This window comes from Halalkalibacter alkaliphilus (assembly GCF_023555415.1).
Lineage (GTDB): Bacteria > Bacillota > Bacilli > Bacillales > Bacillaceae_D > Halalkalibacter > Halalkalibacter alkaliphilus.
In genome coordinates this window covers 1-57,127 of sequence record NZ_JAKRYL010000006.1, presented here as the reverse complement: position 1 = coordinate 57,127, position 57,127 = coordinate 1, and the positions used below count along the sequence as shown (strand labels likewise).

Below are 57,127 nucleotides of genomic sequence, written 5' to 3'. Positions count from 1 at the left end.
TCTGTCCAACCAATTTCTTGACGAACTTCTATGCATGTTTGAGTAGCTAGCAGATTCATATATAGTCACCTCTAAAATATATGTATACAGTAAATAACTGTATCATAATGAGAGGCATTTACCAAATGACAGATGTGATTGAATAATCTGAATATTGCATTGACGTACAATAGCATATTTGATAGGATAAATATAAATAAGTAAGAACTCCTAATATGTACGTAGAAATTTACGTTTTGAGCCAACAGATTAAAAATGGGAGCTTGGGTTGACAATCGGATTACAGGCCTTTCTTAAGGAAGTAAAATGGTTTTCACAGGGCACCCACCTGTTTTTGGAACAGGTTCAAAACCATAATGAATACGGCATGATTGGGATTCTTACGTACATAGTAGGCAAGCAGCTTCTCAAATAGAGAAGTTGTTTTTTTATTAAGAAATCTATTCTTTACTAATACTATAAGTTAATGTATGTTTGTAATCGTTTTAGGTAAACGTAGTAGTTAGTTTAGACTTTTAAGAATGGCTATGGTATAGTCAATTGCGATAGATTGTTTGGAGGGAGCAAGGCGAATGTTGCATCAATTTTCTCGAAATGAATTGGCCATAGGTCACGATGGATTAGATCAATTAAGAAACAGTACAGTAGCAGTGCTGGGTATTGGTGGGGTAGGTTCTTTCTCAGCTGAAGCATTAGCGCGCTCTGGAGTAGGCAGATTGGTGCTTGTGGATAAAGATGATGTCGATATTACAAATGTGAATAGACAGATCCATGCCTTATTGTCGACAGTTGGTAGACAAAAAGTTGAGTTGATGAAAGAACGTATTCAAGATATTAATCCTGAGTGTGAAGTCATAGCATTAAAAATGTTTTATACTGAAGAAACATACGAGCAGTTTTTTAGCTATGGCTTAGATTATGTCATTGATGCTAGTGACACGATCAGTTATAAAATTCATTTAATGAAACAATGTTTAGAACGTAAGATCCCGATTATTTCTAGTATGGGAGCAGCGAATAAGATGGATCCAACTAGATTACGAATTGCGGATATTTCTAAAACAAGCCATGATCCAATTGCGAAAGTTGTTCGAACTCGGTTACGTAAAGATGGTATACGTAAAGGAATTGAAGTTGTCTATTCTGATGAACAGCCAATAAAGATTAGAGAAGACATTCGACAAGAAATTGTTTCAGAGGCAGCAGAACAAGGAAGTATTCGAAAGGCTAAAATGCCACCTTCATCAAATGCCTTTGTACCTTCAGTAGCAGGGTTAATTATGGCTGGGCATGTTATTACGAACTTATTAAAAGGAATTGAAATTAACCGTTAAGTAGTAGGTTCCTTAAGTGCGGGCACTGATTAAGGACTTTGTATTTTTTCAGTGCCCTGTTATTTTATCTATATTCCAAGAAATCAGGGGACGTCTCTCTCACTAATAATTGAGTTAGAATCAGTAATAATTAATAAAGCCGGACGTGAATGCCCGGCTTTTAATGTTTTTATAGAGTTTAATTTCGTTTCTTACTTCGCTAATTTTTCTAAATTTCCATTCTTATCCATTTTGAAAGAGGCAGTTGAAAGAGACTCTTCATCTTCTAAAATAGCCATACGTCTAGCGCGATTCATAATTTGAATAAGAGATTGATAATCCTCTTCAATAATACTATTATCTTGTTTAATTTTCTTCAATTCCTTCTCTAATTCCTTGTTTCTAGATTCGAGCTCTTGGTTTTCTTTCGCTAATCTCTCATTTTCAAGTTGTAACGCAGAAGATTGAGATGAAGTATGCATCATGCTTTGTAAATAGTCAATAACCGATTCTAGTGACATCTCGCTATCTAGTGATTGATTTACACGTTCCATAGTTGGTTGAGGTGCCCACATTGGCCTCATTTGAGGATAATAGGAGTACGATGCAGCGCGCTTCCGTTCTTTTCGCTCTTTCTTTGCTTCTGCAATTTGCTTCATATATCGGTTACGTACGACTGCATTCCAGCGAAACCCACACGCAGCAGAAGTTCTATTTAACTCGTCACCAACCTCATCAAATGCACGCAACTGTGTACTTCCTTCTTTAATGTGTTTCAGTACAGTTTCAGCTAGTAATACATCATCTTCATGAGACCAGGCATCTTGTCTAATTTTCATATTTTATCAGCTCCTTGAATTGTTTTATCTAATTGGTACCAATTCTAACCAGATAAAAAGATCTTTATACAAGGGTGATAGAAAAAAGAAAAAGATTGTTTTAGTAGTGCAATTTATAACGGACTTAGTTAAATAGATTAAAGACTTAAGCTATTTAGGTAGTTGTTCATGTATTTAATCTACAAAGCTATTGGCGGTACGTCCGACTAAAATAAATAGTAAAAAAGCTTGAAATACTAGATTTATACTAGCTTCAAGCTCAGATAACATCATTTATTCCTTAGGCGTTCGTAAACATCCGCTAATGCTTGTTCAAACTTACCCGTTCTTTTAGGTTCATAATACGATACACCCTTTAATTTACTAGGTAAATATTGTTGCTTTACCCAGCCGTGTTCGTAATCATGAGGGTATTTATAATCAACACCGCGACCTAATTGCTGTGCTCCTTGATAATGGGCATCTTTAAGGTGTTTAGGAACATCACCAATTTTGCCTTTTCGTATATCAGCTAATGCTGCATCGAGTGCCTTGTAGGCTGAATTTGACTTTGGTGATAAGCATAGTTCAATGACCGCATTTGCAAGAGGGATTCTTGCTTCCGGAAAGCCTAGGCGTTCGGAGGCTTCAATAGCAGATAAGGTCCTAGAACCTGCTTGGGGATTGGCCAAACCGATATCCTCGTAGGCAATGACAAGCAGTCTTCGATTAATACTTATTAGATCGCCTGCTTCAATTAGTCTTGCTAAGTAATGGAGGGCACCGTCTACATCACTACCTCTTATTGATTTCTGGAATGCGGAAAGGACATCATAATGAGCATCTCCATCTTTATCATGCTGAAAGCTTTTCTTTTGAATACAAGCTTCAGCAGTTTTTAATGAAATCATTTTGACCCCATTATCATTTGGAAAGGTGGACAAAATTGCTAATTCTAACCCATTTAGAGCAGAGCGAACATCGCCACCACAGGCTTGAGCTAGATGAGTAATTGCTTCATCGCTCATGGATACTTTTTCCTTGCCATACCCATTTGTTTCATCTACAAGTGCCCGCTGTAACGCTTGCTTAATGTTGTCAATTGTTAATGGTTCAAGTTCAAATATTTGACAACGGCTACGGATTGCTGGATTAATAGAATGAAACGGATTAGCCGTAGTTGCTCCAATTAAAATTAAAAGTCCATTTTCTAGATAAGGCAATAAGAAATCTTGCTTTCCTTTATCTAAACGGTGGACTTCATCTAGAATTAAAATAAGTTGTCCGTGCATCTTAGCTTCTTCAACAGCAATTTCCATATCTTTTTTATTATGAACGACGGCATTAAGCATTTTTGACTGCGTGCCTGTAGAACCAGCGATGCTGCTAGCGATCGATGTCTTTCCGATACCTGGTGGACCGTAGAGGATCATGGAGGATAACTGACCTGCATCAACCATCCGTCTTAATAGCTTTCCTTCTCCAATTAAATGCTGTTGACCGATTATATCTTCTATTTTTTGTGGTCTCATTCGATAGGCGAGTGGTTGTTTTTTCATGTTTAGCCTTCTTTCTACATTGCTATAGTTAGTGTAATGGATGTGAACAGAAAATCCAACTATCCTTACTGGTTTTGAGTGTTTGGCCCCCACATTGTTGAGATTTTCATGCTATAATGGCAAAGAATTAATTAGAGAGAAGGGATTTCTCTTGAGGAGAATAGAACTAAGTAATACAAAGCGTATCTTTTTTATTCGCTGGGGTACGTTTATGTTTGGGCTAATGGTTATGGGGCTTGGGATTGCACTAATGGTTCATGCAGAACTAGGTGGTGCACCTTGGGATGTACTGCATATTGGTCTGACAAATCATTTTGGATTGACCGTAGGTACTTGGTCTATTCTTATGGGATTAGTTGTTTTAAGTATAACAGCTTTTTTAATGAAAGCGTGGCCGCAAATGGGAGCCTTTTTAAATATGCTGTTTCTTGGTATATTTATTGACCTATTTTTATGGATCATACCAGCCCCTACTCACTTACTTTTGCAATATGTCATGATGTTAACGGGGATCATCATAATTGGTTATGGCATTGGGATATATATAGCTCCAGGGTGTGGAGCAGGTCCTCGTGATAGCTTAATGCTTGCACTTCAGAAAAAAACTGGCTGGAAAGTACAACATGTTAGAATTTTAATGGAAGTTGTAGTATTGACAGTAGGTTGGCTATTAGGAGGTACCGTATTTATTGGTACTCTTATCTTTTGTTTTGGAATTGGTTCAGTTGTAGGAGTAACATTACCACATTGCAAGCGGATATTTGATTCTATTTTGAAAAGAGGGAAAAAAGATGAAGATTTCAACGAAGGGTCGCTACGGACTCACTATCATGATGGCATTAGCTAAACAAGCTGGGGAAGGACCTATATCACTTAAATCCATTGCTAAAGAATATGATTTATCAGAACATTATCTTGAGCAATTAATTGCACCTCTTAGGAATGCAATGCTTGTTAAAAGTGTCCGTGGGGCATACGGAGGTTATATGCTAGCAAAAGATGCAAAAGAAATTACAGCTGGTGATATTATCCGTGTGTTGGAGGGGCCGATCAGTCCGGTAGAAGTAATGGATAATGAAGAACCAGCTAAGCGCAATCTATGGATAAAAATACGTGATGCTGTCAAGGATGTACTTGATAACACAACTCTTGAAGATTTAGCAACGTATGAAGATTCAGGAGATCAAGAATATTTTATGTTTTACATTTAAGAGGATTCATTCCTTTTAGATAGGTATTATATATAAAAGAAGGTGGACGAAAAGTGGAGATGATTTACGTTGACCACGCAGCAACCTCACCCCTTCATCCAGAAGTACTCGATGCAATGCTCCCATATTTCCAGACGTATTTTGGAAATCCTTCAAGCATTCATCAAATCGGAAGACAGGCGAGGCAAGCAATCGATCAAGCACGTAGAAAGATCGCACATGCTCTAAATGTTAGTGAACAGACTCTTATCTTTACGAGTGGTGGAACAGAAGCAGACAATATGGCGATCCTTGGCTATGCATTAGAGCATGAAGCGAAAGGAAAGCATATTATTACTTCAAAGGTGGAGCATCATGCCGTATTACATGCATGTGAGGAGCTTGAAAAACGCGGATTTGAAGTTACATATCTTCCTGTAGATGAAACAGGGAGAGTAAGGCTAAACGATGTACAAGTAGCTTTGCGTGATGATACAATTCTCGTTACATTGATGTTTGGCAACAATGAAGTTGGAACAGTGCAGCCAATTCAGGAAATTGGAGTTTTGTTACGAGAACATCAAGCTGTTTTTCATACGGATGCAGTACAAGCGTGTGGGATGGTTGAATTAAATCTTGCCGAACTGGAAGTAGACATGCTGTCGATTTCTGCTCATAAAATTAACGGTCCTAAAGGCGTGGGTCTTCTTTATGTGAGAGAAGGATTGAAGCTAAGGCCTGTTCTTTTTGGAGGAGAGCAAGAGCGAAAGCGACGAGCAGGAACAGAAAATGTTGCAGCTGTTGTCGGATTTGCTAAAGCAATGGAATTGTCTGTTCATTCCATTTTTGAACGGCAAAAAAAATACCAACAATTTGCAAGGACATTAATTGATAGATGGGCAGAAGAAGAAGTAACTTTTTATGTCAATGGTCATCAACATGAGCGTTTGCCTCATGTATTAAATATAAGTTTCCCCGGAGTGAATGTCGAATCATTGTTAATGAATCTTGATCTATTGGGGATCGCAGCCTCAAGCGGTTCCGCCTGTACAGCAGGATCAATCGAGCCATCTCATGTACTTGTAGCAATGTTTGGCCAAGACAACGAGCGGATACAGTCTGCGATTCGTTTTAGTTTTGGTCTTGGTAATACACAGGAACAGATTGAGCGAGTTGCCGTTGAAACAGCAAAAATTGTGAAACGGCTAGGACAGCTTGAGGAATTTATCAACTAGAATGGAGCCAAAGGTGGTGAGTGTATGAAGAAACGACCAGAAGATACAAGAGTCGTTGTTGGAATGTCTGGTGGGGTTGATTCATCTGTTACAGCGTTGCTGCTTAAAGAGCAAGGCTATGATGTGATAGGGATTTTCATGAAAAACTGGGATGATACTGATGAAAATGGGTTTTGCACGGCAACAGAGGATTATGAAGATGTAATTCAAGTATGTAACCAAATTGGAATTCCTTATTATGCAGTAAACTTTGAGAAGCAATATTGGGATAAGGTGTTTACGTACTTTTTAGAAGAGTACAAAGCAGGGCGCACCCCTAATCCTGATGTAATGTGTAATAAGGAAATTAAATTTAAAGCCTTTTTAAATCATGCGATGTCACTCGGGGCTGATTATGTGGCAACTGGTCACTACGCCCGAGTAGAAGAGCGTGAAGGGAAATATGTACTGTTACGTGGTGTAGACGACAACAAGGATCAAACGTATTTTCTAAATGCCCTATCCCAAAAGCAATTATCAAAAACGATGTTCCCGATTGGTCATTTGCCGAAAAAGGAAGTACGTGAGCGTGCTCTATCGGCTAATCTTGCAACAGCAAAGAAAAAAGATAGTACGGGGATATGTTTTATTGGTGAACGAAATTTCAAAGAATTTCTTAGCGAATTTTTACCAGCTCAACCTGGTGAAATGCAAACAGTAGATGGAAAAGTAAAAGGACAGCATGATGGCTTAATGTACTATACACTTGGTCAACGTCAAGGTCTTGGTATCGGTGGAGCTGGAGAGCCATGGTTTGTGATAGACAAAGATTTAGATCGAAACGTGTTAATTGTTGGTCAAGGATTCCATCATGAAGGCCTCTATTCTGAAGGGCTAGACGCAATTGGAATGAATTGGATCTTAAAAGAACCAACGTCTGAGGAATTTACTTGTACAGCGAAACTTCGCTACCGCCAAGAAGACCAACAAGTAACAGTTTACCCGAAAGAGGACGGGACAGCTCGAATATATTTCCATGAACCGCAGCGTGCTGTAACTCCAGGACAAGCTGTTGTCTTGTATGATGGAGACGTTTGTCTTGGTGGGGGAACAATTGATCATGTTATTAAGAAGTGGGAAAATGCCTAATTAGGTATTTTCCTTTTCAAATTTAATGATAAAAAGTAGGTTTTACTATTAATAAAATAAGGAGGAATATTTATGCTTAATGAAAAAGGCATTGCCTATATGAACGAAAAAAAATATGAAGAAGCTGCACAGGCGTTTAATGACGCGATTGAAGAAAACCCAAATGACCCTACTGGTTTTGTGAATTTTGGAAATCTTTTAGGGGTACTTGGTGATTACGAACGTGCACTCACTTTTTTTGATAAAGCGATCGGACTAGATGAACACGCGGCAACTGCTTATTACGGGGCTGGAACAATTTATTATAAGCAAGATCAATTTGAAGAGGCTGCGAAGATGTTCAAGAAAGCATTGATGGAAAAATTGGATGAATCGGATGTTCATTTTATGCTTGGAATGAGCTATTACCAACTAGGTGCACTTCCCCATGCACTAGCTTCTTTTAAAAGAGCGGTAGAACTTCAACCAAGAGACATTGACGGTTTATTTCAATATGGATTATGCTTAGCTCAATTAGAATATATTGATGAATCAATAGAGCAGTTTGAGCAGGTCATTAAAATAGATGAAAGTCATGCAGATGCTTTTTTTAATTTAGGTGTAGCATATGCCTACAAAGAACGTGCGAGCGATGCGTTGAAGGCATTTGAAAATGCTCTCGAAATTCAACCAGATCATGCATTAGCTGCAAATGGAAAGAAAACCATTGAACAAGCCATCAAGTAAGGGTGATGACATGTGAAAGAAGAGACAATCTTGCCTGAAGAAGAGAAGTCAATTGAACGCGGTTTTATAAAAGGGACAGTGAGCCACATCGTGTTTCGAAATGAGGAGAATTTCTACACGGTAGCTCTTATTCATATCCAGCAAACAAATGAAGAGCTAAAAGATAAAAAAGTGACGGTCGTCGGTACTCTTCCGAAATTAGAGCCAGATGAAACATTTTTGTTTTTTGGACGGGTCATTGATCATCCTAAGTTTGGAGTACAATATCAAGTTGAACAATTTAGAAGAGACTTACCTCAGACGAAGCATGGCATCGTTCAATACTTGTCGAGTGGACGCTTTCCGGGAGTAGGAATTAAAACAGCTGAAGCGATTGTTGAAGTACTTGGGGAGCGGGCGATTACACGAATCGTGGAAGATCGCTCAGTTTTAACGGCTGTTCCTAAGTTGTCAAAAGAGAAAGCAGACTCTTTGTATGAACAGCTAGTCGATCAACAAGGGGTCGAACAAGTCCTCATGACATTATCTAAACATGGATTTGGAGTAGAGCTTTCGATGAAAGTGTATCAAGCATATGGTCTTCAGGCTTTAGATATAATTCAGACCAATCCTTATCAATTAATAGCTGATGTAGAAGGGATTGGTTTTAGAAGAGCGGATTTACTCGGAGCAGCGATCGGGATTACTGGAAAACATCCAGACCGTATTCGTGCAGGTTGCTTGCATTTGCTTCAGGAACTCTGTCTTCAAGAAGGACATGTCTTTCTATCCAAAGATGTACTCGTTCCCCATGTCATATCGCTGTTATCCTCACATGATTGTAAGCTTGAAGTTACAGAAGTAGAAGAGCAGCTCCTCCTTATGCAAGAAGAAGATGAGCTTTGTACAGAAGATAATCGAGTTTATGTGAAGTCGCTCTTTTTTGCAGAAAAAGGAATTGTCACAAGTGTTCAGCGCTTATTAAGCCAAGAAGTTGAGGAAGAATTTCCTGAAGCTGAATTTTTAAAAGCGTTGGGACAGTTAGAAGAAGAACAAAAATTAGAATATGCTCCGTCGCAAAAAGAAGCAATTCAAACAGCTTTATCGTCCCCTTTAATGATACTAACCGGGGGACCAGGAACTGGGAAAACAACCGTTATCAAAGGAATTGTTGAGCTTTATGCACGTTTGCACGGTCTCTCTTTAGATGAAAAAGCATACACAAAGAGCAATCCCTTTCCAATTTTGCTTGTTGCTCCAACTGGAAGAGCCGCTAAAAGAATGAGTGAAGCGACAGAACTTCCAGCGACGACTATCCATCGGTTACTCGGTTGGAAAGGGGGAAGTGGTGGATTTGAAAAAGGAGACCATGAACAACTTGAAGGGGAACTTCTCATTGTAGATGAAAGCTCAATGGTTGATATTTGGCTGATGAATCAGTTGTTAAAGGCGGTACCAAAAGGTATGCAGGTTGTCTTAGTAGGTGATCAAGATCAATTGCCATCTGTCGGACCAGGGCAAGTGCTACGTGATTTCCTTGAGTCAACCATCATTCCGACCGTTCCTTTAGTGGACATTTACCGTCAAGCAGAAGGGTCGTCCATTATCGAGCTTGCTCATTCGATGAAACAAGGAACAATGCCTGCCAATTTACCTGAGCCTCAATCTGATCGTCGTTTTTTTCCTTGCAAAATTGATCATGTCCAGCAAGTTGTTTCGCAAATTTGTGAAAATGCAATGAAAAAAGGGTATACAGCGAAAGAGATTCAGGTACTAGCACCTATGTATAAAGGAAGTGCAGGTATTACAGAATTAAATGTCATGCTGCAAAACTTATTCAATCCTAAAACAGAACAGAGGCGAGAAATTGCCTTTGGTGATGTTGTTTATCGAACGGGTGATATCGTATTACAACTAGTGAACAACCCTGATGAAAACGTCTATAACGGCGACCGCGGTGAAATTGTAGCTATTTTTTATGCAAAGGAGAATCAAGAACGGCAGGATCAATTAGTGATTTCTTACGATGGAATAGAAGTTGTCTATCTAAAAAAAGATTTGAATCAAATCACTCATGCGTACTGTTGTTCAATCCATAAAGCTCAGGGAAGTGAATTTCCAATAGTCGTTATGCCTATCGTTAGAAATTATGCAAGAATGTTAAGACGAAATTTACTTTATACAGGCATCACTAGAGCTAAACAATTTTTGCTATTATGTGGAGACTTAAAAGCCATTCACACAGCCATTACGCAAAAAGATGAAATGAATCGAAATTCAATGCTGCAAGAAAAATTACAACAACTACCCGAGAAAAGTGGAAGAAGATAACCAACATAAATAAGAAAAAATCGCCACACACTAACAATGTTCGGAAAGGTGGCGATTTTTTTGCGTACTTTTTCAACAGTTGAAGGATTACCCGTCCTTTCGCTTTCAACAGGAAAAGAGTGTGGACACGTATTGGATTTGGTTTATGAGAATGGAGCAGTTTCAGGGTTTCTTGTCGATCCAAAAGGCTGGTTCACAAGACACTTATTCTTACCAGTAGAGAAGATATCTAATATTGGTACGGATGGTGTCATGGTAAAAGACTACCGTACCTTGCAACCTCTTTCTAAAAAGGAAAAGCAAGCTTTCCTTTTAAAACACGGAAAGCACCGTCTTCATGGTACAGCATTATTAACGGCAGAAGGAGAGAAGTTAGGGCTTCTTGAGGACGTATATTTCTTGGAAGAAGTGGGCACGATTGTAGGGTATGAAGTAACGGAAGGATTGGTAGCTGATCTAGTAGAAGGGCGAAGAGTTGTAAAAAGTGATTCTAAGCTAACGATTGCTGGAGGGCGAGCCATTCTAAACGAATAGAAACGACTGTAAAAGGTAACTATTTTTTTCAGTACTTGTTAAACACTTACACTGGCTTTACGTGATGATGGGAGCCTGCTATGATAACCAGTCATAGCAGGTTTGACCAATAACATCGGTATCGCTTTTTGTAAGAGGTTACTGAATAAAAAAACTTTTTCAGTAACGTCTAGATATGAAGGGAGTCTTTTAACCATGCATTGTCCAAATTGTAAGAGCAAAGATATCGGAAAGATCGGTACAAACCAATATTATTGCTGGAACTGTTTTGTAGAGATGAGTTTATTAAAAGGAAGATTGTCGATGCACCAAGTGGAAGAAGATGGTTCATTAAGCTCGTTGGATGATTTGTTCGAAGACGAAGATCTTCAAATCGGAATGTAGCCTAACAAATATTAAAAAACGAGAACGTCGAAATAGAAGAAAAAGGAGGGATGTACGAACCTAATCAACTTTAGGTAATGTTCGCTCTCTTTTTTTATGCGTGCAGGGTTGTATGGATATAAAATGCTTGCACAAGATAAAGGTTGGGGGTGTATACGATGGAAAACGAGAAGAAGTGGATGTACCGCCTTACTTTCACGTTACTTACACTACTAATCATCTATATGTTCGTTCAGCTAGCCCCATTGCTATCTCCTATTGGGGCAATGTTTAGAGCGCTTGCGTTACCGGTTGGAATTGCTGTGCTTCTTACTTATTTACTTCACCCTTTAGTAGAACGAATGCATGATTCTGGATTATCACGACCGTTTGCTGTCTTAATTATTTTCTTTTTAATTGTGTTTATATTAGGGTTTCTTTTAACGATAGGGCTTCCGTCATTTATCAAACAGATTCAACATGCATTTGAAACAATACCAGCACAAATTCGTGAGATAGAAAGAGAAACAGAGAGACTCCAAAGCTACATTAGGACTCTTCCTGCACCGTTACAAGCCCAAACCCAGGAGTGGAGAGTACAGCTTGTTCGAATGGGAGAAAGTGCTTTTGATCAGATTGAGAATGCAGCACTTTTTCTAATAAAATCAATGTTTTCATTTATCGTTATCCCTTTTCTTGTTTTCTTCTTCCTAAAGGATCACGATTTAATTCGAAGGATATCTTGGTATATAACACCTAGAAAATGGAGAGAGGCACTAAAGAAATATATTAAAGACGTTGACCATACGTTTGGAAGTTACATCCGTGGACAGTTGTTAGTGTCCTTATCTGTATTTATTATTTCTACAATTGGTTTATGGTTGCTCGGGGTTCCTTATCCAATTTTACTAGGTTTGTTCATGGGAGCGATGGATTTAATTCCTTACTTTGGACCTTTTATTGGGGCGGTCCCCGCTGTTATTATTGCATTTTTGCAATCTTGGCAATTGGGAATTGCAACAATAATCTTAATCTTTGTCATTCAGCAAATTGAAGGAAATATCCTTTCTCCAGTCATTGTAGGAAAGACACTGCATCTGCACCCTGCATTAATCATCCTTGCTCTCTTAGTTGGGGTCGAAGTAGGTGGCTTTCTCGGGATGTTAGTTGCCGTACCTATTTTAGCGATTGGAAAAGTTACTTTGTTGCATATACGTTTTCATTTTATGAAAGATTGACATTTGAATGTTGGATTTCTATAATAGAAGGGCATCATATAGAGGTTTTAACGAGATGGCAATTATTAAAAACATAAAGCAAAAAAACATTGAAGGAACGAGTATGAAGCAGACCATTCTAAAGAGAGGTGTACCTTGGCTGAAAGTACACTGTGTGAAGGGCTTCAGAAGGCTACTCCTGAGTGCAGATAATCTCTGACGTTAAGCCGCGTTAAGGTGTTTAAGTGATAGACAATAGGTAATTGTCTATAATTAGGGTGGTACCGCGTGATAAACTCTCGTCCCTTTTAGGGATTGGGGTTTTTTTATTTGTTTAAAAAAACATTTACATAATAAGGAGAGACCAAAATGAAAAAACTAACATCTGCTCAAGTTAGACAAATGTATTTAGACTTTTTCAAAGAAAAAGGGCATGACATTGAACCAAGTGCTTCTTTAGTTCCGCATGAAGATCCTTCCTTGCTTTGGATTAATAGTGGTGTAGCTACATTAAAGAAATATTTTGATGGACGAGTTATTCCTGAAAATCCGCGAATTACGAATGCGCAAAAGTCAATCCGTACTAATGATATTGAAAATGTTGGAAAGACAGCACGTCATCACACGTTTTTTGAAATGCTTGGTAACTTTTCGATTGGTGATTACTTTAAGGAAGAAGCAATTGAGTGGGCATGGGAGTTTTTAACGAGTGAAAAATGGGTTGGCTTTGACCCAGAGAAATTATCTGTAACGGTTCATCCTGAAGATAATGAAGCTTATGATTATTGGAAAGAAAAAATCGGGATTCCAGAAGAACGTATCATTCGTCTTGAAGGGAATTTCTGGGATATTGGTGAAGGACCAAGTGGCCCGAATACAGAGATTTTCTACGATCGTGGACCAAGTTATGGAAATGATGAGACAGATCCTGAACTTTATCCTGGTGGAGAAAATGAACGGTATTTAGAAGTATGGAACCTTGTTTTTTCTCAATTTAACCACAACCCAGATGGAACCTATACACCGCTTCCAAAGAAGAATATTGATACGGGTATGGGCCTTGAGCGCATGGTTTCCGTTATTCAAGATACACCTACAAATTTTGAAACAGATTTATTTTTGCCGATTATACAAGCGACAGAAGAAATTTCTGGGTTGAAATATGGGAAAGATAAAGAAACGGATGTCGCATTTAAAGTGATAGCTGATCATGTGCGTACGGTAACATTTGCTGTAACAGATGGGGCGCTCCCATCAAATGAAGGTCGTGGCTATGTTCTTAGAAGGTTATTACGCCGTGCGGTTCGTTATGCAAAACTAATTTCGATCCACAGACCTTTTATGTATGAACTTGTACCGGTTGTTGGTGAAATTATGGTAGATTTCTACCCAGAAGTTAAAGAGAAAACAGGGTTTGTTCAAAAAGTAATGAAAAATGAAGAGGAACGTTTCCATGAAACGTTAAATGAAGGGTTGTCAATCCTTGAAAAGGTTCTTAATGATGCTGCTCAGTCGGGAAAGAAAGTCATTGATGGGGCAGATGTATTCCGTTTGTATGATACGTACGGTTTTCCGGTTGATTTAACAGAAGAATACGTTCAAGAAAAAGGATTGGATATTGATCGTGAAGGCTTTGAGCGTGAAATGGAAGGTCAACGTGAACGTGCTCGTTCTGCGCGTCAAGAATCTGGTTCTATGCAGGTTCAAGATGAAGTGCTTGGACAAATTACGACCGAAAGCACATTTGTTGGATATGACCATTTGAAATCTGAGTCCAAAGTGGAAGTAATTGTTTTTGAAAAAGAACTAACGGACATCGTCTCAGCTGGAAATACAGCACAAATCATATTAAAAGAAACGCCTTTTTATGCGGAGAGCGGAGGACAAGTAGCAGATACAGGAACAATCCGTGGTGAAAATCTTCTTGCAGAGGTTAAGGCCGTAACAAAAGCACCAAATGGCCAACACCTTCATACCGTTCAAGTAAAAGAGGGAGTGCTTGAAAAAGGAACAACTGTAACATGTATTGTTGAAGAAACAGAGAGAATTTCGATTGTGAAAAACCATACGGCTACTCATTTATTACACCAAGCTTTAAAAGACGTTCTTGGTGCACATGTTAACCAGGCTGGGTCGTTAGTTTCTGAAGACCGCTTGCGCTTTGACTTCTCTCACTTTGGTCAAGTAACACCTGAAGAAATGACAAAAGTGGAGGAAATCGTAAATGAGCAAATATGGAATGCACTTACTGTAGATATTTCTCTCAAGAAATTAGACGAAGCTAAAGAAATGGGTGCCATGGCTTTATTCGGTGAAAAATACGGAGAAACGGTTCGTGTTGTAAAAGTAGGAGATTACAGCTTAGAGCTTTGTGGAGGCTGTCACGTTCGCAACACAGCTGAAATTGGTTTGTTTAAGTTAGTTTCGGAATCAGGAATTGGTGCAGGGGTACGCCGTATTGAGGCAGTTACCGGCAAGGGTGCCTATGAGCATATGAATGGACAAATTCAATTGTTAAAGGATGTTGCAGCGAACTTAAAAGTGAAACGAGTTCAAGATGTTCCTGCTAGGCTAGAAGCAACACAACAACAAATTCGTGATTTACAACGAGAAAATGAATCATTAACAGCAAAATTGGGTAATATGGAAGCTGGGAATCTCGTTAATGAAGCGATCGAAATAAACGGGGTTACAGTATTAACAAAGAAAGTCGATGCAGCAGATATGGATGGGTTACGTGGGATTGTTGACACGTTAAAACAAGATTTGTCGTCTGGAATCATCGTCTTAGGTGCAGTATCTGGTGATAAAGTTAACATTGTAGCTGGTGTAACAAAGGATCTGCTAGATAAAGGATTCCACGCTGGGAAATTAGTAAAAGAAGTGGCGAGCCGCTGTGGCGGAGGCGGTGGTGGCCGTCCAGATATGGCGCAAGCAGGTGGGAAAAATCCGGCGCAGCTAGAGGCAGCTCTAGCATTTGTAGAAGAATATGTAAATACAATTTCCTAATTGTACTTTAATGGTGTACAATGGAAATAGATAAGCTGTTGGACAAGATCTACGAAGATTTTTGTCTGACAGCAATGAATGAAAGAGGTGTTTGTGATGAGCTCTATGGACAAAACGATGCAATTTAATTTTCATGATGACACGGTTGATGTTGATGTCCAAGAGGTGCTCCTTTCTGTATATGAGTCACTAGAGGAGAAAGGCTATAACCCCATTAACCAAATTGTTGGCTATTTACTTTCAGGAGATCCTGCGTATATTCCGCGTCACAAGGACGCGCGGACACTCATTCGTAAGCTAGAACGTGATGAACTAATTGAAGAGTTAGTGAAATCCTATTTATCACAGCACCGTAAGGAGAATGGATGAGAGCACTCGGATTAGATGTTGGGACTAAAACGATAGGAGTCGCTTTAAGTGATGAACTTGGGTGGACTGCACAAGGGTTAACGACTCTTAGACGTGAAGAAGATGAAGAAGACAAGGACTTTGAAGCCATTGCCAACCTTGTCAAAGAACATGGCGTCGACACGATTGTAATAGGATTGCCCAAAAATATGAACGGATCGATTGGTCCTAGTGGTGAACGAAGTCAATTGTTTGCTGATACATTAAGTAATCATGTTTCGTGCACGATAAAGATGTGGGATGAGCGTTTAACGACTGTTGCTGCAGAAAGAATGCTCATCTCTGCAGATGTGAGTCGTAAAAAAAGAAAGCAAGTCATTGATAAAATGGCTGCGGTCATGATATTACAAGGGTATCTTGACCATATAGGTTAGAACCTAACTAATTACAAGAGGTGCAAACATAATGACAGAACAAGAAAAAGAACGAATTGTAATCCCTGATGAGAATGGGGACGAGCATCTTTTTGATGAGTTATTCAGGTTTCATGTAGATGCAACAGAGAAGTCATATATTTTAGTGACGCCTGTTGGTGCGGATGAAGACGATGAAGAAGAAGTAGAAGTTTTTGCCTTCCGCTATGAAGATCGTGAAGGTGAAGAAGATGACATTGCTTTATTCCCAGTGGAAACAGATGAAGAATGGGAAATGGTTGAAGAGATGTTAAATACGTTTCAGCCTGAAGATGAGGAATAACAAAAGATATTTTTTCGAGAAAAAGCAGTACCCAAAACCAGGGTACTTTCGAGAAAAAGCAGTACCCAAAAACCAGGGTACTGCTTTTTCTCTTTAACTTTCGTCGAAATGTAGTATAATAAGACGGTGGAAGGAGGAGAATGATGTCTAATTCCAACGAAAAACCACGAAATGAATTGTATGAAGAGCGAGTTTCTCAGGCACGAGTTGTGAGGAGAATCGTCTTTTTTAGTTTAATTGGTTTATTTTTGATAGGTATCATTACATTAATTATCGCTTATTTTTACGTGACAAATATGCTCGGGCCTGTTGATTCAGATAACCCAGAGAAAATTCAAGTTACCATTCCCATTGGATCAACTGCGAACCAGATTGGAACCATATTAGAGGAAGAGGGACTTGTTAGAAGCGGAACAATGTTTCGATATTATGTTCGGTATAAAAACGAATCAGGGTTTCAAGCTGGAGATTATGCTCTTTCAACTGCGATGACAATGGATGATATTATTGCGGAATTGAAAGAAGGTAGGGTACTACAAGAACCTGAGTTGGTTTTCACAGTACCTGAAGGGAGATGGCTTGAAGATGTTGCTGAGATTATCGCCCGTGAAACAGATCATAGCGAAGAAGAAGTTATGGAAGTTTTAACCGATCAAGAGTATATAGAAGTGCTAATTGATCAATACTCAATGTTAACAGAAGACATTTTAGAAGAGGACATTCGTTATGCATTAGAAGGCTATTTGTTCCCTGCACGTTATGACTTTATGGATGAGAGCCCTACTATCCAATCAATAGTAGAAGCCATGCTTAGTGGGACACAGAGTGTGCTAGAAGAATTTTCTACTGAGCTTGAACAAAGTGAATACAGTGTTCATGAAATTTTAACGCTTGCATCGATTATTGAACGGGAAGCTCAGAAGTCAGAGGATCGCTATCTAATTTCAGGAGTGTTGTACAATCGTTTAGATAGGGACATGAGGCTTCAAGTAGACCCAACTGTTTCTTATGCACTCGGTGAGCACCTATATATGACGAGCTATGCTGCGTTAGAGGTTGATTCACCTTATAATACGTATCGTTATGCAGGAATCCCTATAGGCCCTATTGCTAACCCAGGTAAGGATTCAATTAGAGCTGCTTTGAATCCTGAAGAGACAGATTACTTGTTCTTCTATGCTCGTTTTAATGGAGAAGTCATTTATAACGAAACGTATGAAGAGCATAACCGTACTCATCAAAGATACCGTAATGAATGGGTTGAAGGCCAGTCCACAGAGACTGAAGAAGAATAGAATGATCATGGATTTTTTAAGGGGGATGTGTTCAAGTATACGAGAACACACCCTTTTTTTATGGTTTAATGACAAGAATGGAGTGTAAAAATGATTAATAAACGAGTAGAGAGTTATTTGAAATCAATCATTCCCACACGTGGTAATCAGGTTGAAGAAATAGAAGAATATGCAAGGATTAATCATGTTCCTATCATGGATTTAGTCGGGATGGAAAGTCTCTTGCAGCAAATGAAACTGCATGAGCCTAAGAGGATTCTTGAGATTGGAACAGCGATTGGTTACTCGGCCATTCGAATGGCTCAAGCATTACCTGCTGCTGAAATCATTACGATTGAACGAGATGAAGAAAGGTTTAATGAAGCAGATAAAAATATTACGTCTCTTGGACTTACAAACCGGATTCATCTTAAGTTTGGTGATGCTCTTGATTTAGTTCAAACACTTGAATCAGAACCACCTTTTGATGTATTATTTATTGATGCCGCCAAAGGACAATACCAGCGCTTTTTCGATCTTTATGGGAAATATGTGAAAACTGGTGGTGTAATTTATTCAGATAATGTGCTCTTCCGCGGGTTAGTTGCAGAAGAAGACATAGAAAATAAACGTTTGCAAAAAATAGCGAAAAAGATAAAAAGCTATAATGAATGGTTGATGAATCACCCACATTATGAGACAAGAATTTTGCCTGTGGGGGATGGGTTGGCTGTAAGCATTAAGAAATAAAAGGAGCTGGTGAAATGATGGAGAAGAAACCTGAACTACTCGTCACACCAAAGAATATGGAAGCTGTAAACCGATTGTTTGCGGCTGGGGCTGATGCGATTGTTATTGGGGAGGAACGCTACGGCCTTCGTTTAGCAGGAGAATTTTCAAGAGACGATGTTAAAGAAGCGACAACTATTGCTCATAATCAAGGGAAAAAAGTTTATGTAGCGATGAATGCTCTTTTTCATAATGAAAAAGTAGACGAGTTGGCTGATTATGTTCAATTTTTACATGAAGCAGGTGTAGATGGAATTACTTTTGGAGATCCGGCTGTTTTAATGACAGTACGGGAAGTTGCACCAGATATGAAATTACACTGGAATACAGAACAGACAGCAACCAACTGGTTTACCGCTAATTATTGGGGGCGTAAAGGAGCAAAACGTGCAGTTTTAGCTCGAGAGATCAACATGGATGCGATTGTAGAAATCAAAGAAAATGCTGAAGTTGAAATAGAGGTTCAAGTTCATGGAATGACAAGTATGTTTCAATCAAAGAGAACGTTAATTGGAAACTATATGCAGTTCCAAGGGAAAAATTTATCTGTGGAAAAACGTGATAAAGAGCGAAATTTACACTTATTTGATCCCGAACGCAATGCGCGTTACCCAATCTTTGAAGATGAAAATGGAACTCATATTATGAGTCCGAATGATATTTGCATTATTGACGAATTAGAAGAGATGATTGATGCAGAGGTCGATAGCTTTAAAATAGATGGACTGCTAAAGTCTACGGATTATATGGAAACAACAACAGCTCTCTACCGAGAGGCTATTGATTTATGTGTAACGAACCGTGATGAATACGAAGAGCATAAAGAGGAATATTTAAACAAACTAGAAGAAATTCAACCAGAAAACCGCAAACTAGATACAGGGTTCTTCTTTAAAGAAACGGTATATTAAGAAGGGAGGCTTATGAAGATGGCAACTATTGCAGAACGGACAAAAGAAGGAAAACGTGTGATTACAAAGAAACCAGAACTTTTAGCTCCAGCTGGGAGCTTAGAGAAGCTCAAAGTTGCGGTCCATTATGGTGCAGATGCTGTATTTATCGGCGGACGTGAATTTGGTCTAAGGTCCAATGCTGACAACTTCTCTATTGAGGAAATGAAAGAAGGGGTCGAGTTTGCTAATAAGTATGGTGCAAAAATTTATGTGACAACAAATATCTTTGCTCATAATGAAAACATGGACGGGCTTGAAGAATATTTACAATCTCTTCAAGAAATAGGGGTTACAGGAATTATTGTTGCTGATCCTCTTATCATTGAGACCTGTAAACGAGTAGCCCCCAAGGTAGAAGTACACTTGAGTACACAGCAGTCGTTAAGTAACTGGCTTGCAGTAAAGTACTGGAAAGAAGAGGGGCTTCATCGTGTCGTTCTAGCGCGTGAGGTAGGTCTAGAAGAGATGCTTGAGATGAAGAAAAAAGTAGACATTGAAATTGAAGCGTTTATTCATGGTGCCATGTGTATCTCTTATTCAGGACGCTGTGTTTTGAGTAATCATATGACAGCTCGTGACTCAAATCGTGGTGGATGTTGTCAATCATGTCGCTGGGAATATGATTTATATGAGACGAATGAAAATGGCGAGAAAGCTTTATTTGAAGAAGGCGATCCTCAATACACAATGAGTCCGAAAGATTTAAACCTCGTTCAAGCGATTCCGAAGTTGATTGAAGCAGGGATTGACAGTCTAAAGGTTGAAGGCCGAATGAAATCAATTCACTATGTAGCGACGGTTACAAGTGTATACCGTAAAGTCATTGATGCATATTGTGAAGATCCTGATAACTTCCAAATTGATAAGGCATGGCTAGATGAGCTTGAAAAGTGTGCCAATCGTGACTTTGCTCCACAATTTTTTGAAGGAGAACCAACATTTGAAGAACAAATGTATGGGAAGCACCCAAAACGAACTAAGTATGATTTTGCAGGGTTGGTTCTTAATTATGACGAGCAAACATCGATGGTTACATTGCAGCAACGAAATCACTTTAAGACAGGTGATGAGATTGAATTTTTTGGACCGGAAATCTCGAATTTTATTCAAAAAGTTGGAACAATCTGGGATGAAGACGGTAATGAAATTGATGCTGCTAGACATCCATTACAAATTGTTCGTTTTAAAGTAGATAAGCATGTGTATCCGCAAAACATGATGCGTAAAGAGGTAAGATAATGTCAAAAAAACCTATTGTTATCGGTGTTGCCGGGGGCACAGGGTCTGGTAAAACAACGGTAGCTAAAGAAATCTTTTATCAATTTAATGAACAATCAATTGTATTAATTGAACAAGATGCTTATTATAAAGATCAAAGTCATCTAAGCTTTGAGGAACGTTTGGAAACAAATTATGATCATCCATTAGCATTTGATAATGATCTACTATTAGAGCACTTACAACTACTTTCAGCAGGTAAAGGAATAAAAAAACCTGTCTATGATTATAAAGCACATACAAGGTCTAATGATGTGATCGTCATTGAACCAAAGGATGTTATTATTGTGGAAGGAATTTTGATACTTGAGGATGAACGCTTGCGTGATATGATGGATATTAAACTGTTTGTTGATGCTGATGCAGATATTCGTATCATTAGACGACTTGTCAGAGATATTGAGGATCGTGGTCGATCAATTGAGTCAGTAATTGATCAATATACGTCAGTTGTTAGACCAATGCACCTGCAGTTTATTGAACCAACAAAGCGTTATGCTGATGTAATTGTGCCAGAAGGCGGGCAGAATCGTGTCGCAATTGATCTAATGGTAACTAAAATTCGTACAATTATTGAAGAGAAAGCGATTTTGTAATAGCATAAGAACAGGTCTATATTTTATGAGACGATTATAAAAACTCGGTCATCCGAGTTTTTAGTCTACATAGGTATTTGAACTATCTATATTACATGCATTTATTTATTGATCGTAGTAGATGAGGAGTGAAAGACATGGCAGAAGAGAAAAAGCATTATATGACAATGGATGGAAAGAAGAAATTAGAAGACGAGTTAGAATATCTTAAGACGGAGCGACGTAAAGAAGTCGTTGAACGTATAAAAATTGCTCGTAGCTTTGGTGACCTTTCGGAGAACTCAGAGTATGATTCAGCGAAGGAAGAACAAGCATTTGTTGAAGGGCGTATTGCTCAACTTGAAAAAATGATCCGTAATGCCGTTATGATCGAGGAAGAAGAAGGGGCAGCAAATGTTGTTTCTCTTGGAAAAACGGTTAAATTCATTGAGCTTCCAGACGGAGATGAGGAAGAGTACACGATTGTAGGTAGTGCGGAGTCAGACCCAGCTGCAGGCAAAATTTCTAATGATTCTCCAATGGCACAAAGTTTATTGGGACGAAGCATTAATGATACCGTTTCCGTAAATACACCTGGTGGAGAAATGGAAATTAAGATTGTTGATATTAACTAATAAACGTTTATAGGGGCTGTCTCATTGTAGCAGGGATTATTCCATAAGGTCAAAAATAGATCTTTCTTGGAATAATCCCTTTTAATTGTGTGAAACCTTGTATGAACCTGCTCTCGCTCTTTTTAAGCAGATCTTGTATAATAACCTCAGAAAGAAAAGTTTTAAGGGAGTGGAGATATGCAAGGACATCGTTATGAACAACGAAAAAAGAAGCGAGTTAATCGTATTTTGAATGTGGCGATAGCAATAGTAACCATTCTTATTATTGTATTTGCAGTCCAAATCTTTTTCAGTTCAACCAAAAGTGAAGAAGTAAGTAGTGAAAATGATTTGTTAGATGAGATAGAGGAACGTGAAACAGAATCAATCCCAGATCCTGTTGAGACAAGCGAGGAAGAGTCAGAGCCAGAAATTCGTGAGGAAAATGGTCTGGAAGAAGAGAATGAATGGGATGAGGAAGAACAGGAACATGAGCCGATTCCAGAAGGGGAATGGCAACCAGTTGGAACATCACAAACTGGTGAGTTCACACCTGATTTCTCTAGAAATAGTACTAATTGGAATGAAATGGTAATGGCTATTCAACAAGCTACCGGTTTTTCTGATATGGAAATTTGGTGGCTTGGAAATGGAGGTTCACCAACGAGAGCACGTGGTGAAGTGAGTGATAAGAGTAACATAGGTGAACGTTATGAAGTGTATATTGAATGGATTGATGGACATGGCTGGATGCCAGTCGAGAAGAACAAGGTAAATTAATAATTGGAAAGAGGCTGTCATTATGACAGCCTCTCCTACAATAGAAAGGATTTTTTTATGTCAAAAACAATTTTAATAAACGGGATGATCATTACAGTTAATGCCACGAATCAGGTATATAAAAAAGGAGCTATTGCTTTTGAGAATGGAAAAATTACATATGTAGGAGAAGTTCCACAAAACCTGGCAGAGTATGATGAAGTCATTGATGTTCAAGGTGATTATGTGTTGCCAGGCTTAGTGAATACGCACGGTCATGCATCCATGTCGCTCCTTCGTGGATACGCTGATGATCTTCCTTTGCAACAATGGTTAGAGGAGAAGATGTGGCCTATTGAAGCTCAATATACGAAGGAACACGCGAAATGGGGAACGTATCTATCGCTGATTGAAATGCTGCGTACAGGTACTACAACGTTTGTTGATATGTATGACAATATGGATGAGGTTGCAATGGCAGTAGAGGCATCAGGAGCAAGAGCTAGACTATGTAGAGGGATGATTGGTTTTGGTACTGAAGAGTTGCGCCAGAGTAAATTAGAAGAAGCCTCGAGTTTTGTTAGAAATTGGAACAATCAAGCGAATGGTCGAATTACAACAATGATGTCACCGCACTCACCTTACACGTGTACCCCTCAATTTATCGAACAAATTGTATCCAAAGCCCTTGAGCTAGACGCTCCGATTCATATACATATGTCTGAAACAAAGGCGGAAGTGGAGCAAAATGAAAAAGAGTATGGGGAGCGCCCTGTTAAGCATTTAGAAAAGCTTGGTGTGTTTTCAAAAAGAAGTCTTGTCGCTCATGCTGTCCATGTTGAAGATTGGGAAATGGACATCTTAGCAAAAAATGATGTGAAAGTTTCAAATAACATTATTAGTAATTTAAAATTAGCAAGCGGTATTGCACCAGTTCCAGAAATGTTGAGCAAAGGTATTACAGTTTCTCTTGGGACAGACAGTTCAGCTTCAAATAACAATCTAGATTTATTTGAAGAACTAAAACAGGTAGCATTATTATTTAAAGGTGTTCATAATGATGCAACGCTCATTACAGCTGAGAAGGCATTACAAATGGCTACTCTACATGGAGCGGAAGCAATATGGCTAGAGGATCAAATTGGAAGCCTTGAAGTAGGGAAAGAAGCTGACTTGATTGTGATGAATACAAAACAAGCATTTTACCAACCGGCCCATAATCCGATTTCTCATCTTGTTTATTCAGGAAGTGGACGAGATGTGAAAGATGTGTTTGTGCAAGGGAAGCAAGTTGTGAGAAATGGTGAATGCATAACAATAGATGAAGAAAAGGTTATTTTTGAAGTGAACCGTTTGGTCGAACAATTTTAAATACAATTACAAGAACCCCTTCGGCAATGTTCCATTGTGAAGGGGTTCTTCAAGATGGTTAGTCTATCTTCCAACTCTCGAGATATACTTTTTGTTCATCCGTTAATGAGTCAATGCCAATACCTAACGCTTCTAGTTTTAATTGAGCGACTTGTTTGTCTAGTTCATAAGGTACAGTAATTATGCGGTTACCAATCTCTTTGTACTTTTCATTAACATAAGCTAAAGATACCGCCTGTAAAGCAAAGGTCATATCCATAATCTCAGCAGGGTGTCCATCTCCGGCACCTAGGTTGACTAAACGCCCTTCTGCAAGTAAATAGAGTTTACGACCGTCTTTCATTGCATACTCTTCAATGTTTTTACGAACCTCGCGCTTTGAAGTGGATAACGCAGCAAGGTCATGCTTGTTAACCTCAACATCAAAATGCCCCGCGTTAGCAAGAATTGCCCCATCTTTCATCACTTCCAAATGCTCTCGACGAATAACATATTGATTTCCTGTTACGGCAATAAAATAATCTCCCACTTTTGCAGCTTCTACTAATGGCATAACTTCAAAGCCATCCATATAAGCTTCAATCGCTTTAATGCTATCTACTTCAGTAACGATTACCTTGGCACCTAGGCCTTTAGCACGCATAGCAACACCACGCCCGCACCAGCCATACCCAACGACAACGACTGTTTTTCCTGCTACAACTAAATTTGTTGTACGGTTAATGCTATCCCAAACAGATTGTCCAGTACCATAACGGTTATCGAAGAGATGTTTGCAATACCCATCATTAACAGCAATCATTGGGAAAGGTAGATCACCTGATTTTTCTAATGCTTTATCCCTAATGACTCCAGTCGTTGTCTCTTCACAACCACCACGAATATTCTTAATTAAGTCAGGGCGTTCTGAATGAAGGAGTGTTGTAAAATCTCCACCATCGTCAATAATTAAATCTGGTTCTACTTCAAGGGCCATAATTAAGTGTTGCTTAAATTCTTCTGGGTCTGGTTTATGCTTAGCAAAAACGGTAATCCCATCTTCAACTAAGGCAGCACAAACATCGTCCTGAGTAGAAAGAGGGTTACTTCCTGCAATATATACATCGGCTCCTCCTGCTTTCACTACTTTAGCAAGATAAGCTGTCTTCGCTTCTAAATGCAGGCAAATAGCTACTTTCAAACCTTTGAAAGGCTGGGTACGTTCAAATTCCTCACGAATACGATTTAACACTGGCATATGTTCTTTCACCCAATCAATTTTCAAATGACCTTCAGGTGCAAGGCTCATATCTCGTACAATACTTTTCATGTTTCATGTTCCTCCAATATATGTAGTTCAAACTAAAGATAATGATACCGTATTATGTGTAGAGATGAAAGCGTATGGTGCTTGAAGAGGGTGGAAAAGAAGACATTAAAATTGGAATCCTCTTGCTAAATTAACAGACATTGCATCATCTATTCTTTTAAAAAGGTGATAGAATGAATGGAGAGTAGGAGGAAGATAAATGGAAGATAAAAAGTTAAAGCAACTTGAAGCGAAAGTCAAGGATTATAAGCAGTTTGGTTTCATTCTATTGTCTTTAAGTATATTTCTGTTTATCGGGTTAGTGATTCCAACAGAGCATACGGTTATTACAGCACCTAGTTTAATTGTTAGCGGCATTTTTATTGCGCTAGCACTAGCAGTTGTATTTCATCGTTTAGCAATGAATACCCAAAAGCAGATATATGAAGATAGCAATCATTCATAAGATAGAAGAAGTGGACCGAGATTCAGCCGAGTTCACTTCTTTTTTGTTTTACATATGAACTCAAAAACCAAGATGCCGGCTAGGCTATCTTGGTTTGGTGATGTCTAGGAAATGACTTAACATTCGTGCTGTTAATCCCCAAATTACATAGTCTTGGTAATAGTAAAAGTACTCTGGAATCTCATGATATCGATTGGAATAAGAGCGCTTATTAGGAACTTTATCTATTGGGAAATCTACACCAGGTTCAAACCACAATTTCATTGAATGAACGTCCGGTTCATGCTCGTACAAATAGGAGAGAGGTATTGTAAAAGTATGATCGACTTCATCATGGTTGATTTTTAATTCATCAAGACTTTGCAAGTCACCTAAAAAAGGATAAATAATACCACGGAATGGCGTGACAAGTATATCAAGTGGAGCGATAATATTTATAGATTTTTTGGATATGCCTATTTCCTCTGTTAATTCACGAATGGCAGCTGCTTCTGGCGTTGGATCAGTTTTATCAATTCTTCCTCCTGGAAAGCAAATTTCACCAGGTTGTTTCGTTAACTTTTTAGAGCGCACTTCAAACAGGATCGACAGTTCACCCTTCACATAAACCATAGGAACAATAACAGCAGACTGCATTGCCTGTGATCCGAGAATGCCACTTTTTCTATTTGTAAGTTGCCTCTTTATTGCAGAAAGTTCATTCATTCAGAAACCTCCTAATAATAGTATGAACGTAAAAGTCAAGCATTACCAAATTACATAAATAATATTATACAGTATAAATAGAAGATAGCAGTTTCAAGAAAGGCTTTGCAAGCTCCTAAAAGTGTGAGTAGATTTAACGCAATATGACAATTTAGAAGTTTTCTGTAAGAAAATGTCACATAAGTGCTGTAAACAGGTTCAGAGTAAGGTACATTAAATACAGGAAAGGTCATTGACCTAGCTTCCAAAAATGTTCTCTCTACTCTCCCCCATTGCGAGCGGTTCAATTGAATCGCTCATTTTTTTTGATTTGTGTCATTGACATTAATAATATGTATAATTTGGAACTAGACGAATGTTACTTGCAAAAAGAGTTGAAATACATGAAAATAATAGTAGCAAATGGAATTAGGGTAAGGGGAAGGGCAAGATGGACGTTCATTTTAAAGAGAAAGAGATGCTCGGTTTACTTGAGAATTTAGTTAACATAGATAGTGGTTCATATTATAAAGTTGGTGTTGATCAAATTGGCAAGGTACTTCTGCCATATTTTATTGAGCTAGGTTTTGATGTTCAAAGGGTAAAGCAGAATGAAGTTGGCGACCATTTGATCCTCCGTCATTCAGAAAAGCAGAGATCTTCTATCTTGATCGTTGCTCATATGGATACAGTGTTTGAAGAAGGGACGGCAATGGCACGTCCTTTTTCAATAAAAGACGGACGTGCTTATGGCCCGGGTGTCATTGATATGAAGGCTAGTCTTGTTTCCGTCATTTATGCATTACGTTATTTAAAAGACATAGGTTCAGTTGCTTATAAAGATGTTCAAGTAATATTAAATAGTGATGAAGAAACAGGATCGTTGACATCGAGACCAATTATTGAAAAAGAAGCAATCGGAAAGTCATATGCACTTATTATGGAGCCAGCTAGAAGAGATGGTTCCGTAGTGACGGAACGTCGTGGTAGTGGTCGATTTACGATTGAAGTTCATGGGAAGGCTGCTCATTCAGGAATAGAACCTGAAAAAGGGAGAAGTGCGATTGAAGAGCTTGCTCATAAGATTGTAAAATTACATGAATTAAACGATCACGAACAGGGGATTTCCGTTAATGTTGGGATTATAGAAGGTGGAGATGCTGTTAATACAGTTTCAGCTATGGCCGTTGGACATATTGACGTCAGAGTTGCTACTTTACAACAAGCAGAAGAAATGGAACATAAAATAGAGAAAGTTTGCGCCTCTTCTGATGTTAGTGGGACAGAAATTGAACTAACAGGTGACATGAGAAGACCTCCGATGTTAAAAAATAAGAAAATTGAAGAACTTTTTCAGATCGTCAGAAATGTTGCTTTAGAGTTAGGGATTGACTTAAAAGATACAAAAACTGGTGGAGGTTCAGATGCTTCTTTTACTTCTGCAATGGGAATCCCGACAATTGATGGACTAGGGCCTATTGGTGGCCATGCTCATAGTGAGAAGGAATACTTAGTTATTTCGTCTCTAACAGAGAGAACGTTGCTTTTAGCTAAAGTAATAGAACGGTTAATGAGCGAAAAAAATAATTAATCGGACTTAAGAGAGAACCTCTTGCATGTATGTTGCAAAGGGTTCTCTTTTTAATCCTTTATAAAAAATAGTAAGACAAATATGTAAAAAAGACAAAATCACACTTTATTTTTGTTGTACAGACACGACCAAGCCCAGTTTTACATAGTGTTAAAGTAACGACATTATGGGGGTGATGAGATGTCAACAATAATTGCAGCGATTTCTTATTTATTTAAGGAAGTTATCGTCTTTGTATCATATGTGAAAAATAACGCCTTCCCACAGCCACTCAAAAAAGATGAAGAACGTAAATACTTAAAGCTTATGCAGGAGGGTGATGAACGAGCACGCGACCTTCTAATTGAACATAACCTACGTTTGGTGGCTCATATCGTTAAGAAGTTTGAAAACACAAGGGAAGATACGGAAGATCTCATCTCAATTGGAACGATCGGTTTAATTAAGGCTATAGAAAGCTATTCTGATGGAAAAGGGACAAAGCTGGCAACTTATGCTGCACGATGTATTGAAAATGAAATTCTTATGCATTTAAGAGCCTTAAAGAAGGTTAAGAAGGATGTTTCCCTGCACGATCCGATTGGAACGGACAAAGAGGGGAATGAAATTACGTTAATTGATGTTCTGCAAGAAGAAGGCGAAGATATTGTTGATGTGATTCAAACGAATATGGAAAAGACTCAGATTTACAAGTTCATACATGTATTAGATGATCGTGAAAAGGAAGTGATTGTGGGTCGTTTTGGGTTGAATTTAGAAGAAGAGAGAACACAAAGAGAAATTGCGAAAGAATTAGGAATCTCAAGGAGCTACGTATCACGGATAGAAAAGCGAGCGTTAATGAAGCTTTTCCATGAATTTTATAAACAAAGCCAAGGAAAAGGGTAAATGGTAAAGAGGTGTGCCAGGTTGGCACACCTCTTGCTGTGTTCTTCAAGCGTGTGTTTTATTAAAAGGGAGGGAAATACGAAAAGTCGTCTTTTGTTCATCTGAAGAACAGGTTAGTTCCCCTGAGTGTTTCTCAATGATTTTTCTACAAACAAATAATCCAATTCCTGTTCCTAGTTCCTTCGTCGTATAGAATGGTTCAAAGATCGTTTCTTGGACATCTAGTGGAATCATTGGACCGTTATTCGAAACTTCTATGATAACGCGTTCATCCTCGATAAAACATCTCAAGTGTATTTCTCTTGGTTTTTGCCGTTGCATAACTGCATCAATGGAATTAAATAATACATTTAAAAATACTTGCTTTATTTCATCCTTATGAGCTTCAATATTGATTTTAGCGTCAGTGTCCGTGAAAATAAGAACATCCGAATCGACAATGCTTGGATAGAGGAAGCTTAATATTTCGTCTAGCACATCGCTTAAAATAAAGATTTCTTTTGGACTTTCTATAGTAGCCATTTTTGATGTATGCAAGAACTGAGTAATTCTAAATTTCAATTGATCAAGTTCTAGTTCGATGATATCTAAATACTTTAACGTTGGATATTCTGTTCGCAGCAATTTATTAAAGCCAATAATTGATGTTAACGGGTTTCTAAATTCATGTACAAAACTTGAAGACATTTGACCTAAAATGGCCAATTTATCTTTATGGGTTTGATTAATAAATAGTTTCTTCTCCTCAAGCTCTGAATTTTTTATTTCGGTATATTGAGAAACTGCATGATAACAAAATTGATCAAATTTTGTATTAATCTTATCTACAATGATAGAGAGCTGATTACTATTTACACCTGCTTGCAGGACAAATTTAATTAGGATACTTCTTCCTATATTAACGTTATAAACAAAGTCTCCGATGTTTATATTCGCTTCTACACGCTCTTTAGCTACTTTATAGGCTAAATGTTTAACATCATCCATAGTAACTGTGTCCAGTAATGTATTTTTGATTAGAGCATACATTAAATAACCGTTCTCTTTTACTTTTTCTTTATGGATATCTGCCTGATCTTGTATGGTTTGTTCTTGCCACATTGTGATGAAATTTGATTCGTTTTTTTCTAGAAAATCAATTATTGCTTCAGGGACAACATTAGTTAAATCAGGATTTAATGACATAGTAAAATAAGTCACCACTTTCCAATGAAATCACCATGTCAAAATAATGATGGTATTAGTTTAATTAGACAATTTGTAAGTAAATCCTTTCGATTTTTAAGAATTAAATAGTATTTGATGAATGACCTCACACAAAAATAAGCCACCCAGCCCACTTGGGTGACTTATGAAAATTCATTTAGCCTCTATCCATTAATAACTTCTCCACCATTTACATGAAGAACTTGCCCTGTTACGTAAGATGAATCATCAGAGGCTAGGTACACGTAGCTTGGTGCTAATTCAGCCGGCTGTCCTGGTCTGCCCATAGGACTACTCGTTCCGAATGTAGCCACTTGATCGGCAGGAAACGATGCAGGAATTAGAGGGGTCCAAATAGGGCCAGGTGCCACAGCATTTACCCGGATTCCTTTCGATACAATACTTTGAGAGAGCGAGCGAGTTAAGGCAACCATTGCTCCTTTTGTAGAAGCATAGTCCATTAAAACTGGATTTCCTTTATATGCAACGATGGAAGCGGTATTGATAATCGTACTTCCTTTTTGTAAATGTGGCATGGCTGCTTTAATAAAATGAAAGCAAGAGAAGATATTCGTTTTAAAGGTACGTTCCATTTGTTCAACTGAGATATCTTCAATGTTTTCTTGATAATGTTGTTCAGCCGCATTATTTATTAAACAATCCAACTTTCCAAAAGAAGAAATCGTTTGTTCTATTGCTGTTTGACAAAAGGATTCATCACCTATATCCCCAGAAAGCAACAGACACTCTCCACCATATTTTTCAACTTCTTCTTTCGTCTGCTTAGCATCATCATGTTCTTCAAGGTAGACAATGGTTACCTTCGCTCCTTCTTTCGCAAAGGCAATAGCAACAGCTCTTCCAATCCCGCTATCACCACCAGTGATAAGTGCTACCTTATTATTTAACTTTCCACTTCCTTTATAGTTTGGATCATCATAGACCGGTAAGGGGGTCATCTTACTTTCCAGACCTGGTTGGTGATTCTGAGATTGAGAAGGTTGCCCGTCCGTTTGTTTAGATTGTATCTCACTATATTTCATATGATCACTCCTTTAAAAAAATCATTATTAGATTGCTCTTTACAAGGAGGAAATAATCAGAGTATGAAAAAGAGGTGTCCTAGAGGGAGTTCTTCTAGGACACCTTAAATAAATTAAGCAGCATGTGAGCTTGATGAATTTACTGATTGTCTATGAGCTTTACGAACCTTATTCATGTACCAAATAGCAACAATAAGAGTAATCGCACCACCAATGGCAAGTGACAATTCATATGGAAGAGAGAACCCTTCTGGTGCATATAAGAAATAAGTCGAAACAACAGCTGTCATAAATAACGCAGGAATTCCACAAATCCAATGGAATTTACGTGATTCTAATAAGTACATTGCTGCTGTCCAAAGCATGACTGTAGCAACGAGTTGGTTTGTCCCCCCGACGTACCTCCATAAAAATGTATAATCGATCGTTGAAAGCCAAAAGGCTGGAATAGTAACAGGGATCGTTGCTAATAACACCCCTTTTAGCCCTCGAACTTTAAAGAATTTCTCAACTAATTCAAATACCATCATACGTGAAGAACGTAGCGCTGTGTCACCTGTTGTAATTGGGAGAATAATAACCCCAAGAATTGCAAGTATTCCACCAAGTGTACCAAGAAGTGTAGTTGAAATTTCATTAACCACTCCAGCAGGCCCGCCAGCAGCTAGTGCCTCTTGAAGACCACCAGTACCACCAAAGAATGTCATACCAGCAGCAGCCCAAATCAGTGCAATGACTCCTTCAGCAACCATTGCTCCGTAAAACACTTTTCTACCATGTGATTCACGTTTGATCGTACGTGCCAATATCGGACTTTGCGTACTATGAAATCCAGAGATTGCCCCGCAAGAAATAGTAACCATTAATAAAGGCCAAATTGGTAAGTCACCAGGGTGTAAATTAGAAAATGTAAGATTTGGGATGGGGCGATCTGTTAATAATAACGCAATCCCAATTGAAACAGCCATAAAGATTAAAATGGCACCAAATATAGGGTAAATCCGGCCAATTATGCGATTTACTGGTAACACGGCAGCAACTAGAAAATAAGCAAAAATAAGAACAAGTGCTACTGTAAAAGAAAGTGGTGTAAGACTGGCAATTAATTGTGCAGGACCAGCAGTGAACGCTGCCGCTACTAAAATCATAAGTACAATTGAAACAATGTTAATCATAACGCGCATTGTGTTACCAAGGTAACGGCCAACTAAGGTTGGAAATTGTGCTCCATTATGACGTAAAGATAGCATTCCTGAAAAATAATCGTGAACTGCTCCAGCAAAAAGACAACCAATAACGATCCAAATGAAAGCAACAGGGCCATATAATGCACCAGCCACAGCACCAAAAATAGGACCTAGACCAGCAATATTTAATAATTGAATTAAGCTTGCTTTCCACCATGGCATCGGTGTGTAATCTATTGCATCAGAATTTGTATAAGCAGGTGTTTTATTTTGATCATTTATACCGAAGATGCGTTCCACAATTTTAGAATAAATAAAATAGCCAATAACTAGAAACGCAATCGCAAAAAGAAAAGTAAACATAATGAGTCCTCCAATTATCTGAAAAATCTAAGTATGATACGTATTGTAACTATTTCTTACAAACGAATCAATATATTTTTCTGAAAAAACTTTAAATTCATTAAATTAAAGCGTTTACAAAGTAAAAGAGGCTATTTTTTTACTTTCATAGAAAGGTTTAGCTTGTCCAATTCACTTATGACAAAAAAGATGACCTTAAAGTAGGATCATCTTTTTCAAATAATTATTCTTTTGATCTCGGTTTTGTTGGATCACAGTCAGGTGAATCAAGATGTGTAGATTGTGCCAATTTTTCTAAGTAATAACATTCTTCACGTGCCATATGATCAGCCATTAATTGATCAAGCGTACCTAAGAGTTTATTCGTCATTTCCAATTCTTCTAGTTCCTCTAAAAATGTTTTGAACAAAATAAGCTCAAGTTTAACATTTTCATTAAACCGTTCAAGAGCAGGAAACTGATCAACATTTGCCCGTAAATACCCAGCCATTTCAACTGCTTTAATATAAAACTGCTCAAAACGTTTCGTAAAGGCTTGACTCTGCTTTTGCAGCTGTTTCTCAACTAAATCTAGTGAATCGTTAACACCACCAGCATGACCGGCTGCATCAAGAAGCCAGACTAAGTGATGGTGGAGCGGATGAGCAATTGGAGGTTCTTGTTGCTCTAATAAGTAAGGGAGAATTCGCAAATACTCTTCAACCTCATTTACCATATGATTCAAAAAGGTCGGACTAAGTTCTATCGTTACGTCGCCGACCAAGTGTTCACGAATAATTTCAAGCTTAAAAGCCCTAATTTCGTGTGCTTGCTCATTTGCTTGTTCAGTAAGACGTTGAAGCTGTTCCATAGTAGGATTTTGACGACTCGTATCAAGGAGTGAATCAAACGTATCAATAAAAGTTATAGCTGTTTGGACAAACTCTGTTTCCATTGGAGACAGAGTATCTCGAATAAATCTAGCATGATCACCTAAAACCTGTAACCAAAATTGATGTTCAAACACTGCGGTATGATAGAAGTTATTCAATGAACGAAACCTCCCTTAAGGATAGTAACTCAATCAACAATATGTTGTTATAAAGAGCAATATGAGGCAAATATCAAGACTATCAAAAACAATCGAATAAAAAAAAACGATGAGAGCTTGTCTCATCGTTATGTTCTAATCTTATTCGTTTACAGCGTCTTTAAGTTGTTTACCTGGCTTGAATGCTGGGTTCTTAGTAGCAGGGATTTCAATTTCTTGTCCAGTTTGTGGGTTACGTCCTTTACGTGCAGAACGCTCACGCACTTCAAAGCTACCAAAGCCAACTAGTTGAACTTTTCCACCTTCAACAAGAGCTGTTGTAATACTGTCGAAAACTGCGTCAACCGCTTTTGACGCATCCTTTTTAGAAAGGTCTGCTTGCTCCGATACTGCATTAATTAAATCTGTTTTGTTCATGAAAAAAACTCCCTTTCATACCATGTTTTGAAAAACACTTCCATCCATGTGGTGAAATGTTCATTCTTCATTTTTTAATAACTGTCCTGTTTCGACAAGCTAAAAATAAAGCCGCAACTTTATTTAATAATGAAACCCTAGTGGTGTCAAGACTTTCAGCGGAAATTAAAGCATATTATCCCATTTTTTTCTCATTTTTTGACATGATCCCTCATTTTTTTGAATCTGACCGCGATTTTTGTAAAAAAATAAGAGGTGACTAATTTGTCTACCTCTTACATTTTCCGAACTGAAAATGTTGAAATCATGAATATAGCTAGTACTAATGTTATGATCAAAAAGTAAAATGGAGCAATATAAGGAACTAAAAGCAGTTGAAATGTTAAAATACAACCAGCAGCAGTAATAGGTAACCCAACAAAATATCCTGTGCTTTCGGTAATATTAAATCGAGCTAATCTAATTGCACCGCAAGCAATAAAGAAAATTGTAACAAACATACCTGGTAAACCGAAACTAAACAGAATTGCCTGATATAATAGAAATGCTGGGGCTACACCAAATGAGATGATGTCACTTAAAGAGTCTAATTGTTTACCGAATTCAGAAGTACTATTAAAGCGTCTAGCAGCCGCCCCGTCCAAGCGATCAGTTAGTGCGGCAATCGTAATAAAAAGAAGTCCTAACCGTAATTCATTTTGTAAAATAAACATAATAGCAAAAGCACCTAGTCCTAAATTTAAAAGGGTTAAGGCATTAGCAATTTGCCCTTTTAATTTTTTGACGGTATGATCCAATTGATGTAAAAGGAACATGTCATCGACTCCTTATAAATTTATACTAAAACAATTGAAAATTAACGTTCTTAAATAATAATCATACCACATGTTGAAGAGATCGACTAGATAACAAAAAATGTTTCTGCTGTACAAATACTAGGAGGAATTATATTGAAAAAATTGCTTTTTCGTTCATGTATTGAACTTACAAATCACCGTTTGACATCATCCGCCTTGAGAAATTTCTCAAGATCAAAAATTAGCAAGCCATTAGTGAAACCATTTGCTCGTACGTTTCACTTAAATGATTCGGAAATGAAAAGACCATTAAATGAGTACGTTCATTTACATGACTTGTTTATTCGAGAACTAAAGCCTGGTTCACGACCTATTGATAAAAACACACACAGTCTAATCAGTCCTGTAGATGGAATTATGGCTCAGCATGGTGACCTCAGAAAAGGCACAGTCTTTCACGTTAAAGGACAAGATTATAATATCGAAGAAATGCTTGGATCGGCTCAAGCGGCAGAACCTTATTTAAATGGTCATTATTTTATCTTATACCTTAGTCCGAGTCATTATCACAGAATTCATTGTCCAGTTGATGGAATTATTAAAAGGCAGTGGCAACTAGGTGGTCGTTCTTACCCTGTTAATACATTAGGGCTGCGCTATGGAAAAAGACCATTATCTAGAAATTATCGAGTTATTTCAGAACTTGATGTAAATGGCAAACATCTAGCGATTGTCAAAGTTGGGGCTATGAATATTAATACGATCGAACTTACCCATAATGAAGAGCGCCTCTACAAAGGGGACGAAATGGCTTATTTTTCTTTTGGTTCAACGGTAGTGTTACTATGTGAGAATGGACTTTTATCGCAGACAGATATTGAAGAAAATAGTGAAGTGAGAGTAGGAGAGAAGATTGCATTATTAAACCAAAAGGAGACAACCTCTTAAACATTGTTGTATATGGGTGGAGAAACGCTCTACGGCTCTTTTAACGGAGTTTTAAAGGTAGTGGGTATTGATTTCAAGAAATGCCGAGTACAACCGCTCTCGTGCTTCTTGGGGACAATAATGTGAGACATTCATTAAAAATGTAAAAAACAAAAGGCCCGATCAATTTCGGGCCTTTTGCATTCAATTATTGCGGTTCATTCATTTTCTTTTCATACATCTTCTTTAAATCATCTTGCCCGCTTTTTTCCCAAAGTGGAACTCCTGTACGATAAGCGGCTCTAGCTACCATTAAGGCGGCTACTGGAGCAGTTAAGAACACAAATAAGATAGCTAGCAAGATTTTACCAGCAAATATTCCTTCAACCCAAAGGAAGAACAAGAATGTTGCTATCATAATTGAAATAACACCGAGTGTTGCGCTTTTCGTCGCAGCATGAGTACGTCCATACACATCTGGAAAACGAATTAACCCGATCGAACCAAGAAGACTTAGAAAAGCCCCAATTATAACGAAAATACTTAGAATGATCTCAATCGCGGTCAAATACAACACCCCTCTCAATAAACTTAGATAGAGCAATCGTACCAATAAACGCTAGTATACTAATGACAAGAATAACTTCAGAATAAGCGAGTGTCTCTTGTACCATCATCAGTATACCAATAAATCCAATAAGGTTAATGCCAAATGAATCTAATGCAACAATTCGATCAGGCATAGTTGGTCCGATAACTGTTCGTATGAAGCAGACGAATAATGAAATCGACATCGCTGCTAATGCAATCATTAGAATCGTATGAAACATTATTTCGTCACCTCCAAAATCGCGCGTTCAAACGTATCATGGATTTGACGAATCATTTCTTCTTTATCAGGTACATGGATTGCATGGATGTAAATATATTTATTGTCATCAGAGAAATCCATTGATAACGTACCTGGTGTAAGAGATATGAGTGATGCTAACAACGTTAACTCCCACTCAGTTTCAAGCTTTGTTGGTACTGCAACGATACCAGGCTTAATATTTAATTTTGGACTAAGCACAATTTTAATAACGTCAATGTTAGCCAAAATAAGCTCTTTAAAGAAAAGCAACGTTAATTTAATGAACGCCCATACTCGTCTGAAATAAAAATCAAATTGTAAAAAGCGTCTTAATACATAGAGAATTAGAATCCCGATAACATATCCAACTAGAAAATCAACGCCAGTATAGCTGTTTTGTAAGAAGGCCCAAATGAGCGCAATGACAATGTTTAATAATATTTGAAAGGCCATAGCAACTACTCCTTTAGAACAGATTCGATATAAATCGATGGGTCTAGGATTTGTTCTGCCACCTGCAATGAATATACAAAGATTGGTTCTGCAGCGAAACCAAGTACAATTGTCAGCGCAACAAGTGGTACGATTGGCAATAACAGTTTGCCAACTTTAATGTTAGCTTGTTCCTCTGTATGCTTTTGCTCTCCCCAGAAAGCATAGATGAAAATCTTCATCATGGAGAAAAGAGTCAAGAGACCAACAGCAAGAGCAACAGCTGCGATTACATAGTTTCCTTCTTCAAAACCAGCTAAAATAATTGGAAACTTACTGAAGAAACCACTTAAAGGCGGAATCCCAGCTAATGAGATAGCAGAGATGAAAAACATCCAAGCAAGATAAGGATGGGTTTTTAGTAAACCGCCCATTTTCTTAAGATCGGTCGTTCCAGTTATTTTCTGGGTCGCTCCAGCAAATAAGAATAAAGCAGACTTAACAATAATATGGTGAGCAATGTAATAAATTGCTCCAGCAACAGCAAGTGTAGAATAGATTCCAAGCCCCATTACCATGTAACCAACCTGACTTATAATGTGATACGAAAGAATTCGTTTAAAGTCAAATTGAGAAACGGCTCCAAGTACCCCAAAGATCATCGTAAAACCAGCAATCGTTACAATGAGGTAGTGAGTAAAACCAGGATCATGTGTGAATATAAGTGTGAAAGAACGAATAATCGCATAGATCCCAACTTTTGTTAATAGTCCCCCGAATAAAGCAGCGATCGCTGCAGGCGGTCCATAATAGGAGCGCGGGAGCCAAAAGTATAGTGGGAATAATCCCCCCTTCATTGCAAAAACAACGAAGAATAGAACGGCTATTACGTTCAACACACCAGTTTGCTCTATTTCAGCTACTCGTTCTGCTATTTGCGCTAAGTTTAACGTCCCCGTTACTGCATAAATGTACGCTACACCAACGATAAATAAAATCGATGCAAAAACGTTAATTGCAACATATTTAAAGGATTCGCGAAGCTGATATTTCGTTCCTCCCATTACAATAAGAACATAAGAGGATATTAGCATAACTTCAAAAAAGACGAACAAGTTAAATAGGTCACCTGTTAAAAACGCCCCATTTACCCCTGCTAGTAAAAAGAAGTAAAACGGATAGAAGAAAAACTTCTCACGTTCTGATGAGATCGTTTGAAAAGCAAAGAATAAACAAACGACCCCAACAATGCTACATAAGATAACCATCATCGTTGCAAACATATCTGCAACTAAGACGATTCCAAATGGTGCTTGCCAATTACCAAGTTCTAAAACAGTAATACCATTCTGATAGACAAACACAGCAATATAGATAGATAGGATTAGCATCCCAATCGCTGTGATTCCGCTAATCACGCGCTGGATTGTATGATGCTTCGCAAATAATATTAAAATTGTTCCAATAATAAACGGGATTAGGATTGGTAAAATAATTAAGTTATTCATCAGCAGATCCCCTCAATTGGTCTAAGTCATCTGTCTTATGTTCTTTATATGTTCTATAGGCAAGAACGAGCAAGAAAGATGTGACCCCAAAACTAATTACAATCGCTGTTAGGATAAGAGCTTGCGGTAGCGGATCGGCGTAAGCTTCTGATCCTAAACTTAACAATGGTGGTGTTCCTCTTTGTAATCCTGCCATTGTTAATAGCAACAAATGAGCTCCGTGTGATAATAGGATAAGTCCTAAGACAACACGTAATAAGCTTTTCGTTAAAATCATATATGTTCCGACCATAAAGAGGATCCCAACAATGATGGACATTAGAATTTCCATTTAAGCATCATCCTCCGCAATCGTTAGAATAATGATTAAGGCAATTGCAACAACAACTAAGTAAATCCCTAGGTCAAATGGCAATGCCGTAGTCAGTTCTGTCTCTCCTAAAATAGGGAGTTGGTAGTATTCAAAAAATTGAGTTAAAAATGGATAGCCAAACAACATACTAGATACGCCTGTTGCAATTGAAATTAACAGTCCGACTGCAATGATCGTCGTATAGTTAAAAGGCAAGGCCTTTTTCATGCTCTTCATATCAAAACCGAGATACATTAATAGAAGCGCACAAGCTGTCATTAGTCCCCCAATGAAGCCTCCGCCGGGGTTATTATGCCCGGCGAAGAATAAGTACACCGAGAAGGCTAGGATGAGGAAGGTGACAACTCTAGTCAAAGTATGAAGCATTAACTCATTCGATTTGATTTGTTTCTTCACACATCTTCCCTCCCTGTCATTCTAAGTTTAATAAGAGTTACAACCCCAAGAGCTGCAATACCAAGCACAAGTACTTCAAGTAAAGTATCAAGTCCCCGGAAGTCAACTAATATTACGTTAACCATGTTATATCCACCAGCTAGCTCTTTTGAATTTTGAATGAAATATTCAGCAATTGATTCAAACCCTGCTTCGTTTCCAAGGGCAGATGCACTAAAAGCAATAGCTGTTACTAACGCACCTACAGCAATTGAAATAATTAAATTAACAATGTTAAATCTTGGCTTAAACGATTCTTTACGCAGCTCAGGCAAGTGGTAGAACACTAACATGAAGAGTACGACTGTGACCGTTTCAACAAGTAATTGTGTTAAAGCTAAATCTGGTGCACGGAAGACAACAAAGAACAATGCTAATAGAAATCCAATGACACCGACAACGACAATAGCTGTGATCCGATGATTAATAAACGGAATGACAACTGTTGCCCCGATAAATACAATCGATAAGATCCACATAAATGGATCAATACCAGTAGTATTGACTGTATCAATGGCAAATGCATCGTAACGATACATTGTATAAGCAAAGAGCAAAATCATAAACACAGACATATAAGCGAAGTAATCGCGCAATAAACCTGTCATTTGGATTCTTGTTGCAAATTGAGAACCGCTAATTAACCCAGTTAAAGAACGATCATAGAACCAATTTAGTGGATCTCTTTCTTTTAAATAGAAAGCCATCTTAGCCCATTTTTTCATCATTAAGAAGATGAATGTACCAATAACGATGACTCCAATCGTCATAAATAACTCTGTATTAAACCCGTGCCAATGATAAATGTTTACGTAGAATCTGTCATCCGGCCCTAGCAAATTAGGCAGGATCGAAGCCATGGCTGGTTCAATTAAGGTGTAAGCTAATAAATTAGGGAATAAGCCGAATATCACAACTAAAGACCCTAAAACAATTGGACTGATTAACATTCCAACTGGTGCTTCATGTACATGCTTAACATCAAGCTTTTCTGGCTGAAACTTACCTGTGAAAGTTTTAAAGAACATAATCATACAATAAACAAACGTAAATACACTCGCAATCCAAGCAAGAATTGGGAAAAGCATCCCCCATGTCTGCATATTGAAGATATTAAGTTCTGTTGAGTTCAACACTCCAGTAAAGAACATTTCTTTACTTAAGAAACCGTTAAACGGTGGTAGGCCAGCCATTGAAGCAAGACCAATAAGAGAAATAGTAAATGTTACTGGCATAATTGTCATTAAGCCGCCAAGTTTACGAATGTCCCTCGTACCAGTTTCATGATCAATGATTCCGGCAGTCATGAACAAGCTGCCTTTAAACGTAGCATGGTTTATCAGATGGAACACAGCAGCAAGAATCGCTGTTGTATAGATCGTATCAGTACCATAACCATAGTAAAGAGATGCCGAACCAAGACCAAGTAAACACATAATTAACCCAAGCTGACTAATTGTGGAGAAAGCAAGAATGGATTTAAGGTCTTTTTGACGAACGGCAGATATTGAACCCCAACAAAGTGTTACGATTCCAAATATTGATAAGATCCAGAACCATTCTGCAGCCCCGCCAAAAACAGGAGTAAGACGAGCTACTAAATAGATTCCAGCTTTAACCATTGTTGCTGAGTGTAAGTAGGCACTTACTGGTGTAGGTGCTTCCATAGCATCCGGTAACCAAATATGAAACGGGAATTGTGCTGATTTTGTAAATGCACCTAGCAAAATCAGGAGCATTGCAGGTAAAAAGAGAGTACTTGTTGTTACTAAGTCAACATTAGCAATGATTTCGCGAATGCTAAATGTTCCTGTCATGACATACATGAGAGAGAAACCACCAAGCATCGATAAACCACCAAACACAGTAATTAGCATTGACTTTTGGGCACCATAAGTAGATTTCTCACGGTGGAACCAATAACTAATTAGAAGGGATGAAGCTAAACTTGTTAATTCCCAGAATACATAGAGAACGATTAAGTTATCAGATAAAACAACACCTAACATAGCCCCCATAAACATTAACAAGTAAACATAAAAGTTGTTAAGCTTCTCTGTCTTCTTAGATAAATAATAGATCGAATAAAGAATAACTAGAGTTCCGATCCCTGTTATCAGCAGTAGAAACAGCAAACTTAACCCATCCAGATAAACAGTAAAATTAATCCCGAGAGAAGGAACCCAAGGGACAGTGTGTTCAATAACTTCTCCAGCGGACGTTAACGGCAAATACTGGATGAAATAAATAAATAAGACGAGCGGGAGTACAAGGACAAACCACCCCGTATGTATTGGTCTTACGTACTTATACAAAAAAGGGATCAAAATGGCTAACAAAAATGGGGAGATTGTAGCCCAATGTAAAACCGTCAATTGACATACCTCCTTCTTTACTTTAAACAGTTATAACTTGTGTAAATCCTTCTTCATTTACCCTCAAAATTTTCCTGCAAAATACACAATCCTCGAAGACTAAATAAAAGTATAACCTACTTTTTAGACACGTGCATCCAAGACGTTCTTAGCATTTACCAAATTTCAAAAACTTATTAAATATGTAGAAATGAGAAAAAATAAAAGAAAAAAATTTTTTTGTAATGAAAAAATAGAGGATGTCCATGATTAATTTCATTGAAATTGGAAAAAGTATGTATATTTTTTGGAATGGTGCGACAGTCTATAAACAAAGCAAGTATTTTTTTTGTAAGACGAACGTTAAAGAGTTACCACAAATAGGAGTGACAACAATGAACAATAAGCAGAAGGGGTTAGCGGCAGTATGTATTTTTCTTGTCCTATTTTCTGGTGGGTGGTACGCTAATGAATTTAATAATCGTACGATTCATGAGAAGGGACTTGATGGGCCGAACAATGTGACAATCCAACAACTGCATGATAATGTCGTTCCGACTACATTCCCGTTCCAGCCAAGAGAATATATTCGTATTGGTAATCGTACTCCAGAACGTAGTGAATGAGTTGGCAGTCTATATATAAAGGAGGGTGTCAAAACTAACCTTTGAGACACCCCGAAGCAATGAGAGTAGTCGCATACACACTCATGGAGAGTAGCGAACGGATCCATTGCCGCCTCTATTCTGGACTTTGGGACAGGCACATAAAAAAAGGCAGCTATCGTTGTGATGGCTGCCTTTTGCATTATGATGATAGTTTTATTTTATCAGAGAGGGAACGTTTCGCTATTTCCATACGTATTAATTCAATAAAATCATGGTTCAAGTTTAATTCAACTGCTTTGTAATATGTCTCAATTAATAATTCATCAGAAAGGTTTTGCATTTGTTTCCTGTCAAAATTCGACAGGTTCACCTCCTCCGTAATTAGTTTGGCCAAGTTTATAGGAATAGAATCAGTTCTAAGTGAATAAATTACTAAGTTGTCCTTAATGTGTTTTAATCCTATCACGACTTCAGAAATAGAACAACTGTTCTAATTATCCACACTGCTAGGTGGATAAGTTGTTAGTTTCCTGTTTATTACCAATAGGAAACCCTTATGATATTAAGGGGATAGCGTGTATAAAGTTATCCACAGGTGTTGATTAGTGCTTAGTTTTGTCGAAAAATTTTTTGAAAAGTTGAAAATAATAACAGTTTTTTTGAAATAACGTCGTTTTCTGACCATTACATTTGAAAAAAAAAATAACAAAAGGTATAGTTAAAGTTTGGTAGACGTGGCATTTAGTGCGTAAAATACTGTCAACAATCGGCAATTCAACTGTCGGGATGAATGGATCGATTGTCTCTCATAATAGAAGTAAGTAGGTTAAAGAAGGATGAAAAGTAGGAGGATACTATGGAAGAAAGAAATACAATTTGTGCAGGTTGCGGTGTAGCGATCCAAACTGAGTCAAAAGATAGTCTTGGGTATGCACCCGCGTCTGCACTAAAAAGAGATGTGATTATTTGTCAACGTTGTTTCCGTCTAACTCATTATAATGAAGTACAAGATGTTTCACTAACTGATGACGATTTCTTAAAAATATTAAATGGATTAGGACAAAAGAAAGCATTGATAGTGAAAATTGTTGATATTTTTGATTTTACAGGAAGCTGGCTACCAGGCCTGCACCGATTTGTCGGTGGAAATGATGTTTTGTTAGTTGGAAATAAAGTAGACCTTTTGCCAAAATCACTTAATCATAACCGATTAGTAAATTGGATGAAAAAGTCTGCAAAAGATCTCGGTCTAAAGCCGATCGATGTTTTGTTGATGAGTGCTGAAAAAGCAATTGGAATAGAGGAGGTTGCTTCTGAGATAGATCGACTGCGAAAGGGGCAGGATGTTTATATTGTTGGCTGTACAAACGTAGGAAAATCAACGTTTATCAATCAAATGATTAAGGCATTTGGTGGGGATACTGAGCAGTTAATTACAACTTCTCACTTTCCTGGTACAACATTAGATATGATCGATATCCCACTTGATGATGGAAAAGCATTATATGATACCCCAGGAATTATTAATCATCATCAAATGGCTCATTATATAGATAAGCAAGAGCTAAAAGTAATTACGCCCAAAAAGGAAATAAAGCCAATGGTTTTCCAATTAAATGAAGGACAAACTTTATATTTAGGTGGGCTTGGTCGTTTTGACTTTGTTGCAGGAGATAGAACATCCTTTACTTGCTATGTTTCAAATGAACTAAAAATTCACAGAACGAAAAGAGAAAAGGCAGAAGAGCTGTATCAAAATCATTTAGGAGAGCTTTTAACGCCTCCTGGCAACAAAAGTAAGGAATCACTCCCTCCACTTGTAAAGCATACATTTCGTATTAAAGATAAGAAGGTTGACATTGTCTTTTCAGGATTAGGATGGGTCACAGTGAACGGAACGAATATAGAAGTAGAAGGATATGCCCCAAAAGGAGTTAATGTGACAATTAGAGAATCAATTATATAAGGTGCGTTCAATTGTTCAAAAAGGGAAAAATCACCCCTTTTTGAACAGACTTTAGAAAATGAACGCTTTGTTGGGAGGAGTTTTAGGTGGGGAAAGTTTTTGGTTTATTAGGTCATCCGGTAGGGCATTCAATGTCTCCGAACATTCATAACGACGCATTTAATCAGATTGGAATTGAAGCAACGTATCATGCTTTTGATGTAGAGCCCGAGTTCGTCAAAGAGGCCGTTCATGGTATAAGAGCTTTGCAAATAGCGGGCTGCAATGTAACTGTTCCGCATAAGGTTGCTGTTATGGAATATTTGGATGAGATTGATGAAGAAGCTCGTCTTATAGGTGCTGTCAACACGATTGTGAATCAAAATGGAAAGTTAATTGGATACAATACAGATGGTCGGGGGTTTGTTCAGTCATTAATAGAGGAACTAAATGAAGACCTGAAAGACAAACGGCTATTACTAATTGGCGCAGGTGGTGCTGCAAGGGGTGTGGCTACCGCACTCATGCTATATGGCATTAGGCATCTAGCTATTACAAATCGAACAATAGAAAAGGCGGATCCGATCGTACAATTGGCAAAGACGTTGAAGACTCCAGCCGAAGCGGTTGATCGTGCACAAGCAGAAAAGAGTCTAGATGAGTATGATGTCATTATTAATACCACTTCTGTTGGAATGAGTCCAAACATAGAGGATATGCCACTAGACTTAGGAAATTTAAAAAGAGAGGCTGTAGTTTGTGACCTTATTTATAACCCGTTAGAAACAAAGCTATTGAAAGTGGCAAAAAAAGAAGGGGCCACAACAATCAATGGTGTTGGAATGTTTGTCAATCAAGCTGCACTTTCATTTGAACACTGGAATGGAGTAACCCCTGATCGAAATCGGATGAGGAAAATAGTATTAGAACAATTAGGAGGAACAACATGTTAACTGGTAAACAAAAGAGGTTTTTACGTTCAAAAGCTCATCATTTAAACCCAATTTTCCAAGTAGGAAAAGGTGGAGTAAATGATAATATGAGTAAACAAATAGAGGATGCTTTAGAAGCAAGAGAACTACTAAAGATTAGCATCTTGCAAAATTGTGAGGAAGAGAAAGATGACGTAGTAGAACGACTTGTTGCACAAACAGGAGCAGAGCTCGTTCAAGTCATTGGGAACACGATTGTCTTATACAAAGAGTCTAAAGAAAATAAGGAATTAGTTCTCCCTTCTTAAGTAAAGAGCAGGAGAGTGAGATAATGAAAAAAATTGGATTATTTGGAGGAACATTTAATCCTCCTCATTTAGGACACTTGTTATTTGCTCAAGAAGTGTTAGTTGAATTTGAGTTAGATGAAATTTGGTTTATTCCTGTTAATGTTCCCCCACACAAAGAAAGCGATGATCTTGCTTCAAATCAAGATCGGGTTGATATGCTTGTAGGGGCTACAGATGATCATGAACAATTTTATGTTAATACGATTGAGTTAGAAAGGGAAGGACCATCATACACAATTGACACAATGAGACAGTTGAAACAATTATATCCAACTTATGAGTTTTATTTTTTGATTGGCGGAGATATGATTGAGTATTTGCCTAAATGGGAAAAAGTCGATGAATTATTGGAGTTAGTTACATTCATAGGTGTGAAGCGTCCAGGGTCTTCGGTGGATACAACTAATTATTCCAAGCAAGTTCATCTTTTGGAAATGGCCCAAGTGGATATTTCATCAACTGCAATTCGCAAGAGGGTTCAAGAAGGAAAACCGATTACGTATATGGTTCCAAATAGTGTGGAAGCATTGGTGAAAGAAAGGGAGCTATATGAACCGAGAACAAGCATTGGCCATCGTCAAACTTCATCTCACTGATCACCGTTATATTCATACACTAGGAGTAGTAGAAACTTCTATTGAACTTGCTAATCGCTTTGGTGCTAATCAGGAAAAAGCGGAGATCGCGGCTATTTTTCATGACTATGCAAAATTTCGCGATAAAGAAGAAATGAAAAAGGTCGTTCAGGAAAAACTAGTAGATAAATCGTTTCTTGATTATGGAGATGAGCTACTACATGCACCATGCGGGGCATATTTTGTGAAAGATGAAGTTGGCATTGACGATAAAGAAATACTGGATGCCATTTACTATCATACAACGGGAAGGCCAGAAATGACTCTTTTAGAAAAAGTCGTTTTCTTAGCTGATTATATTGAGCCTGGTCGAAAATTTAAAGGTGTTGACGATGTTCGTGAGCTTGCAAAAGTCAGTTTGGATGATGCGATTATTCAAGCGCTTGAAAATACAATTGGTTTTCTAATGAAACGAAGACAGCGTGTTTATCCAGATACACTTGCAACATACAATCATTTAATTAAACAAAAAAGGAGAAGTGATGTTAGTGAATGAAACTTTATCACTTGCAGTAAAGGCGATTGATGATAAAAGAGGAGAAAATATTGTTGCACTAAATATGCAAGGTGTTTCACTGATCGCTGATTATTTTGTCATTTGTCATGGGAATTCAGATAAGCAAGTCCAAGCTATTGCATATGAATTGAAAAAAGTAGTCCAAGAACAAGGAATTGAAATTAAACGACTAGAAGGGTTCGACCAAGCAAGATGGGTTCTTATTGATTTAGGTGATGTCGTTGTGCATGTGTTCCATAAGGATGAACGAGCTTATTACAATTTGGAGAAATTATGGGGAGATGCCCCTGTAGTAGAATTAGAAGGAGTATTAGGCTAATGGAATTAAAGCCTGGTTATAGTGTTAAGTTGGAGGTTATCCGAAAAGCGAACTTTGGCTACTTTTTAAGTGACGGAAAATCAGATATTCTGCTGCATGAACGTGAAGCGAAGGAAGGCATTGATATAGGAGATAGTGTTGACGTCTTTTTGTATCACGACCACCAAGGACGCTTAGCTGCAACAATGGAAGAGCCTATTCTGAAAATGGGTGAAGTTAAATGGTTAGAAGCAGTTGAAGTAAAAACAGGTCACGGTGTTTTCTTTCATAATGGGATCTCTAGAGATCTTTTCCTTTCAATGGACGAGCTTCCTTACGATCGTGAACAATGGCCTAGACCGGGTGACAAACTCCCTCTTTCATTGACATGGGACAAAAGAGGACGTTTAATGGCTAAGCTCGTAAAAGGAGAGCCTGTTGAAAAAACGGCCAACAAAGCTCCGAAAGAAATGATGAACAAAGAAGTAAGTGGGTATGTTTATCATTTTCTTGACGAAGGTGCACTGCTTTTAACGGAAGAAGGGTATATTGCTTTTCTTCATAATGACGAAATGAATGGCACGCCAAGATATGGAGAGTATATTACGGCTCGCGTGCAATTTGTTAGGGATGATGGTCGAATTAATGTCACCATGAATCCGCTTAGGTCTGAGCAGCAAGAAGAAGATGCGGAGCGTATTTATGCATTTTTGCAAGAGAGAGGTGGCTCGATGCCTTATTGGGATAAAACCCCACCAGAAGATATAGAGTTAAGATTTTCAATAAGTAAAGCTAAATTTAAGCGTGCCCTCGGTAAATTAATGAAAGAAAATAAAATTGAACAGCGAGACGGTTGGACGCATATAAAGAAGTCATAAAAGGAGACTATGAGATCGATGAATTATCAAGCGTTTGCTGCTTTGTACGATACGTTAATGGCGGATGCGCCTTATGACAAATGGATCGATTATATGCAGAAACAATTATACAAGTCCAACCTCTTGGGGAGTCGTGTTCTTGATGTTGGATGTGGTACGGGGGAACTATTGGTCAGGTTGAATGATTTTGGTGCTGAAGTAGTGGGGGTTGATTTATCAGCTGAAATGCTGGCTATTGCAAAAGAAAAATGCGAGAAAGCTGGCTTTTCCCCCTTATTAATTCAGCAATCAATGACGGACTTAGAAGGCTTAGGACAGTTTGATGTTGTCACTGTCTTTTGTGATTCCCTCAATTATTTGGAAACCGAACAGGAAGTTGTCGATACGTTTCAATGTTTGTTTGAGCACATGAAGGAAGGGGCTGTTCTTTTATTTGATGTTCATTCAGTCTCCAAAATAGAAGAAGGCTTTATTGGACATACGTTTGCTGAAGATGCCGGTGAAATTGCATATATATGGACTTCTTTTAAAGGTGATCACCTATTTAGTGTTGAACATGAATTAACGTTTTTTGTCCAAAATGAATTAAATTATTATGAACGGATGCTTGAATTACATAAACAGCGAACTTATCCAGTTGACCAATATAAGCAATGGCTAGTAGAAGCCGGGTTTTGCGATATATCTATACAAGCGGATTTTACTAGCGAATATCCTACAAATAAAAGTGAACGAATTTTCTTTTGTGCAAAGAAAAATAGAGGGATTTAGAAAAAAATAACGAAATAAGAACGAGGAAGAGCCTATAAGCTCTTCCTCGTTCTTATTTTTTCGTGAAAGATTCAGATATTAATTCTTGATCTTCATAATATTTCGCATGTGTTTGTTGGAACAGATGATCAAACATCAGTCCAATTTCAGCTTCTAACACTTTTATTCCTTCCCCAGTTATTCCTCCAGGGACACAGACGCGTTCTTGTAACGTTGGTAAGGTGAAATGTCCTTTTTCTAATAACTTACCCATTCCAATCATCATATTTGTAGCAAGAGTTGTCGCATCTTCTTGACTAATGTCTGTTTGTCTGACTGCCCCATCAATAAATTGCTGCATGATATAGCTAAAAAAAGCAGGACCGCAGCTTACGATATCAGAAGATACACGTGTAATATTCTCATCGATCACTAACGGTTCAGAAATTGATGACATTAAGTTAGTCACAAATGTGCGGTCTTCTGGATGACATCTATTGCCAAAACTTAATAGGGAAGGTCCTGTTAATGCTCGATTCAGAATACTTGGAATTGCACGGGCAACTTTACAACTGACCATTTCTTCTAATTGAACAACTGAAATGGGACTTGTAATAGAGATTAATAACTTGTTTTTATCACATACATGAGTAATTTCGCGTAACACATTTGGCATCTGTAAAGGCTTGGTGCATAAGAAGATGACATCTGACTGCTTTGCTGTTGATATTGCATCAGGTGCAATCTTAAGGTCGGGAAAGCGTTCCTGTAAAACTTGAGCTTTTTCTCTATTTCGATTAGTTATGACAAATTGGTGCGGAGAAATGGCACCAGATTCTATGAATGATTCAAGTAAAATCGTCCCCATACTACCTGTTCCAATTACTCCAATTTTCAAGATAGCCCCTCCTTCATACGATTATCGTTATGACTAAACGTATGAGGCGGAATGAGATGTTATGACTTCAATTATTTTTCATTTATATAATTTGCGACCATCTCAGGCGTCACAAGCTTTCGAGGTGGGAATTGAAACTGCATGGCAATTTGATTCATTTCTTTGGTGATCTGGTTAATTTCTGTTGTTTGAATTGTTTTTCCTGCCTTGGCTAATTCGAGCAAACTCTCAATTGCCCGCTCCCTTTGGGCATCTAATGCTAGAAATTGTTTTTGTGCTTCACGGTGTTTCTTTACTTGTTCTGCAATTTGTAAATGTACAGTCATTGAATATCGTCTCCTTACTATTCTTCGTTGTTTTTTAAAACCTATCAATAATGAAAGGTGTGTTCATATGTTGAAAAAAATAGCTAGTTTAAAAAAAGCAGGGGCAATAAGTGCATTCTTACTAATAGTCAGTTTAGTATTGTTTCTTCATTTTAGCAATCCCAAAGAAGAAGAAGTTGTATTTGATTGGAACGAATACCAAAAGGAATTTACTCAAGGTGAGCAACTTCCTGTAAGTACTGAGAGTAAAACGAGTCTAGTGGTAGATGTAAAAGGTGCGATTAGAAGTCCTGGTGTTTATGAGCTGGAAGGAGGGGCACGAATTGTGGATGCAATTGAAATTGCGGGAGGCTTTAGGGAAGATGCAGATCAATTAAAGTTAAATTTAGCTCAATTATTACATGATGAGATGCTGATTTATGTACCAATTGAAGGAGAAGAGGGAATTACTGAATTAATATCCCTTGGAGCAGGAGAAAGTGATGGGAAAATAAGCATCAATCAAGCTACGGTTACGGATCTTGAACAACTTCCAGGAATAGGGCCTGCTAAAGCTGCTGCAATCATAACTTATCGTGATGAACATGGTCCATTTAAAGGGGTAGAAGATCTATTGCAAGTATCTGGCATTGGACCAAAATCGATTGAAAAGCTTCAAGAACACCTTATATTTCGATAAAATCCGATAAGCATTGACGTTACTGCTTCTTTTTTCTAAACTAACTATATGAAGATTAGGAGGATAAACTGTGCAAAGAATTTCTTGGGATCAATATTTTATGGCACAAAGTCATTTGTTAGCGTTAAGAAGTACTTGTACCCGTCTAATGGTGGGAGCAACAATAGTTAGAGAAAAGCGAATTATTGCGGGTGGATACAATGGCTCAGTTTCTGGTGGTGCTCATTGTATAGATGAAGGTTGTTATGTTGTAGACAACCATTGTATCCGAACGATACACGCGGAGGTAAACGCCCTTCTTCAATGTGCAAAATTCGGTGTTCCAACAGAAGGATCTGAGATTTATGTGACGCATTTTCCTTGTGTGCATTGCGCTAAAGCAATCATCCAGGCAGGCATTAAAAGTGTCTACTATGCAAAGGATTATAAAAATCATCCTTATGCAGAAGAAATGTTTAAAGAAGCAGGGATTCAAGTTGTTCAAGTGGAGTTAGATGAGATAAGCTTGGATCAAAACCATCTTGATAAGATGAAATTTACAGCAGACTTGTTAGATAAATTAGATCAAGCGGGTGTTGCAGCAAAAGATCTAAAAGTGTTACGTGATCGAGCTAATTCTTTGTATACACAAAGCTTTTTTAAGGGGTGAGCCAATATTCTTCACCTCTTTTCTCTTCTCCCGATCGTTGCTACGCTTGGCCTCTTTTTAGCTCTAAGAGGAGCAAATGTGCCGTATCTCTTCATCCTTACTGGCTTCCTCCTTTTTTGCCTATTACATCGTCAATACTTCAAACTTAAGATACTTCTTTTCACTTTCACTTTTCTTATATATTATTTTGTAGGTATATATACTCTTGATCAAAGAGACACGGTATTTGTAGCTGGTGAACAGACTATTTACGGTAAAGTTCAGACCATTCCTGTTATAGATGGTGATTCATTAACAATGCGGCTTGAAAGTAATAAAAAAGAAGTGATTCAAATTCAAGCATACCTTTATGATGAGCATGAGCAAAAACAAATGAAATCCATTTTGATCGGTGATTCGTGTAAAATCAGTGGTGTTCTCTCGCAGCCATTGCGTCCTACGAATTTTGGACAATTTGATTATAAACGTTATTTATACGAACAACATATATTTTGGATTTTAAGACCGAATCGAGCAGGAATCCAGTGTATTAGTACGGATCATCATGGATATTTTTTGAAGCTGCAACGGTGGCGTCAAATACAACTACAAAAAATTGAACAGAACATTAGCTCAGATTTTAGTGGCATTATGAGCGCCTTAGTTTTTGGTGAAAGAATAATGATGGATGGAGAATTATTAGAAGCTTATCAAAGACTGGGTGTCATTCATTTACTCGCTGTTTCAGGTTTGCATGTTGGGATGATTGTAGCTGCTAGCTTCTATATGTTAATTAGAATCGGTGTAACGAGGGAGCGATCAATGGAGGTGCTTCTCTTTGTGCTTCCCATCTATAGTGTTATTGCTGGTGCAGCACCTTCTGTTATCCGAGCAGCACTTATGTCTATGGTTGTTCTATTATTTATGCGCATGAAGTTACGAATACCGCCACTTTTAGGTATTGTCGTTGTATATTTAGCTTATGTTTTCTATAATCCGTTCATTATATTTCAGCTAGGGTTTCAGTTATCCTTTTTAGTCTCTTTTAGTCTAATTACTTCGGCGCCCATTATTCAACGACGTTATAATCATACAGGTTTCCAGCTAGTGGCAATTACGATGGTTTCTCAACTCATTTCCTTTCCTATTATCCTTCTTCATATGTATGAAATTCCTATTTTGAGTCTTCCGTTGAATGTAGTCTATATTCCTTTTATTTCGTTATTTGTCCTTCCGTTAACCTTCATATCCTTTTTCATATCCTTCTTTTTGCCAACCAACTATAATGTGTTCCTTTATTTATTAGAAGCAGTGGTCCCTACTGTTCATCAAATTCTCCTGAAAGTAGCAGAATTAAAATGGGCGACTCTTATTGTTGGAAAACCGTCTACCTTAATGATGTTCCTTTTCTACATCAGTATCGTCTATGGATTTGTAAGTTGGGAAAAAGGGGGAAAGTTGTGGTGGAGAATTCCATTGTTATTCTTAAGCTTGATCCTTTTGTTTCAACTGTTACTTCCGTATACTGATTCAAGAGCAAAAATCACCATGATAGATGTAGGCCAAGGGGACAGTTTTCTTATAGAGCTTCCTTATCGTAAGGCAGTTTACTTAATTGACACTGGTGGGACGATCTCTTTTATGAATGAAGAGTGGAGAAGTCGACGAAGGGCATTTGATGTAGGAGCAAATATTGTTGTACCAACACTAAAAGCTCAAGGTATTCGAAAAGTCGATCGGTTAATTTTGACACATGGTCATCGTGATCACATAGGTGGTGCGAAAGCTTTAGCTCAGGGTCTTACAATCAAAGAAGTATTATATAGTAAGGGACCGGTAGAGGGAGAATTTGAGCGTGATCTATTGACTGTTTTATCTGAAAATGGAGCGACTATTCATTTTATTAATGAAGGTATGGGCTGGAGTACAGGCGATTCTTCGTTTTCTATATTATCACCTGTTGGAACAGAACCTGACTTAAATGCAAGGTCTATCGTAATTTTGGCAAATGTGGAGGAGGTATCTATTTTATTTACAGGAGATTTGGAAGAGGAAGGCGAAAGGAGACTGCTTAGAGATTACCCGGAACTTCAAGTTGATATTTTGAAAATTGGTCATCATGGTAGCAGGACTTCAACTACAGAGCCTTTTCTACAACAATTAAGACCAAAGGCTGCTTTCATTCCAGTTGGGCGCAATAATCGATTTGGTCATCCTCACCCTGATGTCATGAGCAGGTTAGAGGAACAAGAGGTTATAATTTGGCGTAGTGACCTAAATGGCGCTGTCCAACTGTTAATAAAAAACAAAGAGCTAAACATAAGGACACCAAAAGGTCAGTAATAAATAGGAAAAAGAGGGGTCTAGCGTATTGGAAAAGGTTAAGCGCCTTTTCGTAACACCTAGACTCCCTCTTTTATCTGTTAGACCATCTTTTTCTTACATACCACTAAATACATCTACAATAGTAGCGATAACGAAAAGGGTTGCAAAGAAACCAAAAGGAATGATAAATCCAACAGCAGAATCAATTGCATCATTACGTTTGCATTGTACTTCTTTTTCAAAATGCATCTGGCATTCCTCCTTATTCAAATTCAAGTATACGGGATGGGCTAAAAAAATGCTAGGTAGATTGTTCGCCAATTTGACAAAATCATGAATGGTTCAATAAATTGTAAAAAACTTTTCAGATAGTTGGTTTGTCTGTAAAGAGTTGTCACCTATACTTTCGGTTTGCATAGGATATTATAAATAGTGCAAGGCGGTCATGGTTATCGTCGTAAGTAAGAGGTCCCGGGTTCTTACTTTACGGCGTTTATCATAAATGGGGGTCTGGCATTTACGGGGCTAGACCCCTTTCTCATTTTTCTTGTCATATGGGCAATCATTGTCTATCCTAAGAGGAGGACGAGCACAATAAACTCCTATAATAATATTCCCAAAAATTATGGGAAATAAGCAAGTAAAAATGAGGAATGAACATGTCATATTTAAAAATAAGAAAAGAAATTCAAAGCGGCAACATAAAACCAGTTTATTTTATGTATGGAACACAAACGTTTTTAATGGAAGATCTCTTGTTTCAAATTGTAAAACATACAGTTGGTGCACAAGATGATCCAAATGTTATAACGTATAGTCTCCAAGATACACTGCTTGACCTCGCTGTGGAAGAGGCAGAAACGTTTCCTTTTTTCGGTGGAAAAAAGGTTGTAATTGTAAAAGATTTCTCCCTTGTTTCGACTCAAAAGCCTGATACAAAATTAGAACATGATGTACAACGTTTGCAACAATACATAGAGCAGCCTTCGCCGGAAGCGATATTTATTTTATTAGCACCTTATGAAAAATTAGATGAACGAAAGAAAATTACGAAAGCACTAAAGCAAAAAACAACATTAGTGGAGTGTTTCCCTTTTGATGACCGAATGCTGTCTGAGTGGCTGGATGACCAAGCCTCAGCGAAAGGCTTTCGATTTACATCTGAAGGAAAAGACCATTTGCTTGAACGTGTAGGTCCGCAGCTTTTATTACTTGCATCTGAAATGGAAAAGCTGGCCCTGTATGTAGGACAAGAAGGACAGGTAGATGGGAAGGTTGTCGATCTTCTTGTGGCCCGTTCATTAGAACAAGATGTGTTTGCATTAATCGAGTTTGCAGTGAAACAAAGATTAGATAAAGCATTATCAATTTATCATGATTTACTAAAGCAAAAAGAAGAACCGCTAAAATTATTGGCTCTAATTGCAAGGCAGTTACGAATATATTATCAAGTAAAGGAAATGAGTCGAAGAAGCTATTCCCAAAAGCAAATAGCGATGCAGTTAAAGCTACATCCATATGTTGTCAAGCTGGCGAGTCAACAAATGAATAAATTTGATGATCAACGTCTCCTTCAATTATTAGAAGCTGCAGCGGATACCGACTATGCAATTAAGTCAGGTAAAATGGAGAAAGTTCTTGCGGTCGAACTGTTGTTAATGAGATTAGCAAGTGTTCATGAAAATTAAAAGATGAAAAGAAAAAGCACACGAAGACAATTCGTGTGCTTTTACCATTATGCAGAAAGTCCGTTAAGCTTTTTCGCAAGACGAGACTTTTGACGAGATGCTGCATTTTTATGAATAAGACCTTTGTTAGCTGCTTTATCAAGCTTCTTAGTAGCTTCAGTGAAAGCTGCTTTCGCTACTTCAACGTCACCAGCTTCTACTTTTGCTTCAAAGTTCTTGATAGCAGTACGTAGAGCAGATTTAACTGACATGTTTTGAGCACGACGTTTGTCAGCTGTTTTCACACGTTTGATCGCAGATTTAATGTTTGGCATATCATTCACCTCCTAATACATGTTGTTCAGGTTGATCCCAGTCCATCTATTTATGAACGGTTTCGCTTCTTGTTCAAGGTACGTTGACACAATTCGCATCATTCATACAACAAATTGCATTTTACCAAAAATGACGCATGATTGCAATAGAAGAATGAAAACACGTATGAACGGAGACACTACATTCACGAGAGAGTCTATACTAGGAGTGTGGTCCAAATGAGTGAAGAATTAAATCTTGACCAATTTCAAATACGTACTGATTTAGCGGTGGAAGCGCACCAAATGGTGTTAGAACAAGAAGAAAAGGCTGCAAAAGGAATGGCTCCAAAAGAGGTAAATGGGGTCCAAATAGATGAAGAAACAGTAGACGGTGTGTCAATAACAAGAGTAGTCATTGATGAGGTTGGTGCAAAAAGATTAGGGAAAAAGGCTGGAAATTATTTAACATTCGAAGCACTTGGGATTCGAAAAAAGGATACGGAACTACAGGAAAAAATGGAACGTGTCTTTGCCAATTCATTTTCTGCCTTTTTAAAAGATATTGGCATTAAAGAAACGGATAAATGTCTCGTTGTAGGTCTTGGTAATTGGAATGTTACACCAGACGCGTTAGGTCCTATTGCTGTAGAAAATTTATTAGTTACAAGCCATTTGTTTAGATTAGCTCCTGAACAAGTTCAAGATGGATTTCGTTCAGTTAGTGCAATAACACCAGGTGTTATGGGATTAACTGGGATTGAAACGAGCGATGTTATTTATGGTGTGATCGAGAAGACAAAGCCAGATTTTGTAATTGCTATAGATGCATTGGCTTCGCGTTCAATTGAAAGAGTCAATTCCACGATTCAAATTTCGGATACAGGCATTCACCCTGGAAGTGGGGTAGGCAATAAACGTAAAGAACTAAGCAAAGAGGCGCTAGGAATTCCTGTTATTGCAGTCGGTATCCCTACAGTTGTTGACGCGGTATCGATTACGAGTGATACGATTGATTACGTATTAAAACATTTTGGAAGAGAGATGAAAGAAGGAAATGCACCGTCTCGTTCTCTTGCACCAGCTGGGATGACATTCGGTGAAAAAAGAAAATTAACAGACGAGGATTTACCAAATGAACAAAAGCGTTCAACAATTATGGGGATGGTAGGAAATTTACCTGAAACAGAAAAGCGTCAGTTAATCCAAGAAGTACTTGCGCCGCTTGGTCATAATTTAATGGTGACACCAAAGGAAGTAGATGTATTTATTGATGACATGGCGAATGTTATCGCAGCAGGCTTAAATGCAGCCCTGCATCAAAAAATAAACCAAGAAAATGTAGGAGCATATACACACTAGAGAGCTAAGAAAAGGGGTGATTTTCCCCCTTTTCTTAGCTCTCGATGCAATGAG

Annotated in this window: 63 protein-coding genes, 1 other RNA gene and 1 other annotated feature (1 of these 65 cut by a window edge); of the genes, 41 read left to right on the top strand and 23 right to left on the bottom strand. The window is 38.0% G+C overall.

Annotated features, from left to right (window positions below):
* A protein-coding gene (locus tag MF646_RS07335) for a hypothetical protein (protein WP_250095843.1) crosses the window boundary here: on the bottom strand, window positions 1-59 show its beginning. Its footprint begins 247 nt before the window's first position; 59 of the gene's 306 nt are visible here — the first part of the coding sequence; it begins with the start codon at window positions 57-59; the stop codon falls past the left edge of the window.
* Window positions 60-204: 145 nt separating this feature from the next.
* Between MF646_RS07335 and ssrS the strand changes: the two genes are divergently transcribed.
* Together ssrS and MF646_RS07325 are read left to right on the top strand one after the other, a co-directional pair.
* Window positions 205-382: non-coding RNA, 6S RNA (ssrS, locus tag MF646_RS07330), on the top strand.
* A 190-nt stretch (window positions 383-572) separates the two neighbouring features.
* Entirely contained in the window at window positions 573-1,334 is a 762-nt protein-coding gene (locus tag MF646_RS07325) for a tRNA threonylcarbamoyladenosine dehydratase (protein WP_250095842.1), read from the top strand.
* A 191-nt stretch (window positions 1,335-1,525) separates the two neighbouring features.
* On the opposite strand, the gene MF646_RS07320 is transcribed toward MF646_RS07325, so the two are convergent.
* Together MF646_RS07320 and MF646_RS07315 are read right to left on the bottom strand one after the other, a co-directional pair.
* Entirely contained in the window at window positions 1,526-2,152 is a 627-nt protein-coding gene (locus MF646_RS07320) for an RsfA family transcriptional regulator (protein ID WP_250095841.1), read from the bottom strand.
* Window positions 2,153-2,421: 269 nt separating this feature from the next.
* On the bottom strand, window positions 2,422-3,690 hold the full coding sequence (locus MF646_RS07315; protein WP_250095840.1) for a replication-associated recombination protein A: 1,269 nt from the start codon (window positions 3,688-3,690) through the stop codon (window positions 2,422-2,424).
* A gap of 151 nt (window positions 3,691-3,841) precedes the next feature.
* On the opposite strand from MF646_RS07315, the gene MF646_RS07310 reads away from it, so the two are divergent.
* The 21 genes from MF646_RS07310 (at window position 3,842) to MF646_RS07210 (ending at window position 24,119) form a co-directional block, all read left to right on the top strand.
* Window positions 3,842-4,537: a YczE/YyaS/YitT family protein gene (locus MF646_RS07310; protein ID WP_338035479.1), complete on the top strand. Its 696-nt coding sequence runs from the start codon at window positions 3,842-3,844 to the stop codon at window positions 4,535-4,537.
* Complete coding sequence (gene cymR / locus MF646_RS07305; protein ID WP_034625202.1) at window positions 4,482-4,901, top strand: cysteine metabolism transcriptional regulator CymR; 420 nt, start codon at window positions 4,482-4,484, stop codon at window positions 4,899-4,901. Before MF646_RS07310 ends, cymR begins: the two co-directional genes overlap by 56 nt.
* Window positions 4,902-4,954: 53 nt before the next feature.
* Window positions 4,955-6,115 carry a cysteine desulfurase family protein gene (locus tag MF646_RS07300; RefSeq protein WP_250095839.1) on the top strand — a complete coding sequence of 387 codons (1,161 nt, stop codon included), beginning with the start codon at window positions 4,955-4,957 and terminating at the stop codon, window positions 6,113-6,115.
* A 24-nt stretch (window positions 6,116-6,139) separates the two neighbouring features.
* Window positions 6,140-7,243 (top strand): tRNA 2-thiouridine(34) synthase MnmA, encoded by a 1,104-nt coding sequence (gene mnmA, locus MF646_RS07295; RefSeq protein ID WP_250095838.1) that lies wholly within the window; start codon window positions 6,140-6,142, stop codon window positions 7,241-7,243.
* Between the two features lie 72 nt (window positions 7,244-7,315).
* On the top strand, window positions 7,316-7,969 hold the full coding sequence (locus tag MF646_RS07290) for a tetratricopeptide repeat protein (RefSeq protein ID WP_250095837.1): 654 nt from the start codon (window positions 7,316-7,318) through the stop codon (window positions 7,967-7,969).
* Window positions 7,970-7,981: 12 nt separating this feature from the next.
* On the top strand, window positions 7,982-10,279 hold the full coding sequence (recD2, locus tag MF646_RS07285; RefSeq protein WP_250095836.1) for an SF1B family DNA helicase RecD2: 2,298 nt from the start codon (window positions 7,982-7,984) through the stop codon (window positions 10,277-10,279).
* A gap of 60 nt (window positions 10,280-10,339) precedes the next feature.
* Window positions 10,340-10,813: a PRC-barrel domain-containing protein gene (locus tag MF646_RS07280; protein ID WP_250095835.1), complete on the top strand. Its 474-nt coding sequence runs from the start codon at window positions 10,340-10,342 to the stop codon at window positions 10,811-10,813.
* A 195-nt stretch (window positions 10,814-11,008) separates the two neighbouring features.
* The gene (locus tag MF646_RS07275; protein ID WP_034625190.1) at window positions 11,009-11,197 is read left to right on the top strand and encodes a hypothetical protein; all 189 of its coding nucleotides are present in this window, start codon (window positions 11,009-11,011) and stop codon (window positions 11,195-11,197) included.
* Window positions 11,198-11,355: 158 nt separating this feature from the next.
* Window positions 11,356-12,414, top strand: coding sequence for an AI-2E family transporter (locus tag MF646_RS07270; RefSeq protein WP_250095834.1), 1,059 nt, complete (start codon window positions 11,356-11,358; stop codon window positions 12,412-12,414).
* A gap of 80 nt (window positions 12,415-12,494) precedes the next feature.
* Window positions 12,495-12,703 (top strand) — a binding site (T-box leader).
* Window positions 12,704-12,762: 59 nt separating this feature from the next.
* The gene (gene alaS, locus MF646_RS07265; protein ID WP_250095833.1) at window positions 12,763-15,402 is read left to right on the top strand and encodes an alanine--tRNA ligase; all 2,640 of its coding nucleotides are present in this window, start codon (window positions 12,763-12,765) and stop codon (window positions 15,400-15,402) included.
* Between the two features lie 96 nt (window positions 15,403-15,498).
* On the top strand, window positions 15,499-15,771 hold the full coding sequence (locus MF646_RS07260; RefSeq protein WP_034625184.1) for an IreB family regulatory phosphoprotein: 273 nt from the start codon (window positions 15,499-15,501) through the stop codon (window positions 15,769-15,771).
* Complete coding sequence (gene ruvX, locus MF646_RS07255; protein WP_250095832.1) at window positions 15,768-16,184, top strand: Holliday junction resolvase RuvX; 417 nt, start codon at window positions 15,768-15,770, stop codon at window positions 16,182-16,184. The genes MF646_RS07260 and ruvX overlap by 4 nt, the downstream gene beginning before the upstream one ends.
* A gap of 31 nt (window positions 16,185-16,215) precedes the next feature.
* Window positions 16,216-16,506, top strand: a complete 291-nt coding sequence (locus MF646_RS07250; RefSeq protein ID WP_250095831.1) for a DUF1292 domain-containing protein — start codon at window positions 16,216-16,218, stop codon at window positions 16,504-16,506.
* A gap of 143 nt (window positions 16,507-16,649) precedes the next feature.
* Window positions 16,650-17,801 carry an endolytic transglycosylase MltG gene (mltG, locus tag MF646_RS07245; protein WP_250095830.1) on the top strand — a complete coding sequence of 384 codons (1,152 nt, stop codon included), beginning with the start codon at window positions 16,650-16,652 and terminating at the stop codon, window positions 17,799-17,801.
* Window positions 17,802-17,891: 90 nt separating this feature from the next.
* A complete protein-coding gene (locus tag MF646_RS07240; RefSeq protein WP_250095829.1) occupies window positions 17,892-18,530 on the top strand; it encodes an O-methyltransferase in 639 nt (212 codons plus the stop codon).
* Between the two features lie 17 nt (window positions 18,531-18,547).
* On the top strand, window positions 18,548-19,480 hold the full coding sequence (locus MF646_RS07235; RefSeq protein ID WP_420842492.1) for a peptidase U32 family protein: 933 nt from the start codon (window positions 18,548-18,550) through the stop codon (window positions 19,478-19,480).
* 12 nt (window positions 19,481-19,492) lie between these two features.
* Window positions 19,493-20,761, top strand: a complete 1,269-nt coding sequence (locus MF646_RS07230; RefSeq protein WP_250095827.1) for a peptidase U32 family protein — start codon at window positions 19,493-19,495, stop codon at window positions 20,759-20,761.
* Window positions 20,761-21,396, top strand: a complete 636-nt coding sequence (gene udk / locus MF646_RS07225) for a uridine kinase (RefSeq protein ID WP_250095826.1) — start codon at window positions 20,761-20,763, stop codon at window positions 21,394-21,396. The genes MF646_RS07230 and udk overlap by 1 nt, the downstream gene beginning before the upstream one ends.
* Before the next feature lie 137 nt (window positions 21,397-21,533).
* Window positions 21,534-22,010, top strand: coding sequence for a transcription elongation factor GreA (gene greA / locus MF646_RS07220; RefSeq protein WP_250095825.1), 477 nt, complete (start codon window positions 21,534-21,536; stop codon window positions 22,008-22,010).
* Window positions 22,011-22,187: 177 nt separating this feature from the next.
* Window positions 22,188-22,769 (top strand): YrrS family protein, encoded by a 582-nt coding sequence (locus tag MF646_RS07215; protein WP_250095824.1) that lies wholly within the window; start codon window positions 22,188-22,190, stop codon window positions 22,767-22,769.
* 57 nt (window positions 22,770-22,826) lie between these two features.
* Window positions 22,827-24,119, top strand: a complete 1,293-nt coding sequence (locus MF646_RS07210; RefSeq protein ID WP_250095823.1) for an amidohydrolase family protein — start codon at window positions 22,827-22,829, stop codon at window positions 24,117-24,119.
* A gap of 58 nt (window positions 24,120-24,177) precedes the next feature.
* On the opposite strand, the gene MF646_RS07205 is transcribed toward MF646_RS07210, so the two are convergent.
* Window positions 24,178-25,428, bottom strand: a complete 1,251-nt coding sequence (locus MF646_RS07205) for an adenosylhomocysteinase (RefSeq protein WP_250095822.1) — start codon at window positions 25,426-25,428, stop codon at window positions 24,178-24,180.
* 199 nt (window positions 25,429-25,627) lie between these two features.
* Here MF646_RS07205 and MF646_RS07200 point away from each other — a divergent pair, with 199 nt between their 5' ends.
* On the top strand, window positions 25,628-25,873 hold the full coding sequence (locus MF646_RS07200) for a YrhC family protein (protein WP_250095821.1): 246 nt from the start codon (window positions 25,628-25,630) through the stop codon (window positions 25,871-25,873).
* 84 nt (window positions 25,874-25,957) lie between these two features.
* On the opposite strand, the gene MF646_RS07195 is transcribed toward MF646_RS07200, so the two are convergent.
* A complete protein-coding gene (locus MF646_RS07195) occupies window positions 25,958-26,578 on the bottom strand; it encodes an NUDIX hydrolase (RefSeq protein ID WP_250095820.1) in 621 nt (206 codons plus the stop codon).
* Window positions 26,579-27,008: 430 nt separating this feature from the next.
* Here MF646_RS07195 and MF646_RS07190 point away from each other — a divergent pair, with 430 nt between their 5' ends.
* Both MF646_RS07190 and sigK read left to right on the top strand, forming a co-directional pair.
* A complete protein-coding gene (locus tag MF646_RS07190; RefSeq protein WP_250095819.1) occupies window positions 27,009-28,148 on the top strand; it encodes a M20 family metallopeptidase in 1,140 nt (379 codons plus the stop codon).
* A 180-nt stretch (window positions 28,149-28,328) separates the two neighbouring features.
* Window positions 28,329-29,036, top strand: coding sequence for an RNA polymerase sporulation sigma factor SigK (sigK, locus tag MF646_RS07185; RefSeq protein WP_034625153.1), 708 nt, complete (start codon window positions 28,329-28,331; stop codon window positions 29,034-29,036).
* A gap of 45 nt (window positions 29,037-29,081) precedes the next feature.
* Here sigK and MF646_RS07180 read toward each other — a convergent pair whose 3' ends face one another.
* The 6 genes from MF646_RS07180 to pssA form a co-directional block, all read right to left on the bottom strand.
* The gene (locus tag MF646_RS07180; protein ID WP_250095818.1) at window positions 29,082-30,221 is read right to left on the bottom strand and encodes a histidine kinase N-terminal domain-containing protein; all 1,140 of its coding nucleotides are present in this window, start codon (window positions 30,219-30,221) and stop codon (window positions 29,082-29,084) included.
* A 185-nt stretch (window positions 30,222-30,406) separates the two neighbouring features.
* Window positions 30,407-31,285: an SDR family oxidoreductase gene (locus tag MF646_RS07175; protein ID WP_250095817.1), complete on the bottom strand. Its 879-nt coding sequence runs from the start codon at window positions 31,283-31,285 to the stop codon at window positions 30,407-30,409.
* Between the two features lie 113 nt (window positions 31,286-31,398).
* The gene (locus tag MF646_RS07170; protein ID WP_250095816.1) at window positions 31,399-32,835 is read right to left on the bottom strand and encodes a carbon starvation CstA family protein; all 1,437 of its coding nucleotides are present in this window, start codon (window positions 32,833-32,835) and stop codon (window positions 31,399-31,401) included.
* 223 nt (window positions 32,836-33,058) lie between these two features.
* Window positions 33,059-33,865, bottom strand: a complete 807-nt coding sequence (locus tag MF646_RS07165; RefSeq protein WP_250095815.1) for a DUF2935 domain-containing protein — start codon at window positions 33,863-33,865, stop codon at window positions 33,059-33,061.
* 141 nt (window positions 33,866-34,006) lie between these two features.
* The gene (locus tag MF646_RS07160) at window positions 34,007-34,282 is read right to left on the bottom strand and encodes an HU family DNA-binding protein (RefSeq protein WP_034625140.1); all 276 of its coding nucleotides are present in this window, start codon (window positions 34,280-34,282) and stop codon (window positions 34,007-34,009) included.
* Between the two features lie 275 nt (window positions 34,283-34,557).
* On the bottom strand, window positions 34,558-35,097 hold the full coding sequence (pssA, locus tag MF646_RS07155) for a CDP-diacylglycerol--serine O-phosphatidyltransferase (protein WP_250095814.1): 540 nt from the start codon (window positions 35,095-35,097) through the stop codon (window positions 34,558-34,560).
* A gap of 135 nt (window positions 35,098-35,232) precedes the next feature.
* Here pssA and MF646_RS07150 point away from each other — a divergent pair, with 135 nt between their 5' ends.
* On the top strand, window positions 35,233-36,027 hold the full coding sequence (locus MF646_RS07150) for a phosphatidylserine decarboxylase (protein ID WP_250095813.1): 795 nt from the start codon (window positions 35,233-35,235) through the stop codon (window positions 36,025-36,027).
* Window positions 36,028-36,214: 187 nt separating this feature from the next.
* Here the strand turns inward: MF646_RS07150 and mnhG are convergent, their stop codons facing one another.
* From mnhG to MF646_RS07115, 7 genes are read right to left on the bottom strand one after another with little or no spacing between them, the layout of a single operon-like run.
* Complete coding sequence (gene mnhG, locus MF646_RS07145) at window positions 36,215-36,574, bottom strand: monovalent cation/H(+) antiporter subunit G (protein ID WP_250095812.1); 360 nt, start codon at window positions 36,572-36,574, stop codon at window positions 36,215-36,217.
* Entirely contained in the window at window positions 36,561-36,836 is a 276-nt protein-coding gene (locus MF646_RS07140; protein ID WP_250095811.1) for a Na(+)/H(+) antiporter subunit F1, read from the bottom strand. Before MF646_RS07140 ends, mnhG begins: the two co-directional genes overlap by 14 nt.
* A complete protein-coding gene (locus tag MF646_RS07135; protein ID WP_250095810.1) occupies window positions 36,836-37,312 on the bottom strand; it encodes a Na+/H+ antiporter subunit E in 477 nt (158 codons plus the stop codon). Before MF646_RS07135 ends, MF646_RS07140 begins: the two co-directional genes overlap by 1 nt.
* A 5-nt stretch (window positions 37,313-37,317) precedes the next feature.
* Window positions 37,318-38,799 (bottom strand): Na+/H+ antiporter subunit D, encoded by a 1,482-nt coding sequence (locus MF646_RS07130; RefSeq protein ID WP_250095809.1) that lies wholly within the window; start codon window positions 38,797-38,799, stop codon window positions 37,318-37,320.
* A complete protein-coding gene (locus MF646_RS07125; protein WP_250095808.1) occupies window positions 38,792-39,130 on the bottom strand; it encodes a Na(+)/H(+) antiporter subunit C in 339 nt (112 codons plus the stop codon). Before MF646_RS07125 ends, MF646_RS07130 begins: the two co-directional genes overlap by 8 nt.
* Window positions 39,131-39,568 carry a Na(+)/H(+) antiporter subunit B gene (locus MF646_RS07120; protein ID WP_420842487.1) on the bottom strand — a complete coding sequence of 146 codons (438 nt, stop codon included), beginning with the start codon at window positions 39,566-39,568 and terminating at the stop codon, window positions 39,131-39,133.
* Window positions 39,565-41,982 carry a Na+/H+ antiporter subunit A gene (locus MF646_RS07115; RefSeq protein WP_250095807.1) on the bottom strand — a complete coding sequence of 806 codons (2,418 nt, stop codon included), beginning with the start codon at window positions 41,980-41,982 and terminating at the stop codon, window positions 39,565-39,567. The genes MF646_RS07120 and MF646_RS07115 overlap by 4 nt, the downstream gene beginning before the upstream one ends.
* Before the next feature lie 374 nt (window positions 41,983-42,356).
* On the opposite strand from MF646_RS07115, the gene MF646_RS07110 reads away from it, so the two are divergent.
* Window positions 42,357-42,587: a hypothetical protein gene (locus MF646_RS07110; protein WP_250095806.1), complete on the top strand. Its 231-nt coding sequence runs from the start codon at window positions 42,357-42,359 to the stop codon at window positions 42,585-42,587.
* Between the two features lie 181 nt (window positions 42,588-42,768).
* Here the strand turns inward: MF646_RS07110 and MF646_RS07105 are convergent, their stop codons facing one another.
* Window positions 42,769-42,909, bottom strand: coding sequence for a sporulation histidine kinase inhibitor Sda (locus MF646_RS07105; RefSeq protein ID WP_250095983.1), 141 nt, complete (start codon window positions 42,907-42,909; stop codon window positions 42,769-42,771).
* Between the two features lie 516 nt (window positions 42,910-43,425).
* Here MF646_RS07105 and yqeH point away from each other — a divergent pair.
* The 8 genes from yqeH (at window position 43,426) to MF646_RS07065 (ending at window position 48,895) form a co-directional block, all read left to right on the top strand.
* On the top strand, window positions 43,426-44,535 hold the full coding sequence (yqeH, locus tag MF646_RS07100) for a ribosome biogenesis GTPase YqeH (protein WP_250095805.1): 1,110 nt from the start codon (window positions 43,426-43,428) through the stop codon (window positions 44,533-44,535).
* An 86-nt stretch (window positions 44,536-44,621) separates the two neighbouring features.
* Window positions 44,622-45,467 (top strand): shikimate dehydrogenase, encoded by an 846-nt coding sequence (aroE, locus tag MF646_RS07095; protein ID WP_250095804.1) that lies wholly within the window; start codon window positions 44,622-44,624, stop codon window positions 45,465-45,467.
* A complete protein-coding gene (yhbY, locus tag MF646_RS07090) occupies window positions 45,461-45,754 on the top strand; it encodes a ribosome assembly RNA-binding protein YhbY (protein WP_250095803.1) in 294 nt (97 codons plus the stop codon). Before aroE ends, yhbY begins: the two co-directional genes overlap by 7 nt.
* A gap of 23 nt (window positions 45,755-45,777) precedes the next feature.
* Window positions 45,778-46,392 carry a nicotinate-nucleotide adenylyltransferase gene (locus MF646_RS07085; RefSeq protein WP_250095802.1) on the top strand — a complete coding sequence of 205 codons (615 nt, stop codon included), beginning with the start codon at window positions 45,778-45,780 and terminating at the stop codon, window positions 46,390-46,392.
* Entirely contained in the window at window positions 46,346-46,927 is a 582-nt protein-coding gene (gene yqeK / locus MF646_RS07080; protein ID WP_250095801.1) for a bis(5'-nucleosyl)-tetraphosphatase (symmetrical) YqeK, read from the top strand. The genes MF646_RS07085 and yqeK overlap by 47 nt, the downstream gene beginning before the upstream one ends.
* Window positions 46,914-47,267 carry a ribosome silencing factor gene (rsfS, locus tag MF646_RS07075; protein WP_250095800.1) on the top strand — a complete coding sequence of 118 codons (354 nt, stop codon included), beginning with the start codon at window positions 46,914-46,916 and terminating at the stop codon, window positions 47,265-47,267. Before yqeK ends, rsfS begins: the two co-directional genes overlap by 14 nt.
* Window positions 47,267-48,124 carry a CvfB family protein gene (locus MF646_RS07070; protein WP_250095799.1) on the top strand — a complete coding sequence of 286 codons (858 nt, stop codon included), beginning with the start codon at window positions 47,267-47,269 and terminating at the stop codon, window positions 48,122-48,124. The genes rsfS and MF646_RS07070 overlap by 1 nt, the downstream gene beginning before the upstream one ends.
* A gap of 18 nt (window positions 48,125-48,142) precedes the next feature.
* A complete protein-coding gene (locus tag MF646_RS07065; protein ID WP_250095798.1) occupies window positions 48,143-48,895 on the top strand; it encodes a class I SAM-dependent DNA methyltransferase in 753 nt (250 codons plus the stop codon).
* Window positions 48,896-48,947: 52 nt separating this feature from the next.
* Here the strand turns inward: MF646_RS07065 and comER are convergent, their stop codons facing one another.
* The gene (gene comER / locus MF646_RS07060; protein ID WP_250095797.1) at window positions 48,948-49,772 is read right to left on the bottom strand and encodes a late competence protein ComER; all 825 of its coding nucleotides are present in this window, start codon (window positions 49,770-49,772) and stop codon (window positions 48,948-48,950) included.
* Between the two features lie 71 nt (window positions 49,773-49,843).
* Window positions 49,844-50,098 carry a DUF2533 family protein gene (locus tag MF646_RS07055; RefSeq protein ID WP_250095796.1) on the bottom strand — a complete coding sequence of 85 codons (255 nt, stop codon included), beginning with the start codon at window positions 50,096-50,098 and terminating at the stop codon, window positions 49,844-49,846.
* 67 nt (window positions 50,099-50,165) lie between these two features.
* Between MF646_RS07055 and MF646_RS07050 the strand changes: the two genes are divergently transcribed.
* From MF646_RS07050 to MF646_RS07040, 3 genes are all read left to right on the top strand, one after another.
* A complete protein-coding gene (locus MF646_RS07050) occupies window positions 50,166-50,777 on the top strand; it encodes a helix-hairpin-helix domain-containing protein (protein WP_250095795.1) in 612 nt (203 codons plus the stop codon).
* Between the two features lie 70 nt (window positions 50,778-50,847).
* Entirely contained in the window at window positions 50,848-51,426 is a 579-nt protein-coding gene (locus MF646_RS07045; protein ID WP_250095794.1) for a ComE operon protein 2, read from the top strand.
* Between the two features lie 78 nt (window positions 51,427-51,504).
* Entirely contained in the window at window positions 51,505-53,748 is a 2,244-nt protein-coding gene (locus tag MF646_RS07040; protein ID WP_250095793.1) for a DNA internalization-related competence protein ComEC/Rec2, read from the top strand.
* Window positions 53,749-53,844: 96 nt separating this feature from the next.
* On the opposite strand, the gene MF646_RS07035 is transcribed toward MF646_RS07040, so the two are convergent.
* On the bottom strand, window positions 53,845-53,979 hold the full coding sequence (locus MF646_RS07035) for a YqzM family protein (protein ID WP_250095792.1): 135 nt from the start codon (window positions 53,977-53,979) through the stop codon (window positions 53,845-53,847).
* A 410-nt stretch (window positions 53,980-54,389) separates the two neighbouring features.
* Between MF646_RS07035 and holA the strand changes: the two genes are divergently transcribed.
* Window positions 54,390-55,418 carry a DNA polymerase III subunit delta gene (holA, locus tag MF646_RS07030; RefSeq protein ID WP_250095791.1) on the top strand — a complete coding sequence of 343 codons (1,029 nt, stop codon included), beginning with the start codon at window positions 54,390-54,392 and terminating at the stop codon, window positions 55,416-55,418.
* A gap of 47 nt (window positions 55,419-55,465) precedes the next feature.
* Here the strand turns inward: holA and rpsT are convergent, their stop codons facing one another.
* A complete protein-coding gene (gene rpsT, locus MF646_RS07025) occupies window positions 55,466-55,732 on the bottom strand; it encodes a 30S ribosomal protein S20 (protein WP_034625096.1) in 267 nt (88 codons plus the stop codon).
* Between the two features lie 219 nt (window positions 55,733-55,951).
* On the opposite strand from rpsT, the gene gpr reads away from it, so the two are divergent.
* Window positions 55,952-57,073: a GPR endopeptidase gene (gpr, locus tag MF646_RS07020; protein ID WP_250095790.1), complete on the top strand. Its 1,122-nt coding sequence runs from the start codon at window positions 55,952-55,954 to the stop codon at window positions 57,071-57,073.
* The last annotated feature ends 54 nt before the right edge of the window (window positions 57,074-57,127 follow it).

What these genes read in the sequence shown, in the direction of transcription:
- MF646_RS07325 (WP_250095842.1), top strand. Translation starts at nt 573, where the DNA reads ATGTTGCATCAATTTTCTCGAAATGAATTGGCCATAGGTCACGATGGA.
- MF646_RS07320 (WP_250095841.1), bottom strand. Translation starts at nt 2,152, where the DNA reads ATGAAAATTAGACAAGATGCCTGGTCTCATGAAGATGATGTATTACTA.
- MF646_RS07315 (WP_250095840.1), bottom strand. Translation starts at nt 3,690, where the DNA reads ATGAAAAAACAACCACTCGCCTATCGAATGAGACCACAAAAAATAGAA.
- cymR (WP_034625202.1), top strand. Translation starts at nt 4,482, where the DNA reads ATGAAGATTTCAACGAAGGGTCGCTACGGACTCACTATCATGATGGCA.
- mnmA (WP_250095838.1), top strand. Translation starts at nt 6,140, where the DNA reads ATGAAGAAACGACCAGAAGATACAAGAGTCGTTGTTGGAATGTCTGGT.
- MF646_RS07290 (WP_250095837.1), top strand. Translation starts at nt 7,316, where the DNA reads ATGCTTAATGAAAAAGGCATTGCCTATATGAACGAAAAAAAATATGAA.
- MF646_RS07275 (WP_034625190.1), top strand. Translation starts at nt 11,009, where the DNA reads ATGCATTGTCCAAATTGTAAGAGCAAAGATATCGGAAAGATCGGTACA.
- MF646_RS07270 (WP_250095834.1), top strand. Translation starts at nt 11,356, where the DNA reads ATGGAAAACGAGAAGAAGTGGATGTACCGCCTTACTTTCACGTTACTT.
- alaS (WP_250095833.1), top strand. Translation starts at nt 12,763, where the DNA reads ATGAAAAAACTAACATCTGCTCAAGTTAGACAAATGTATTTAGACTTT.
- MF646_RS07260 (WP_034625184.1), top strand. Translation starts at nt 15,499, where the DNA reads ATGAGCTCTATGGACAAAACGATGCAATTTAATTTTCATGATGACACG.
- ruvX (WP_250095832.1), top strand. Translation starts at nt 15,768, where the DNA reads ATGAGAGCACTCGGATTAGATGTTGGGACTAAAACGATAGGAGTCGCT.
- MF646_RS07250 (WP_250095831.1), top strand. Translation starts at nt 16,216, where the DNA reads ATGACAGAACAAGAAAAAGAACGAATTGTAATCCCTGATGAGAATGGG.
- mltG (WP_250095830.1), top strand. Translation starts at nt 16,650, where the DNA reads ATGTCTAATTCCAACGAAAAACCACGAAATGAATTGTATGAAGAGCGA.
- MF646_RS07240 (WP_250095829.1), top strand. Translation starts at nt 17,892, where the DNA reads ATGATTAATAAACGAGTAGAGAGTTATTTGAAATCAATCATTCCCACA.
- MF646_RS07235 (WP_420842492.1), top strand. Translation starts at nt 18,548, where the DNA reads ATGGAGAAGAAACCTGAACTACTCGTCACACCAAAGAATATGGAAGCT.
- MF646_RS07230 (WP_250095827.1), top strand. Translation starts at nt 19,493, where the DNA reads ATGAAGATGGCAACTATTGCAGAACGGACAAAAGAAGGAAAACGTGTG.
- udk (WP_250095826.1), top strand. Translation starts at nt 20,761, where the DNA reads ATGTCAAAAAAACCTATTGTTATCGGTGTTGCCGGGGGCACAGGGTCT.
- greA (WP_250095825.1), top strand. Translation starts at nt 21,534, where the DNA reads ATGGCAGAAGAGAAAAAGCATTATATGACAATGGATGGAAAGAAGAAA.
- MF646_RS07215 (WP_250095824.1), top strand. Translation starts at nt 22,188, where the DNA reads ATGCAAGGACATCGTTATGAACAACGAAAAAAGAAGCGAGTTAATCGT.
- MF646_RS07210 (WP_250095823.1), top strand. Translation starts at nt 22,827, where the DNA reads ATGTCAAAAACAATTTTAATAAACGGGATGATCATTACAGTTAATGCC.
- MF646_RS07205 (WP_250095822.1), bottom strand. Translation starts at nt 25,428, where the DNA reads ATGAAAAGTATTGTACGAGATATGAGCCTTGCACCTGAAGGTCATTTG.
- MF646_RS07200 (WP_250095821.1), top strand. Translation starts at nt 25,628, where the DNA reads ATGGAAGATAAAAAGTTAAAGCAACTTGAAGCGAAAGTCAAGGATTAT.
- MF646_RS07195 (WP_250095820.1), bottom strand. Translation starts at nt 26,578, where the DNA reads ATGAATGAACTTTCTGCAATAAAGAGGCAACTTACAAATAGAAAAAGT.
- MF646_RS07190 (WP_250095819.1), top strand. Translation starts at nt 27,009, where the DNA reads ATGGACGTTCATTTTAAAGAGAAAGAGATGCTCGGTTTACTTGAGAAT.
- sigK (WP_034625153.1), top strand. Translation starts at nt 28,329, where the DNA reads ATGTCAACAATAATTGCAGCGATTTCTTATTTATTTAAGGAAGTTATC.
- MF646_RS07180 (WP_250095818.1), bottom strand. Translation starts at nt 30,221, where the DNA reads ATGTCATTAAATCCTGATTTAACTAATGTTGTCCCTGAAGCAATAATT.
- MF646_RS07175 (WP_250095817.1), bottom strand. Translation starts at nt 31,285, where the DNA reads ATGAAATATAGTGAGATACAATCTAAACAAACGGACGGGCAACCTTCT.
- MF646_RS07170 (WP_250095816.1), bottom strand. Translation starts at nt 32,835, where the DNA reads ATGTTTACTTTTCTTTTTGCGATTGCGTTTCTAGTTATTGGCTATTTT.
- MF646_RS07160 (WP_034625140.1), bottom strand. Translation starts at nt 34,282, where the DNA reads ATGAACAAAACAGATTTAATTAATGCAGTATCGGAGCAAGCAGACCTT.
- pssA (WP_250095814.1), bottom strand. Translation starts at nt 35,097, where the DNA reads ATGTTCCTTTTACATCAATTGGATCATACCGTCAAAAAATTAAAAGGG.
- MF646_RS07140 (WP_250095811.1), bottom strand. Translation starts at nt 36,836, where the DNA reads ATGTTTCATACGATTCTAATGATTGCATTAGCAGCGATGTCGATTTCA.
- MF646_RS07135 (WP_250095810.1), bottom strand. Translation starts at nt 37,312, where the DNA reads ATGGCCTTTCAAATATTATTAAACATTGTCATTGCGCTCATTTGGGCC.
- MF646_RS07130 (WP_250095809.1), bottom strand. Translation starts at nt 38,799, where the DNA reads ATGAATAACTTAATTATTTTACCAATCCTAATCCCGTTTATTATTGGA.
- MF646_RS07125 (WP_250095808.1), bottom strand. Translation starts at nt 39,130, where the DNA reads ATGGAAATTCTAATGTCCATCATTGTTGGGATCCTCTTTATGGTCGGA.
- MF646_RS07110 (WP_250095806.1), top strand. Translation starts at nt 42,357, where the DNA reads ATGAACAATAAGCAGAAGGGGTTAGCGGCAGTATGTATTTTTCTTGTC.
- MF646_RS07105 (WP_250095983.1), bottom strand. Translation starts at nt 42,909, where the DNA reads ATGCAAAACCTTTCTGATGAATTATTAATTGAGACATATTACAAAGCA.
- yqeH (WP_250095805.1), top strand. Translation starts at nt 43,426, where the DNA reads ATGGAAGAAAGAAATACAATTTGTGCAGGTTGCGGTGTAGCGATCCAA.
- yhbY (WP_250095803.1), top strand. Translation starts at nt 45,461, where the DNA reads ATGTTAACTGGTAAACAAAAGAGGTTTTTACGTTCAAAAGCTCATCAT.
- MF646_RS07085 (WP_250095802.1), top strand. Translation starts at nt 45,778, where the DNA reads ATGAAAAAAATTGGATTATTTGGAGGAACATTTAATCCTCCTCATTTA.
- yqeK (WP_250095801.1), top strand. Translation starts at nt 46,346, where the DNA reads ATGAACCGAGAACAAGCATTGGCCATCGTCAAACTTCATCTCACTGAT.
- rsfS (WP_250095800.1), top strand. Translation starts at nt 46,914, where the DNA reads ATGTTAGTGAATGAAACTTTATCACTTGCAGTAAAGGCGATTGATGAT.
- MF646_RS07070 (WP_250095799.1), top strand. Translation starts at nt 47,267, where the DNA reads ATGGAATTAAAGCCTGGTTATAGTGTTAAGTTGGAGGTTATCCGAAAA.
- MF646_RS07065 (WP_250095798.1), top strand. Translation starts at nt 48,143, where the DNA reads ATGAATTATCAAGCGTTTGCTGCTTTGTACGATACGTTAATGGCGGAT.
- MF646_RS07055 (WP_250095796.1), bottom strand. Translation starts at nt 50,098, where the DNA reads ATGACTGTACATTTACAAATTGCAGAACAAGTAAAGAAACACCGTGAA.
- MF646_RS07050 (WP_250095795.1), top strand. Translation starts at nt 50,166, where the DNA reads ATGTTGAAAAAAATAGCTAGTTTAAAAAAAGCAGGGGCAATAAGTGCA.
- MF646_RS07035 (WP_250095792.1), bottom strand. Translation starts at nt 53,979, where the DNA reads ATGCATTTTGAAAAAGAAGTACAATGCAAACGTAATGATGCAATTGAT.
- holA (WP_250095791.1), top strand. Translation starts at nt 54,390, where the DNA reads ATGTCATATTTAAAAATAAGAAAAGAAATTCAAAGCGGCAACATAAAA.
- rpsT (WP_034625096.1), bottom strand. Translation starts at nt 55,732, where the DNA reads ATGCCAAACATTAAATCTGCGATCAAACGTGTGAAAACAGCTGACAAA.
- gpr (WP_250095790.1), top strand. Translation starts at nt 55,952, where the DNA reads ATGAGTGAAGAATTAAATCTTGACCAATTTCAAATACGTACTGATTTA.